We start from the raw sequence: 57671 nt of genomic DNA, 5'->3' as shown, positions 1-57671 counted from the left end.
ATTCATTAAAGAAACTACTTCTGAAATATATGCACGATATAGTTTAGAAAGAGTAGGGCACTTATGTGATTCAGTTAATTTTGAAGAACCTCTGATATCTACAAATATTGAACCAACATCGACGTAAAATCCATTATTATACGTTAAATCAGACTCTTTTGGTATTTCATTGCATTGTTGAAAATCATAGTCAATATTACTTAATATATTATCCATATTTTGTGCGCTTTTTTCCACGTCATATCCATATGTATTATTACTTTCCACATTCTCACCCTATTGTATTCTCAATTAATGGTTTATTAATATATATTTTTTCATATTTATCGTTTATTATACAATTTTTAAGTAATAAACTAATATTAAAAATAACATATCCTATAGAAAAAGAGTGATTCTAAAAAATAATTAAAAAAATAGTATTAAAATAAATTAATTTTTCCTTATAACAATAGCTTTTTCTCCTTCAAATATTTCGTGAGTGACATTAACTTCTCTATCTTCTAAATCTTTTAAAATAAATTCTACGTCCGATTTACTTAAAGTTACTGCGAATGCGTTTCCATTTTTATAAATCTTTTTAATCAAATTATCACCAAATTATTATAACGTAATATACGATGTATCATACAAAATATATAAAGGGTGGTGGTTGGGGTTTGTGTTGGTTGGCGTATTTAATAACATTTTATATTGGCTTGGGACGTGGTTGGGGTTTGTGGCGAGCCAAAAGCCGAGGGGGTTAAATCCCTCGTTTGCTCTTGTTTTTCTTTTTAATGGTCATAATATCGTTATATTGTTATATCTTTATAATTACATCGTATATTGTATATTATATAATACCTCATTATATAATTATAAAATCTTTAAAACCGTTTCAGCGTATAAATCGTTTAATCGGTCTTTAACTCTTTTATCTTTCGGTTTTAAAATTATCTTACCGTTTTTAAATATTTTTATTTTTCCGACTTCTTTATAAGCTTCTGAAATTGCTTCTTTAAGTTCTTCAATGGATTTGTTAAATAATCGCTCATGCTCTATGATATAACCAAATTCTAAGTTTAATAACTCGGTTAGCTTGTCAAGTTCCCAAATCATATAATAGGTATCGTTTTCTATACGTCCACCGCTTAAAAGTATCCCTTTTTTATTCACATCTACAATAAAGTTTTTTATATCGGTGTTGCTCATTTCATTACGTTCTTTTTTTCTTCTTAAGTCCCATATAATATTTGAATAGCTTAAACTTCTCATTAGCTGACTTATTTTAAGTTCCTTAGGATTTGGATACTTTTTAGTAAATATTTTTTCCATTTCTTCATAAGAATTCATATTCATTAAACTTCTTTCGGTTTCTGTATCGACTTTAATTTTATAATTATCCTTTAAAAGTTCAGAATAAATGTGTTCTTTTAATCTTCTTGTTAAATCGTGCTTAACGTGGAACATACATATATTGTAATCTTTTTCAATCTTTTTAAGGTCATTCTCTAAATTTTGTACGTTAACCGTTTTATATTCTGTGACTGCTTCCATATATTCACCAACCAACCTATAATTTAATTTATTTGTTAAATTAATTAATAAATAACTAAAAATCTATTAAAATTAATTAAATATTAAATTAATAAATCGTTAATACAATTGTTTTTTCAAATGTAGATTCAAAAACATTAGGCTCTACCTTGTTATACGTCTTATCTTTTAGATAATCCATCATAGCTTTTGCAAGGTCGTAATTTTCACTTTTTAAGGTCTTTTCTTCTAAATTTCTTATCGTGTCCCATTTATAATTTTTTATTTCCATTCTGCCGGTTTTAGTATCCATTATTGTGCATTTTTCCGTGTCATCGTTATAAACATACTTCTTGTTAATCTGCGGTAATGTTATTCTAACCATCCATTGGTCTTTAACATTACATACAATTTCTAATTTTAAAAATACTACTTCGGTTTTTTGCATCTCACCAACTCCAAACTAAAAGATTGATTAAATAATGATAAAATATTAAAACTTAAATTGATAAATTAATAAATAACTAAATTTAAACTTTAAATCGATTATTAAAACTTATTAACGCTATTAAGCCACTACTAAGCCGGATTTAATATAATGACCTTGGCCGGTTCCATCTATCTCATATCTTACTTGTTCGTATTTTTTCGCTTGTTCTGTTGCTAATCTTAACGCTTTTATTTTTAAGTCTTCATAATCTTCGAAATTTACATATATCCGCAATGGTGCTATATTTTCCCATTCTTCATATTTTCCGGTCTTTTTATCTTTGTTTCTAAATTTAATTTCTACATAACCGATGTATGCCATTTACTCAACCCCACATTATTTTATTATGTTTGATATTAATGTACCGTATAGTGTACTGTACAATATAATATGCGCAGGACTAATATCTAAAACTTTCGGTTTAAATCTCAAAAAAAGCACGCACAACTCAAAAGAAGCATAAAATGAATATCAACAATAAATGATTATTTCATACAAAATAAGTTTAAATTATTCTCTATATCATCAAATAAGGTCTAAAAAAATAAGCACGAATTGACGTTTATTTCAAAAAATAAGGAATTCAACCGTTAAATAAATTATTACTAAAAATAGCTATTTTCCAAGTTTTTACGGTGATTTTAATTGATATCCGTTATCATCTATGGAACTATGGGTCATATTTCCCAGTTTCAATCCTTGTTTTAATGGAATTGCCACTGTGACAAATGAAATTGAAAAAATTAATAATTATATTCATGACTTTCAATCCTTGTTTTAATGGAATATCCCAAACCCTTTTTACTCGTTTTACTCGTAAAAATCCTTTGATGGGAATTTAATAAGAAATAAAAATATCAAATCTTCGATTTGAGTAAATGCCAATCGCCCAGAGGCAGTTGGGCTTTCAATCCTTGTTTTAATGGAATTGCCACTGCGACATAGTTTTCAGTTACTTTGGTAACTAATCTTTCTATATGTTTCAATCCTTGTTTTAATGGAATTGCCACTGCGACTCAGACTTTACAATGCAAGGAAAATTATGGCAAAAATATGGGTTTCAATCCTTGTTTTAATGGAATTGCCACTGCGACTTCTCAGATTTGTAAGTACTATAGTGAACAATACGTTTCAATCCTTGTTTTAATGGAATTGCCACTGCGACACAATAATGTCGGATGACTAATTAGTCAAAAGGGAGTTTCAATCCTTGTTTTAATGGAATTGCCACTGCGACTGTTTCTACTGCAACATCAGTTTCATTAGACCGGTTTCAATCCTTGTTTTAATGGAATTGCCACTGCGACTCTGTAATACAAGGGGTAAATTGGCTTAAAGGACTAGAGTTTCAATCCTTGTTTTAATGGAATTGCCACTGCGACTGATGAGTTATTATCTAATGGTGATACGCATATAATATAGTTTCAATCCTTGTTTTAATGGAATTGCCACTGCGACATGACATGTCCATAAATACCGTATTGTACGTTTGTTTCAATCCTTGTTTTAATGGAATTGCCACTGCGACGTGCAAAACCACCAGCACCGCAACCAGCCCCAGATTTAAGTTTCAATCCTTGTTTTAATGGAATTGCCACTGCGACATAATAAAATTATTGTTGAATTTCCGAAAGAAATCGGTTTCAATCCTTGTTTTAATGGAATTGCCACTGCGACAAATAGCTATCAAAGAGCAAAGCAAAAGCAAGGTTAAGTTTCAATCCTTGTTTTAATGGAATTGCCACTGCGACGAAGACTTAGAATCAACTCCAAATTGCACAAAACCAGCAGGTTTCAATCCTTGTTTTAATGGAATTGCCACTGCGACGATGCAAATAGATGAAGCTTCATGTTCAGTATGGAAGTTTCAATCCTTGTTTTAATGGAATTGCCACTGCGACCAGTAAGTGCCCTACGTTCGTCAGGCGATGTTTCTTGTTTCAATCCTTGTTTTAATGGAATTGCCACTGCGACATTACAAGATATAAGTCAATATACAATAACATATTGGTAGTTTCAATCCTTGTTTTAATGGAATTGCCACTGCGACAAAAGTATATTTCCAGCACTGCAAAAATTACAATTCTGCATGTTTCAATCCTTGTTTTAATGGAATTGCCACTGCGACGTAGATAGTAATAATAATATATTAACATCAGCATCTTGTTTCAATCCTTGTTTTAATGGAATTGCCACTGCGACCTTATTTATTATTATATATATTTTGAACTGTTTTTTGTTTCAATCCTTGTTTTAATGGAATTGCCACTGCGACACCAAACTAAATTATTACTCGGCAATAAGTACAAAATAAGACTTAATGATAAAATAAAGCTCTAGTTAACCGTATCACAAAATTTATTCAATCTGACAATATATAGTTTGTTTTGAACCCTATATAAAAGTTACCATTTGTATTTTAAAAATATAATTCGGGGTTAGTTGAATAAGTAAAAAGTAACTCTTTTAACGTTTAAAAAGTAACTAATAACCAATAATCAAACGATAGAAAATGAACCAACTATATTAGTAGTGATATAGATTAGATAAAGCTCACATAAACCTATAAATTTTTCAACCCTAAAAAAAGGAGCTCAAAATGAGCTTAATAATTTTGGATTTTGAAATGCGTTATTACAAAGATCACGTAAAAATCATACTAAGTATTACTAAATTGATGGATAATGGTGAACTAAATATATATCAAATTTGCTAATTTTAGGGGATTATTTTTATATCTTGTTAAATAAATATTATAACTATTATATGTCAATTTTATTAAGTTATTAGAAAGTTATCTATTTGGAGTGAGCCTATGAATACTGATGGAAAACATAACCTAAAACCTAAAAGTAAACATATTTTTATGTTGCCATTTAAATGGAATTTAACGGATAAAAATGGGAAAAGTTATGGAGATTACGATAAAAAATTAGATATTCATAAATTAACAAAAATATTAAAAAACGATAGTAATTGGGAATTTGATGATTATAAAGTTGATGAACCTTTAAAATATAACGAATTTGTTTATTTTTATAATAATGTTAGAAAAGCAATTTTTGGAAAAGGTGTCGAAGATTTAAGCGAAGAAAATGGAAATAATGATAAAAATGAAGAAAAATTATTGGAAAAATATTTTGAAAAAGAATATCCTGTAATACGATATAAAAATCCCAATTTTAAAAAAGAAAATAAAGTACATTATAAGATAAAAACTTTAAATAACTGCTATAAATTAGATATCGACAAAATTTATTTAAATATATACAATACAGGCGTTGGAATACTGTCGATTCATTTAACAAATAACGAATATAAAGATAAAGAAGACATTATTAATATTAATGACTACGGTAGGAGAATATATCCTCAATTTTTGGGTGAAGATGGTATTAAAACTCCTAAAAATAAATTTTTAGCAGATAGTATAAGTTTAACTAATTGGGTAATTAAACCATCATCTTATGAAAATTTTGAAGAGTGCAAGGATATAATCGAATCAAATAATAAGAATAATAATATTCAAAAAAATCCTATAAAATTAGCCCAACCAATTATGGATATATTGAGTAGTAGTTTTAAGCTTATCGGAAACTGTAATCCTGAAACAATTTGTATTGAACCAATTATCGATGACCGTATGTTTGCCATGTGTTGGTATGGAAATAATGATAAAATAAGATATTTGGGAAATTCCAAAAATGCTAAAAACTCAGAAAATAAAAACTTATTGAATTATAATAATAACTTTAATAATAACTATAATCACGAATATAATACACATACCGATTATAATTATGAAAGTGACGAATATTGGCATAGGTTTATGTTTATAGATTCGGGTGAATCTTGCACTTGTCAAAACGAAAAATTACTTACAGAGCTAAATAAAAAACACACATATAACCGATGGTCTAACTACGGTACGTTATATGGAATTACAAGGTATTCTTTCGCATTGTTAACAACAGAATATTGTAACGATAATAAATTTTTAGTAGACCACTTTAAAACCATGTATTTTGAAATGGTTCAACTTTGTTTAGCCCAAAGAGCTTCGATATTGAAATTTTCAGAGGATATTTCTCAAAATTCAAAAAATAACATAAATGGAAAAGGATTGGAAGGTAAAGGACTCAGCAATTATATGAATAATGTTCGTTCTTTATATGGACAATATATAAACTTTATAAATTGCATGTATTTTAATGAAGTATCTGCACAAGAGCAAGGCATTGAAATGTATGACATTATGCAGGATAGTATGAATATAAAGCAAAATCTTAAGGATTTGGATAATGAATTAAATGAATTACATCAATATGTTACGCTGATAGAGTCCAATAAAACATCTGAAAAGATAAACCTTTTAGCTATATTGGGGGCGTTATTTGTTATACCTTCATTCTTTACGGGTTTCTTTGGAATGAATTTAACAATGTTTACAGGCAGTGCCGTATCGGATACGACTACTTCAGGCGCCTCAAATGCACTATTTAATATGGATTACACAAATATTTTCTTTACGATGCTATATAATACAGAATTCCTAACGTGGATATTTAATTTCATAATTTTGCCATTGGTGATATTAAGTATACTATGGTTTATCCACCACTATTGCCAAATATCACTTAAAAAATTAAAAAAATATACGGTACTTTCAATTGGGATATTAATAATAACAGGAATTACTGGGATATATTTTAACTTTTTAAATTATGTAGAATTATATGTCGGTGATAACCCCATATTATATTTAATTGTGGAAATAATATATATTATATTAATTTTGATAATTTCCCTCGTACTTTTTAATATACCAAGTATAAAATCAATCATAAACTCATTAAAGTCAACTTTCAAAAACGTTAATAAAAAAAGTATCTGTAAAAAAATTCGAAAATTATTTAATGAAAATTAAAAATTAACATACTCATTTACTTTCAATTTCTAATTTTAATGTTCTATTTTTAAATTATCCTTATATTTATCAATTATTTATTTTAAATATTATCAATTTTTTCGGGATTAAATAGGTATTTTTATATATTTTCTAAACTAATTAATAAGTATTAAATAATTAAATGCTAATTGGGTGGTTACGCAATGGGTAAATTTATGACGTCGAACGAGTTAACTATTACATTAAAGCAGCATACACCTATGATTCATTTCCAACACGGGCAAAGTGGGGCAACTCTTAGGGGAACGGAACTAAAACCTAAGTTGGATAAATTCTTAAAAAAACATGCTTTTGACAAGGGGGTTGAAGATTATAAAACATTTTTAATGGGATATGATAAGGAAAAAGGAGAAAGTAATAACGATAACGAAAAAAAAGAGTATTTAGAGAAAATTAAAGATAATGCCTTTGATTATCGGGTTACGATAAAAGTTTCGGGAGAAAATGATAATTTTGATATTAATAGTAACCCATTTAATAAATTATTCTTTGGAAATACCAAGGATAAAAACAAATATAAGTTTAAAATGTATGGGAAAGTCGAATTAAAAATATTTAGCTTCAATACTGAATTATTAACGAAAATTAAAGAAAATATTGAAAGTTTTTTCGCAATAACAAATTTTGGAACAAGACAAAATAAAGGTTTTGGTTCATTCACTGTTGAAAGAATTAATGACAAGGACACTGAAAATAATTTTAAAGAATTATATAAAAAATTACTTGAAAAAGAAAAAAAATTTGAATTAAATGAAAATAATAGGTCTAAAATAGTTGCAGTTTATGAAAATTCAGAAGAAAGTGATTTAAAAAAAGCTTTTGAAATTATCGCTTACGGTTATAAAAACTTAAAATCAGGATTAACAAAACAAGACAATTCTAACTACTACATTAGACAAAGAAATTTAACAAACCAATATCAAAATTCATTAATTATGAAACATTTTAATGATTCTACTAAAAAAACATACTGGGAAAAGCGATTTATAAAGAATTATCTAAAAAAAGAAGGAACTTTAGAAAAACTATTGCAAAATATACCTAAGAGAGAAGACCAGGAACTACTAAAAGAATTTTTCAAAGACTTTGAACTATATTATGATAATGCAAATAACTTATACAACATATTAAAAAAAGAGACTGACACAACTAATCAATCTACTAACCCTAATTTTAAGTACAAAAATGTTAGAGCATTGTTGGGTTATGGAGATACCTATAACTTTATAGTAAATAATACTGAAGAAAATTTTCAGTATATCCTTAAAGCATTACTAAAACCTACAAAAAATAGCGATATAACACGTTATAAATCCCCTCTTACATATAAAATAATAAGGGAAAAAGATAAGTATTCAATATATATAATTGCGAAAGAAAGCTGCGATTATGACATTAAAGAGGATGATATAAACAAAATATCTATCGAAAATTTAGAAACTGAATTAAGTATTCAAATTATAAAAAGAATGGCTAAAAAGCATAATAACAATTACGTAAGAAATCGAAGGGGCAAAATTCAATACTATCCAGAAAATAAATCAAAAAACGTACGAATAGATACTTCGAAAATTCTAAATGTTCCATCAGATTTTGATATTAAAGATTTTTTAGATAAAAATATGCCAAAATTAGGTTATACGCCAATAGGGGTGAATAATGACAGAAACTAACAATTATTTAGGATTTACAATCGGTCCGATTGTACAGACAATAGCTTCTGCTAAAAAGACAGGTCACGCCTGGGGTGGAAGTTATATATTTTCATACATTATGAAACAGATGATACTAAAGCTAAAAGAGAATAACTTTGAAATATTGACTCCCTATGTTGAAAATGAATTCGAAACTGAAAAATACGGTGCAGGATTATTCCCCGATAGATGTATTGTAAAAGTTTCTAATGATTTTGATAAAGAAAAGATATTATCATATTTTGAAAAAATTAAAAAAGAAGTGCTAAATGATTTAGCTACTAAAATTATAGATGAGACCTACATAAAGCCATTAGATGATAAAGAAAGCGAAACATATGATATATCTAAACTAAAAGAGTTTAAAGAAAATTTAATAGATTATTTCCAAATTTACGGGTTTATTGGAGAATTTAGCTCTAAAAAAGAAGCAATGAATACAATATCAAACTATTTAGATAGTTTAGAATTAGAACCAAATTATCAAAGTCACAATCCCTGTAATATCAAAAATCCATTGTTTAAATTTTTTGAAAATAAAACTATAAAAAATAGTTTTTTATCGATAGATTGTTTTGAAACAAGTGCCGATAAAGAAATGATAAAATCACTTCCAGAAATTGCTTTAGGTAATTTTATTGAATCAAATGATATTAAAATTGATAACCTTAATGACTCAGTAAATAATGGAAAATATAATGAAATTTATAAAAAATGTGCAGAAAATAAAGAAAATTTCAAAAAGCACTATAAATATTACGCCATTATACGAGCAGATGGAGATTCTGTCGGTAAAATATTAAAAAATTTCTTAAGAGAAACTGATGATAACGCTGAAAATAACAACTTGGAGAAATATAATATATTTTCAAAACAATTGTTTAATTTTTCAAAAGAAGTAGTTAATATTATTAAAGAATATGGCGGTTTACCAATATATATTGGTGGCGACGATATTTTAGCATTTGTACCTTTAATTCACGAAAATGAAACTGAAAATGAAAAAGATAAGTTCAAAACTGTATTTGGACTTATAGAAAATATTGATGAAAAATTTAATAAAGAAATTGGAAAAACTATAAAAATAGATGGAAAAGAAATAAAGCCTTCATTATCGTATGGACTAACTATTAATTATTACAAATACCCATTATATGAAGCTTTGAACAAATCAAATGATTTACTAAATTATGTTGCTAAAAAAAATAAAGAGCTACTTACTTCAGAAGCTGATAAAAAGGAATATGAAAAAAATGCAATTGCTTTAAGAATTTTGAAACATAGCGGGCAGGAAATTCAAATTACTCTGAATAAAAATAATAAAAGTTTGTATGATTTATTTGCCAAGCTAATGAATGACATAATTCTAAAAAATAATAACGAAATTAATGAAAATGGAAAAATATTACAATCCTTTAAAATAAAAATTGCTGAAGATGAAGTTCTTTTAAATTCTTTATATGATTTACATATAAATAATGGAAATAAAGACTTTGAAGAATTTAACACCTCTATTGACAATTACTTTAAAAATAACTTTAAAAAAGATATTCATAAAGCAAATGAACAACAAATCGATAATATTAAAAATTTATTAAAAGCTTGCTACTACGAGTATCCTTACGATAATTCAAAAGATGATAATACGAATAATAATACTGCAATTCAGACTTTTGAAAGAATCCTAAGATTATTAAGCTTCTTAAATGAGGGGGGTGAATAAATGACCGACTATCTCGTTACATTAAAACCGATTGACAGTTATTTCTTTGGGGGAAAAGAAACTTTTGGAGAGGGTAAAGAAGATTCTTTAAAAAATTACCTTGTAAATTCGGAAAAGTTCCCACAACAAACTACCGTTTTAGGAATGATAAGGAAAGAATTGTTAAAAATCACTGGAAAATATAGGTCTAATTTTAACAAGTATCATGAGGAAAATATAAAAATAGCTGATACAATTGGGAATTTTAAATTAGATTTAAGTGATTTAAAAGAATCCAATAACACAGATATTGGCCATATTAACTCAATATCGCCGGTTTTATTATATAAAAAAGATGAAGAAAATAAAAATAAATTAGAAATTTATACGCAAATACCTTTTAATTATCAAAAAAACTCAAATAAAACTGCATTGCCTTTAAAATTTGAAGAGAGACATTATTTACAGAAAGAAGAAAAAGAAAAAATTGATACATATCACACTATCTATAACCCTAAAGATTATAAAACGGATATATTATTTCAATTTTTGGAATTTAGCGAAAATAATGAAAAATTCACTGTGGAAACAAAAAATATCAATGAATCTAAAAATTTCGTAAAATATAAAGATATATTTATTGAAAATACAAATATCGGAATTAATATTTCTAAAAATAACACTGATAATGAAGATGGATTCTACAAACAAACAAGTTATAAATTAAAACGTAAAGATAAAAATGGATTTAAATTAGACGAAGAATGGGGCTTTTTCTTTGTATTATCGCTTAAAGATAATAAAGATTTGGAAAAACTAGCTGAAAAATATACAAATATTGTAAATATGGGTGCAGAAAACTCATCATTTAAATTAGACATTCAGAAAATTAATTCTGAAATTAAATTATTTGGCAATTTAAAATTTGAAGAGAATACAATAACTTTAATGTCAGATATGTATCTTACAAATAATGACTATAATGAAATTAGAAAAAATTCGTTATTAATACATGCAGAATTAAAGAATTTCGCTACAATTGATTTAGAGAATTTTAATCATAAAGATAAACTTGATAATCAGTATAAATTCTTAACAAAAGGAAGTGTCATTCATTTTAAAGAAAATAAAAAATTAGAAATTGTAAAAATACTAAATGATGAAAAATATGAAATTCTTAAAAAAATTGGATACAATCAATATATGGTAGAGGGGGATAAAAAATGAGTTCAAAAAATGTTTATTTTATAAAAGCAGTTACAAATCTTCACGTAGGTAGTGGCGACGTTACATATGGCGTAGTTGATAATATGGTTCAAAGGGATTGTGTTACTAATTATCCAATAATAAACTCTTCGAGTTTAAAAGGAGCTTTAAGAGCGTTCTTTGAATGTAATGCTAAAGATAATGAAAGCGATAAGAATAATGTACCTAAAATATTTGGTAAAGATAGTAACTCACCTTCTCAAGACAATACTCAAAATGGTAAAGGCAAAATGGCATTTTTTGATGCTAAAATATTATTTAGACCGGTTAGGAGCAATAAACGACCTTATGCGTTAGTTACTTGTCCACAAGCTTTAAGTGATTTTTTTGAGTATTTAGAGATTTCAGGGATTAAAGAAGATGAAAAAGAAGGTTTAAAACAATTAAAAGAAAAAAAGTTAGAAAATAAATGTAATTTTGAACCAAAAGAAAATGAAAAATTTGAAGAAATATCAAAATATGAAGATATTACCAATTTATTTAAAAGTGAAGAGATTACCAATTTATGTAACTACTTAAATTTAAATGATGAAAAAATAATAATATGTAGTAACGAAGAATTTAGTAACTTAAATTTACCTGTAATCGCAAGAAATCAACTTGAAAACGGAGAAAGTAAAAATTTATGGTATGAAGAAGTGGTACCGAGGAAATCAATATTTTACTTTATGACAAACTGTGAAGAAGATGGTTTAAGTAATACATTTAATGAGGCCATTAAAGAAAAATTAGTTCAAATCGGCGGGAATGCCACAATAGGTTATGGATTCTGCGATATTGGCATTATAAAAAGCAAAGAGGGAAATAATGAGTAAAAAACAAGTTGAAAGTTATATTCCTGAAGCTTTAAATATTATCAAAAAATGCAATAAAGTTGGAGACAAAGGGTTATGGGTTGAAATAAAAGGGGATAATGACAATACCCTAAAAGTAATTAGAAAGGAAGTAAACGGATATTTAGCATCTTATGGTCCTGCAATCATACAAAGCGGTTTAATACCTGCAGTCGTGTTTTATCAAGGTAAAGATGAGAAAAAAATAGTAAATGATTTAATTTTAGAGGTCATCGGAAAAAAAGAAGATGAGTATAATAAAGATTTATTAGAATACGCCTGTAATAATGAAAAAGAAGCAAAAGAAGAAATAATGGATGCAATAATTGCTTTAAAATTAGCTTTAAGGACATTTAAAATTGGAGAGAAATAATATGTGGGTGAAGTATGGTTAGAGGAATCAAGGTAAATTCATTCGCAGAATTAAATTCAATTGTTTGTCAAAAGGGCAAAACTGCTAATAATAAAAATAATAATAAAAATAATGTTAAAGATAGAACAAATAATTTTAAAAATTCTCAAAAATCAAATTCAAAAAAGGATGTCGATAAAAAAATAGTAAAAGCTGAAAAAGTTGATAATGTGTCAAATGGAAATTTAGGATATTTATATTATAGGGAATATTATGAAAAATTACTTAATTTTATTAGGGGTAGTGAATACAAAAAAGAACTTGATACTAAAAATAAGTCTATTAAAAAAGTAGTAGCTACATTAAAGAGGTATTCAGACGCCAATCTTAGACAAGAAAACATTAAAAAACTTACTATCACAGATGATATGAATAATAGCTATAAAAATAACAAATCTACTAATAATTTAACCAATGAAAAAGATATTAAAAAATTGAAAAATAGAAAGTTTAAAGAAATTAAATTGGACATATTATATCCTGGTTTACTTATCGGTTCAGGATATATGCACGAAACGAGTATTACTGAAGGAGAGTATAAATTGGGTTTTTTCTTTGATTATACCACAGGTTTACCAATAGTCCCAGGCGCTTCTGTAAAAGGTACATTAAGGAGTGCATTTCCAAGAATCAGTTTGAAGGATTTTAAAGGTAAACCCATATCGAAGAACAGCGAACTTATACCAAAGCAAGATAATAATAAATATAAATATCTTTTGGAATTATTGTATGAAATTCTTGACAATAAATCAAAAGAATTACTGAAAATAAAAAAATTAAATAATAATGAAAAAGTAGAATTTACTATTAAATTAAGGGATTCCATATTTGAAGGCATAAATTCAGATACGGAACATGTGCCAATATATAATCGAGATATATTTTTAGATGCTGAAATATATTCTGAAGATAATAGTAATAATGATAATAACAAATTATTTGAAGAGGATTATATAACGCCACACAAAGAAGTTTTTAAAGAACCGATACCATTAAAATTCTTAAAAATAGGCTCAAATAATAAAATTAAATTTAATTTTTTATTAAACGATTCAGAAATAGAACTAAAAGGAAATGAATCAATAACAATATCTTCCGAAAATAAAAAAGAGTTATTTAACAAGATATTATTGAATAGAGGCATTGGTGCAAAAACAAAAGTGGGTTATGGAAATTTAGAATGAATTTAGAATAGGTGATTAAAATTACACAAGAAACATTTAAAACTATCCAATATGCAATAACTTTTGGAATAAATGAAGGTTATTTTCATGAAAATGAAAACGTAATTAAAAATAATCCTTCAAAAGAAATAGGAACAGTTTTACAAAAGTTATTGCTAAAAACTATGGAAGAGACAGACGTTTATCCATCAGGTGTATTACAATCCACTAAATGTATTTATAATACCGAATGGGGTTGTCCTATAGGTGGTGAGGATACATTTACAATAATAGGTAGTGCAAACCCAAAATTTGTTAATTTAGAAAACTATAAAAAAGCAGTTATTTATTTTGCAGAGCTTATAAAAAAAGAATTTAGACAAAAAACTATTACTATTGAATTTAAAGATGTAGAAATGGTTTATTTGTTTGAATAATATCCAACTAACGATTAAAATATGTAATAATAAATAATAAATAATAATAAAAGTTAAATAATGATTTATTTACTTATTTAACTTTTATAATAGTTCCTAAGCCTCTTGAAACGGATTTACCAAGTCCTAAGTAGTCAGGAATATCAAAGTTAGTTTTAAAAGTTCCTTTAAAACCTTTCATTTTTATATCTTTAAAGTTTAAATCTATAGGCTTTAAATCGGCACTTACTTTAATCTTTTCTTCAACTTTATAATCTATACTTTTGGACATCGAAAGTATATTACCAATTAATACAGATTTAAGCTTTTCTTCTTTATCAATATCATCTAAAGCCAAATAATCAGGATAGTTATTTTGATTTAAAGACATCCATGGCGTTTTAAACTCATATGTGTGTATTTCGTTAGATATTCCGAAATTTACACTTTTGGATGATAATTCAGCCCTTTGAACCGAATAATTTTTATCATCTATTTTTATAGTATCTTCATAAAGTACTACATCTTTTAGTGCGTTTGCACCTTCATTTATTGCTACAATTAATGGATTACCATCAATTACTTTAAACTGAACCGTGGGATACCTAAAATGAAATTTCTTATTTTCATTATTGTTATTATTATCATGGTTGTGGAATACTTCTAAATCTTTATATTTATTGGCGAAATAACCTCTTAGTTTCGTCCCATCCCTCATTTTTAAGTGTAAATCAATATATTTTATCATTAAGTATTGTAAGTCCATAGTATACCCCTTTTAATATTTTACATATTTAGTTATATTCAATTTTAAAAAAATTGTATGTCGGAACTATCTTTTAAATTATCATAATCTAAATAACCATCTTTACAATATATATTAGGTACTATCTCGATTCCTAATTCGGGAAATTCTTCCAAATTACTCCTTATATTATAATAAGTATCTTTTGAAACCGATATTTTATATTTATTCAATTTTCTAAATAGATTTTTTATTTTTATATTATTTTTTTTAGATTTGGATAATTCTGTTTTAATTTCATTAGTTGTTTTGTTAAATTCATCGTCATAATTTAGATAAATATCATAAATTCTATAATTATTATCTATTAAATTAAAACTGTTTCTAAAACTTTCAATATTTAATTCTTTTAGATATTCTTCCATTTTATCCGAATCTAAGTAGCTTATTCGAGTTCCGTGCAATTCGTGTTGGTAAATCTCATTTATATTTTGGAATTCACTTTCTGAAATCGATATATTTTCCTGATTATTTAAAATACCTTCGGTTAACTGAATACTCCAGTTGGGATATATAAATTTGGAATAACACTTATTTTTTTCGTTTGTTACTTTATAAATATAAACGATACCTTTTTCGTTATTTGCTCCATTTCGGTTTGCACGACCGGAAGTCTGCGTTATACTATCGATTGGTGCAAAATCTCTATATATTACATCCATATCAATGTCAACACCCGCTTCTACTAATTGGGTGGATACTACAACGTATTTTTTATTTTTGTCTTTAATGTATCCATTATCATTATATTCATTATCTTTATAACCCCTATCATCGCCCTTACCTTTAATTTTACTTATTATCCCCATTCTTTTTTTAGGTGCAACTTCCGTTGATAAATAAATTACTTCACCCTCGTAATTATTATTTTTATCCGATAACTTCTCTGACATAAAGTCATAAACCTGACGCGCGGACTTTACCGTATTCATAACTATCAAAAATTTATCCTTTGAATCTTTACTATGTATAATGTCATTTAAAACTAATTCTTTAAAATCTTCAACATTTATTTCTTCTTCCGATTTGTTGTATAATATAATCCGATTTAATTTATTAAAATATTTTTTAGAGCCCACTAATTCGGTTGATTCCTCAAATAGGGGCGTCATAGTAGCAGTAGCCAATATTATATAAATACCATATTTTTTACATAATATGTCCAGATATTTATTAATTATTTTATAATAACTTGGATTTATTGCTTGAATTTCATCGAGAATGATTATCGAATTTCTAAGAGTATAATACCGATGATTAATTTTATTTAATCCCATTTTAAAAAATGTATTAAATAATTGTACAAATGTGGTAACGATAATATTTGCCTGCCAATTATCATAAACGAATTTTACATTATAATCCCAATATTTCTTATCTTCGTTTTCGTTATTGGCATATAATTCTTCATTCAACTCTTCGTTCAATTCATTTTCTAAATTATTTGGAATTTCTGCCAAAGAGTGATATTTTATAAGTCCATTATTGGGTATTTTTGTATTGTTTTCATTAAGAAGTAACTTTTCCAATACTTCATAGTTTTGGTCAATTACCGTAGTAAATGGTAATGAATAGATTACTTTTGGAAATATATTTTCTTTATTTAATTCATTTGCAATGTGAAAAGCCGTATAATACGATAATAAAGTTTTTCCAGTTCCTGTAGGTAAATTTAAAGATAATATGTGATTTTCTTTTAAATTTATATTATTTAAGCTATTTTTTAAATCATTAAATATATCATTTCGTATATTGTTTATGTTATTTTCGTTATTTTCGTTATTTTTATCATTACCTTTTGGATTTAGCTCTTGAATATACTTTTCAATTAAGTCTTTTGAATACATCGGGGAGTTTTTTTGTAATTTTATATTCCCTGCATCCATTTTATCGGCGGTAAGTAATATAGAGTACATATATTGTAGTTTTTCCATATCTTCAGAATTTGCAAAATCTATGGTGTTATCAATAGATTTTTTGCATAATTTATAGCTTTTTTTGACAAGGTGATTAATACTTTTAGTACCTGGGACCATTAAATTTTCAAAAAAGTCTAAAATATCAATATTAATATCAAAAATATCATATTTTTGAAATAAAGTATTATAAAGCAAATTTATTTCTTCAATATATTCGTTATATTCGTTATATTCGTTATTTTTGTGAATAATGCTATTCTTTTGTTTGAGTACTAAATCATCATCCACCAATATTCGTTCTTCTTTTCCATTTTTGATGTTTCCATGATGTCTTTTTACAATTAAATAAGAAAAATAAGGGAAATTTCTGAATTTTTCACTATCTAATTGATTTATAGATTCCAAATACTTTAAAACAGTATAATATGCAAAATAAGCTGAAATTAGGCTATGATTTTTATATTTAGAATTTTTTAAGTTAGGGTTTTTATTATCAATGTTTTTTATATAATCTTGAAAATATGGTGTACATTTTCCAAAGTCATGACAAAGTGCTATGATATACGTTATTTTCTTTAAAATAGAATATTCCTCATCTTTTTGAAAATAGACTCCATAATAATTATTCATAAAAAAATCACAAATTTGTAAAACACCTTCCAAATGGTTTTTTAATAATTTAGAAGGGTGAGAGTTAATGTTGTATGTTATGGCATTATTTTCTTCGTTATTTAAAGAAATAGACATATTTCTCACCGATTTTAGATAAATTACTAACATTATTTGAGTTATTAATATTGATATTTACTACATCGCTAGAGATTAAAACTCTCTTATATTCCGTATATTCTCTTTTTTCATTATTTTTGATAGGTATTGTATCAAAATAATATTTTTTACTAGAATCATTCAACTCGTTCAAATCAATAGCATTACTGAATTCATCTATTGGAAATATCGAATCGATATGTTTTATATTTGTATTATTCAAGTCCTTTAATTCTTCAAACTCTCCAACATAACTTATTTTAGCAACATTTTCACTTACGCCCAAATAAGGGGTAAAAAAAACCTTTCCTGACGTTAACTTGTCTTTTAACACATTATAATTTTCTGAATCCCATTTTACATATATATTATAATTGGGATTTCTTAGAAATTCAACATTGGCAGGAAAATGGAACATACCAGATTTTAAAGACAGTAATTTTAAAGATTGTAAATCTTTACTGACGGGGGATACTACTTCGATACCCAGAGTTAAATTTGACGTCTTATATATTAAATCTTCTTTTTTAATCCCTAAAATGGCACCGATAAGTCCTTTAAGCGCTACTGGGTGGATACATAAATAAGTTAGTGCGGATGTGGTAGTATAAGGTTTTCTGAAACGTCCGTAGTTACTTTGAACATTGAAAACTAATACATTTTTATCCATATTATCACTTGAAATAGTTTTAATTAAGTTCATTATTTATTAATTTACAAAAAACTAATTAGAAATAAATTAAAAATTAATAAGGATTACTAAAATTACTAGGATTATTTACAATTAATAGGATTATTTAAGATTACTAATAATTAATTACATAATTTCATACGTTCAATAATCCAAAAATTTAATTCAAGAATTATCCAATATTAAATTATATTAACATTTTCCGTAGGTTCGTTAATTAAATTAACTTTTCCGTGCTTGTAAATGTTTATGGCAGATATACTGTCTTTTTTATTTTCGCAGTATTCTTTTAATTCACTTAAATCTATTTTAATTTGCGAAATATCTCTTAATTCAGTATCTAAACAATCATATTCCGTTTTAACGTAATCTAATTCTCCATCAATAGAATTATCGTTGTAAATTATTTCAATTAAAACTCGTGGCATTTGGTTTTTAGATGTACTTCTATAATTTTTTAGACCATTTATCAAAGCTTTTTTAAATACTTCTAAATCTTCCTCTTTGACCTCTATTCCTTGTATTTTTGCAACATTTTCATTATATACCGCATAGGTTTTGAATAAAGCGTAAGGACTTATGTATTTTGACCATATTGAAGCTTGTTCCTTATCTTTGCCACTTGCATAAGCTGCATTACCTTGCATAAATTTAACTTCTGCTTCATGTAGTGACTTACTCCACATTACCTGTAAAGGACCCATAATATCCCGTTTAGGTTTTGTAATAACTGCACCAAACAATTTAACATCGATATAGTTGTTTAAAACGTGTTCTAATAATGTATCATCGTCTAAATTTTCTTTGGCTTGGATATTTTTTACCATATCTTGACAAGATAAAATTTTACCCTTATCATCTTTTAAAGTTTGTACTAATACGTCTTTTCCTTCCCTAATCCACTCATCTCTTATATATCTTTTAATCCTTACGTCTGAGACTTCCAATTGACCAGTACTTTCGTCAATTCTTGGTTTATTTTCTGATAACATATCTCCATTGGGATTTGCCATTGTACTATCCCATATCAATAAATATTCTCTTGTATTTGCCATAATATCACCATTTTGAATTTTTGAATTATTTTTCAATCTAAGATATGGTAGATTATTAAATTATTAAATTATTAAACTATTAAACTATTAAATTACTAAATAATTGAACTATTAGATAAATTGATTATTGATTATTGATTATTCGTTCTTAATATCTTGCTTTTCCTTTTCTTCGTTCTTTAAATACTCAAAATACTGTTGTAATCCCCAAAAGAATATATATTTCGCTTCATCAGGGGATAAAGTATTATTTTTAGTCCCATTACTCATTAAATCTTTTGCATTTGTTATTTTGTTTTTTAATTCCCTTTTACTATTTATTCCATATTTTAACATTAAATCAGTACATTGATTTAGCATTTTTTGGAAAAATTTTTCATCAAATTTATTACCATAATAAAAATTTGACTCTAAATATGATTTATCCTTATCATGATATTTTTTTGAGTGGTAGACGATTGAATCGTAAATATTTCCCAATAAAAACCATGCCTTTTTATCATCCGTATCAAAATAATCTTTATTTTTATCAAATAATTCGTTAATACTTTCATATTTTACAATGCTTTCATATGCCATGGTATTAGCCTCATTATTTTCTTTATTGAATGGTCTATCTGATATTTCATAAGCAAAGTTCCAACCCTGAAACAAACATCCACAATCTACCATAAAATTATAAATCCTATGAATATCTGCAATATTTGGAGGATATTTAATTTCTTTTTTTAAATATTTTCCATAATCTGCCTTGTATTTTTGCATAACTTTTGCAAAAAATAAATTTCGACTGTATTTTGTACCGTGGAAAACTGCATTTAATATCGATTTTGCTTCATTTGACGAATACTTTTTTTTATCATCTCGTGGGATAAGATAATTTATGACCATCCATAGATTAAGAGGATATCCTGTTTTGTTCGAGTATTTTTGCTCTAATTTGGATACAAGACTAAATCTTGAAGGTAAAACCCCATTTATCGAATATCTGATTTTCCATTCAGAACTTGCTTTTGGATCGTCAAAAAATATAATATCCAAAGGCGTTTTTAAATTACCAAAACTTGTAAATATCTCATTTTCATTATCTTTAATTGAATTAATTAGTTTTTGAGGGTTTTTTCGTTCAATGTCATCCTCTTCATAGGTTACAAATTCTTCAAATGCCTCAATTACATCTTCATTCGCATTTTGAGGTAAGAACATTACTTCATTGCCCATCCAATAGCCCTTTAAGTTTTTATCAATGAATTTTCTTCCTTTCAAAATATCGATTACACAATCCCTGCAGATGTGAAAAGACTCTCCATCTTCAGTATTTGAAAAAATACATTTGTCATTTGTATAACATTTGTATACTGCAGTATTGTATGCAATAGCAGTATTGCCACATATATGACACTTTTTTTTAACTTTAGATTTATTTAATCCTGTTGTTTCAATTTTTAAATTAAATTTATCTTTTAATGAATCTATTTCAAATGGATATTTGCCATCAACCTTAAAACTAACGACATAATTTTTAGATGAATCTTCAATTTGGGATATAATTTCTTTCATCAATTCATCTATTTTTTCATCGTTAAAAGTTAAATCTAAAAAATTAATTGATTGTTCAACTTTGTTTTTGAATTTTTCAATGAGTTTAGCATCATTTTTGAATTTTTCAATTTTTACCAATGCACCAACGTGTAGTCTAGCCTCTTGGTAAAATAACATATTTCGCCAAACATCTTTACTAAATTGTTTAGCAAATACGCTATCCAATTTTCTATCCGTTATATTGACTTCAATAATCCCATCAAAGTCTTTTTCATCTTTTTGCCATAAATCAATTAATTCATTTGATTCCTCGGAATATTTACCAATTTTTGTAATATGTTCTAACATAATATATCCCTTATTTTTTTAGTAATTTAATGAAATTAATCACCATATAATATGAATTTTATAAAATATATAAGTTGCTAAATAATTTGATAAGGTAATTATATATTATTTAAAAAAAATACTATAAATTTAGAATAATACTGTTTCACTTATATCTCATATATCTCAACAATATTCCAGTCTAAGACGTTATAATTGCGGTGATTCTATGAAAATTGCTTTAACTACATATGGTTTCTATCTTTCAAAAAATGGAAATAGGTTTGTTATTAAATCAGAGGGTAAAAAAGAGGAAATATCTGCCGATAAAGTTGAACAAATCATCGTGACGACAAAAGGAGTAATTTCTACGGATGCTTTAAACCTGGCAGTTGAAAATAATATTGATTTTATAATGCTTAACAATTATGGAAAGCCATTAGGTAGATTTTGGCACTCTAAATTCGGTAGCATTAGTACGATACGTAAAAAACAATTGGAATTAGAGAATACGTATTTGGGTTTTGAATTAGTTAAGGATTGGATATCTACAAAAATGAATAATCAAAAAAGACTTTTAAAAAATTTAAAAAATTTAAAAAATTTTTCGAATAATAATAATAATAATAATACTAATAATAATACTAATAATAGTAATAGTAATAATAGTATTGATACCAAAAATATAATTTCTAAAATGGATAATTATATTGAAAAAATAAACAATATGGAATACAATTATAAAAATATAAAAGAAGAAAGGGATATCTTACAAAATTTAGAAGCTAATGTAAGTAAAATGTATTTTAAAACTCTTTCCGAATTATTACCTGAAAAATATCGTTTTGAATCTAGGAGCAGAAATCCTGCAAAAGATTACTTTAATTGTTTTTTAAATTACGGATACGGCATTTTATATGGTCAAATTGAACGTTCCTGCATAATAGCTGGTTTAGATCCATACATTGGAATTTTACATAGGGATAATTACAATAGAACTGCTTTGGTCTATGATATGATAGAACCTTACCGTTATTATGTAGACAAAGCAGTATTTGAACTTTGCACGGATATTAATGATAATGATAATGATAACAATAGCAATGATAATGATAACAATAATATGAATAGTGAATTTTTTGACGAGTTAAAATCGGAAGATAAATCAAAAAATGGTTATTATTTAAATAAAGCTGGTAAACAACTTTTAATTTCAAAATATAATGAAATTATGGATAAAAAAATTAAATACGATGGTAAAAATACCAAAATTGAAGATACAATCCTTAAAGACTGTCATAAAGTATCTAACAAAATACTAAAGTATATTTAAGTATATTTAAATATATTTAAGTAATATATCAACAATACGGGGGTGCTAATGTGATACTATGGGTTATCTACGATATACAAGAGGATAAAGTAAGAACTAGAATAGCCAAAAGTTGCTTAAATTTTGGATTATATCGAGTTCAGAAAAGTGTATTTTTAGGAGAGGTCACGAAAAATAGATTTGAAGAGCTTAAATTAATAACAAAAGATATTATAGATTCTGAAACCGATTCCGTGTATTTTTTACCAACCAGCAAAGAATTCATTGATAAATCATATTTATTGGGTCAAACATTTGATGAGGAGCTGGTTTTGGATGAAGTTAATTCAAAATTCTTCTGAATTTAATGAATATTCATATTTTGTTACACCCTCCGATATGATAGAATTTATATATTGTAGGAGATTTACCTACTTTATGAAAGTTTTGGGCATTTCCCAATATGAAGAAAAGCGTTATAACGTATTGAAGGGTAGAGAAATTCATAAAATAAGGGAATCTCAAAATATAAACTATATTCGTAAAAAAATTCCAATGGTTTCAAAAAAAATAAATGTAAATTTAATTTCCGAAAAATATAAAATTAGGGGGATTATTGACGAAATTTTAACACTAGATAATGATACATTAGCTCCTTTGGATTATAAATTTTCAAATTATAATTCTAAAACTTATAAAACACATAAAATTCAAAGTACCATGTACTCACTAATGATTGAAGATTTATATGAAAAACCTGTGAATTATGGTTATATTATATATTGCAAAGATAAAAATGTGTTAAAAGAAATAAAAATAACTGAAAAACTAAGAAATGAGACTTTAGAAAATATTAATTCATACTTGGAAGTTTTAAAAGGCATATATCCCGAAGCTACCAAATACGAGCTTAGATGCTTAGATTGTTGTTATAAAAACATATGTCCAAGGTAATAATAGTAATACTTAGTATGATTTTTACGTGACCTTTGTAATAACGCATTTCAAAATCCAAAATTATTAAGCTCATTTTGAGCTCCTTTTTTTAGGGTTGAAAAATTTATAGGTTAATGTGAGCTTTATCTAATCTATATAACTACTAATATAGTTGGTTCATTTTCTATCGTTTGATTATTGGTTATTAGTTACTTTTTAAACGTTAAAAGAGTTACTTTTTACTTATTCAACTAACCCCGAATTATATTTTTAAAATACAAATGGTAACTTTTATATAGGGTTCAAAACAAACTATATATTGTCAGATTGAATAAATTTTGTGATACGGTTAACTAGAGCTTTATTTTATCATTAAGTCTTATTTTGTACTTATTGCCGAGTAATAATTTAGTTTGGTGTCGCAGTGGCAATTCCATTAAAACAAGGATTGAAACGTCTATTACATGATTCAAACAATGCTTTTAGTATTGTCGCAGTGGCAATTCCATTAAAACAAGGATTGAAACATATGGGTGTGGGGTATGGATATTCTCCAATGATGACATGTCGCAGTGGCAATTCCATTAAAACAAGGATTGAAACACGGGATGGTGGGGCAATTAGATGTTAATGCTACCCGTCGCAGTGGCAATTCCATTAAAACAAGGATTGAAACATAAGTTAGGCCGGTCAGTATCTAACAATTGGATATAGTCGCAGTGGCAATTCCATTAAAACAAGGATTGAAACATTAGTTTGCAACAAATTTAAGAGTTAATTTAAGTGTCGCAGTGGCAATTCCATTAAAACAAGGATTGAAACACCAATTGGTCGCAAGTTCGAATCTTGCCCTGTCCGCTGTCGCAGTGGCAATTCCATTAAAACAAGGATTGAAACGCTATTAATTCCACGTAAGGGCATAGCTTGTGGTTTGAGTCGCAGTGGCAATTCCATTAAAACAAGGATTGAAACCGTCCTCAGCATAATATAATCTTGATTTGTCCGCTGTTGCTGGATGTCGCAGTGGCAATTCCATTAAAACAAGGATTGAAACTCGCCCCCGCTCCAACAATTGCCCCCGATATCATTTCCTTAGTCGCAGTGGCAATTCCATTAAAACAAGGATTGAAACAAAACCTCCAAATTATGCGAATGTGTCCGCTCCTGCTGTCGCAGTGGCAATTCCATTAAAACAAGGATTGAAACAAAAACTGTAAATTATGGGATCATAGATTAGATGAGAGTCGCAGTGGCAATTCCATTAAAACAAGGATTGAAACTCTCCATTGTGTTATTAGTTCCCTTATTTGCTGATTGGTCGCAGTGGCAATTCCATTAAAACAAGGATTGAAACTCTCACACCTCCTGCATTAATGCCCCTTATAGTCAAGTCGCAGTGGCAATTCCATTAAAACAAGGATTGAAACAAACTACCGAACAAGTTCAATTGCTAACCACTACTATGTCGCAGTGGCAATTCCATTAAAACAAGGATTGAAACCCTCCAAAAAATAAATAATTGATAATTTAATTTTCAAGTCGCAGTGGCAATTCCATTAAAACAAGGATTGAAACTTATTTTCTCTAACTCTATTAATTGTTTGTATTAAAAGTCGCAGTGGCAATTCCATTAAAACAAGGATTGAAACTAGTATATAATTGTATTCATAGCAAATCTAAAGTGATTATAGGGTCGCAGTGGCAATTCCATTAAAACAAGGATTGAAACCAATCTCAGGAATTGGATATTTCATTATCATTGGTCGCAGTGGCAATTCCATTAAAACAAGGATTGAAACTAGTATTCCGTATTGTCAATTAAATCTTTTTCCAAATGTCCAAAGTCGCAGTGGCAATTCCATTAAAACAAGGATTGAAACCAGGAGATATTATGAAATATGAATATCTACCAATGGAGGTGTCGCAGTGGCAATTCCATTAAAACAAGGATTGAAACAGCATCAAAAATTAATAAAAAGCCTAAAAATTGCAGTGTCGCAGTGGCAATTCCATTAAAACAAGGATTGAAACCTCTACAATTAAAAAAGCTATATTACTGCAACAATTAAAGTCGCAGTGGCAATTCCATTAAAACAAGGATTGAAACATATTACTGCAAAAGGTAATTTTATATTATGGGTTGGTCGCAGTGGCAATTCCATTAAAACAAGGATTGAAAGCCCAACTGCCTTAGGGCGGACGGCTCCATGTCAAATCGGAGATTTGATGTTTTTATTTTCTTATTAAATTCCCATCAAAGGATTTTTACGAGTAAAACGAGTAAAAAGGGTTTGGTTGAAAGCCCAACTGCCTTAGGGCGGACGGCTTCATGTCAAATCGGAGATTTGATATTTTTATTTTATTATTAAATTCCCATCAAAGGATTTTTACGAGTAAAACGAGTAAAAAGGGTATGTTTTATGAACGAAGTGAATAAAAAGGGTTTCGAAGAGAGTGAAAAAGTCATAAGGTCATTATATCGGTTAAATGAATTTATGAAATATATATTTCCAGAGTCTTTTGATAGGGATTTTGTAGAACCGACTCATATTTACAATTGGGGCAATATTCTGCAAAATAATAAAAAAACTGCGATGATGGCACCACGTGGTCATTTAAAGAGTTACCATATTTACGCATACGTAATGTGGAGAATTTTCCGAGCAAGGGAGTTTGGAGAAGATTGGAAATATATTTCATACTCTGAAACTATGGCAAAACACCATTTAAAAAATATTAAAAAATTAATTGAAAAAAATAGATATTTTCAAAATATTAAAAATATGACCGATGCGGAAACTATCATCGATTACAGTTGGGACTCGAAAAATAATTTTAGAATGGAACCGTCTGGAATACTGTCTTTTAAAAGAGGGTGGCACGGCACGGGTGTAATTTGTGACGATATTCTTTCAGACCCTGCAAATGAATTAAATACAACGATTATTGACAAAATTACAAAAATTTATTATGAAGATGTGAAGTACTTGCCAAATCCAAACGGTTATTTGCATCTCGTTGGAACTCCCCAGAGCGATGTGGATTTATTCTTTAAACTTAGGGACTTTGACGAAGATTTTAAAGAAAACGTCAATTGGCATAAGTTTCCTGCAATTTTAATGATAAAGATAAAACAGTACTTTGGCCAGAAATGTACACTTATGAACAATTAGACCGTGAGCGAAGAACAAACCCGATATCATTTGCAAAAGAAAGAATGTGTACTCCAGTTCATTCTGCAGACAGTTTTTTCAGTCGTGAAGCACTTCTGAAAATAATTAATAATAATTTAAAAAATAATTTTGAAAATAAAAATAATATCAATAATATCAATAATAAAAATATTAAAAATAATATTGATATTGATAATATTGATAATAATTGTACAATCGTTGCAGGCTTTGATATTGGAAAGAAAAGACACCCCTCCCATTTAGCAGTATTTTCAACGGATAACGGCACAAGTTATAAACAAATCTTATCAAAATGGTTCGATAAAACAGATTATTATAAACAAATAACCTGGATAAATGACTATATTATGGATTTCACCGATGCAATATTTTACGACGCTACACGTGGCGAGCTTGATGGTTTTGCAGAAAAAGGAGAGCTTGAAGGTAATTGGCAACCTGTAATATTAACGCCTAAAAATAGAAAAAGCATAGCCACACAGCTTGAAACTGCTGTAAATTTACCACAAATGGAACTAATTAACGATCAAAGACAAATAAATCAACTTTTGCAAGTCAATAGTGATTTAACAGCAATTGAAACAGCTGAAGGACACGGTGATAGCTTTTGGAGTGTAGGGCTTGCAGTTTATGGAATGAATAAAATTTTAAGGAAACCAAAAATTAAATTTGATTGCTATTTGGCATAATAAATTAATAATAATTTAAAAATTAATAATAAAATATTTCTCAATTACGAAATAAATTATAAATAATTAAATAATTTTCAGGTGTAAAAATATTAAAAATAATATTGGATTATTTTGGAAGTAGTGAAGTTGGTGCCAGCACATCAACGACGATAGATAATAATTTACAAATTTTTAATATGAATGACGATAAGAAAAATTATAGGAAATATTTAGAATGTGATTCCACCGCAAATTTAAGTTTTAATGCTTTAATAAATGACCTTTTGGGAAATTATTCAATTGATGAATGCAAAAGTAAAGAAAAGATTGAGGAATGGATTGAGGAATCAAATTTATTTTACAATAGCAGGGATAAAGGGATAATTCCCAAATTACTCGAAGATGCCTTTCTTTATGGAACGGGATACTATCAAATTTATAAAACTAATAAAACAATTAATCAATTAAATATAAAAAATAAATTTCACAGATTGGACCCATTTTCAACATATACAATTGAGAATCCATTCAATAACGAAGAAATAATTATACACGAATTCCAAAAAGATTATAAAAATAATTTAATAGTTTTTTGCGAAAATTCAAATGATGAAGATGAAAAAAATAAGATTTTAGAGATGAAGGAACTTAAGGAAAAATCAGGTTATGAAATTCATTGGCAAGATATTAAAAATATAATTGTTTTTAAAGCTCAATCATTGATGATGGGAGATTGCTACAATGCAATTGAAAAGAAATTCGATTTATTATTTAACTTGGGAAAATTAATCGATGAAAGGGCAGTTTCTCCACCAGTTTGTGTTAGTGTCGGTGAAGTTATGAACGGTGAACCTGTTGGTTTGCCAACAGAAGATAATAAAGAGGAATATAAAAATATAATTGAGAATTATGCGAAAGGAATCAGCAACATAAAAACTAAGGGTGGTATGGCAGTACCTGGTTATGTTAAAACCACAGCAATCCCGTTTAAAATAGATACGGGTTATTTAAAAACAATACTCGATAAGTGCGATGAAATCATTTGTAGTTCTTTTTACTACAATGAGGCCTTTACAAAATCGGGAAGTGCAGACTATAAAAGAACAGATTTAAGAAAGCAAAGAAAAGAGTTTTTAAGAAAATACAAAATAAGAATTGAAAAATTAATAAATAAATTAATCGATTTGGAGTTTGAAAATAGCAATAATAAGGATAATAACATTAATAATGGCAATAAAAATATTTCTAAATTTCATTTTATAATCGATGATAGTGAAGAAAAAAAGGAACTTTCAGAAACTCACGAAAAAATTATTAATTGCATCAAAGAACTTAAAGAAATTGGGGCAAGTGAAGAAACTATTTCAAATTTTGCAAATATTTACGGTTTGGAATTAGAATTAAAAGAAAAAGAAATTAATAAATCGAATAATGAAAATAAAAATAAAAATACTAAAAGTGAACAGTATGCTAAAAATAATCAATTAAATAAATTAAATAATAAATTAACTAATGAATTAAATGAAGTAGATGAACTATCACCCTGGGGCAATGAACTTTTAAATTCAATTAATACGGAAATAGAAAAAGCTACAATAGAAGTATACGAAAAGACCTTAAAAACGTCAAATAACATTGAAACTATTTCAATAAATGAATATGGAAAATTAAAAGAAATTTTAGAAAAGTCATTCAATAAAATAAACTTTAAAAAATTAGTATTTGAAAACATTGAAAATCACTTAAAAGCAAATGCCTTGCCGATTAAAGAAAATAAAAATGCAATTGAATTTGTTAAAAACTATGCTTTTGACCAGTGTGGTAAATTAAGCGATGACCAAAAGAACCGATTAAAATATATTAATTGATGAGTTCCACGGCAAAGGGAACAAGACCAACACCGCTAAAAAAGTAAAAGAATGTTTGGAAATTTCAAAGAATCAAGCCGATATGACTGTTAGAACTGAATTAAGAAGAGCAGATTTATGGGCAAAGGCAGATTATTATAAACAACTTGAAAATGAAATCGATAAGGTAGCAATTGCAAGAGTTTTGCCACGTTATGATAAAACCACTTGCCAAAAGTGTAAAGATTTAGCAAGCAAAGGCTATGATTATACAATGGACGATATTAAACGAGTACTCCCTGCACACCCTCGATGCAATTGTACTTTTGATGTAATTTGGAAAGAAAAGAAGAATTAAAAACAAAATAGTGATAAAATGTTTAAAATCAATATTTCAAAGATGCCAAATTTTGATAGGATTAATAAGAACATTGAAAAGGAAATCAATCAAGCAATTGTTGAATCTGGAACCGAAGTTGAAAATGGAATAAATGAAAATATAAGAAATTATTATGAAAAAAAGAATTTAAAAGGTCATAAAAAAATATCTGAAAAATATTATAAAAGATTGCATAAATTAGGTAAAGTACCGCATAGAGGTTTAATATCTCCAAATGAGAATAAAACAAAATTGCAAGACTCCATTCACGCATCTTATGATGATATGATATGTGAAATAACTTGCTCTGCAGAATATGCAAAATATTTGGAGTTTGGAAGAACTACCAAAAGCGGAAAAGTAGAACGTCCTTTCTTTTACCCTGCTGTAAAGGAAAAAGAAGAAAAAATCAAAAAAAGATTTTCAAAAATTATTGAAAATTCTATTTAATTATTTTTATTTTATCATAATATTTCTCAATAATTCAATCCCTAAATTTGACCAAGTACTATTTTATAAATCTTTGTAAAACTTTCAAAACGTAGTATTTATAAATACTGAACGCACGTTGCAAACTGTCACTATTTTTTGATAGTGAATATATTTTAAAATTTGAATTAAAGAGGTGAGCTTATGGGACTCTTTTCAAGTAAAGAAGATAATTCTTCACTCGTTCCAACTGCAAGAGATGTGGTTAGAGGAATTGCAAAAGAAGAAGCTGAAGACATCAAAAAAGATATCGAAGATGCAAAGAAAGACATCGAAATGAAAGCAGTTCAAAAAGAATTGGCAGAATTAAAGATGCACAAAATCGCACAGGATGCAGTTGAAAAAGACAATATGTATGAGGAGATTGCCGACTTAAAAAGAAAATCTCCAAAACCTACAATCTAATTACAATAAACTATTTGAAGAACACCTTAAATTAAAAGGACAGTTCGAATTATTGGTTAAATTAGTAAAATAAAATTATCGATTCCTTGAATTTTAAAAAAGTCACATTTCAATATTAAATAATTTAAGACCTCTCAAAATCAAAATGTAATATTTTAATTTTTAATTACATTTTATTTCATTTAACCCTCATGTCTATAAAATAATAAATTAAAAAATAATCAAAATAAGAATAATATTTCATCAATAAAGGAACAAATTTTAGAAATAAATCAAAATATTACGAAAATATATGAAAATTTAGAAAATGGAATGAAAAATTTACTTATAAAATATATTGATTTTGCAAAAGAAATATTGAATATATGGGATATTTTATTAAATGCAATCAAAAACTCTTACAATGAACTTATAAATAAATTACAATATTCCTTGAATGAAATTATAATTAATATAAATTCAGTTATTCAACATTATAACAAGCTCGCAAGTAAGTTCGGTGGTTCAACTCTTTCAACCATGGGGCATATAAACCTTGCAACTGCAAATATTTCGTTTGAAAATCCCAAATTCCCAAATAGTAATCAAATAAATCATAATAATAATCAAAATATCGATAATTCAAATAACTCTAAACAAGTGACAATTACCAATACAATCAATAATCCAAGCGTAAAATCACTTTATGAATCAAGATTGCAATTAGACCTATTAAGTAAAAAATATAATGGTGAATTGTTATGATTATAAAAGTAAAATGTAACGATTCAAAAGATGAATTAATTTTAAAAGAATCTGGGGACATCATATTTTTAGGATTACCGGGAACCTCTGAAACTAAATCAATGGTTAATACCTTACAATCCCCATTCGTTGAAGGTGAAATTTACCTCGATAGCCATTTGAACTCTTTAATATTTACAATTAATGGACTTATAACAAGTAATGTCAAAGAAAACATTGATTTACTTAGAAAGGTATTCAATCCAAAGAAAAAAGGAACTTTAACGTATATTGAAGAAGAAAGCGAAAAATCAATCGAATTTATAGCAAATGCAGTTCCAATGTTTGAATACTCAACTTATGACTATCAAAAGTTTTCAGTTGAAATCTATTGTCCAAATCCAATATTAAAGTCAAAACTAATTAAAAAAGAAGTAACTTCTTCAACGGGTTTGTTTAAATTCCCATTTTCTACAACCAGTGACGGTGTACCAATGGGAACCCGTTTAAGTTCTACAATCGTTAAAAATAACGGTGATATAGACGTTGACTACATACTTGTAATTTCAGGACCGATGACTGCACCGATTGAGATTAAAAACAATACAACGAATGAAATTATAAATATAAAAAAATCGTTAACGATTCACGAAAAACTTATAATCGATACAAAAAATAAAAATATTGAACTGTTAACTGAAACGTCAAAGCTAAGAGCTTTTAACTATTTAAATCCAGATTCAAGACTCTTTAAACTTCGAGTGGGTGGAAATGAAATAGAATATAATACTGCAAACGAATCGGAGGTCGGTAATCTATCTATTTCGTATGAAGAGAATTATATTTGGTAATTTATTTTATTTTTAATTCTTCTTTTTATATATTATTTTTTAATTTTATAGTTTAATTCAGTATTAAACCTGCATTATGCAATGCTACTATTATATGATAAAATGCAAATAAAACTACAGCTACCCCTAAAACCTCATATATTGTTTTTCCCATAATTTCACCCTTTTTTTATCAATATATTATATATAGTTTTATATTAAAATTATTATATATAATTTATTTAATGGTGATAACATGAATTCAATTTATGGGCCGCCAGTGATATTTTTTGGAATTGATATGTTAGTTGGATATTTTGCATATGATTTATATAATTTTGTTGAGGACATAGGTTTTTTGGGAACATTACTTGTTTTATTTTTGGGTTTTCAAATATCTTCATTACCGCCCATGTTAAAAATTATTAACATTTTTACGAATCGTATTGTGGGAAGTTACGTTACCTTAAATGGGATAGGGTTTATTATAGGGCTACGATATGGATATAAATGGTCACCAAATTATGGGGCATAAATTACTATATTTATATTAAACTAAATTGTCATTTTTATAATATTCTTCAGCCAGTATACTAATATCTTTTTTAAATTTTTCAAAATATACTGCATTGACCCCATAAATTTCCACATTCTCATAAGTTAACTCATTTAAAGCCCTTAAGAGTAAATTATTTTCTTTAGTTTCTTGAAATTCCGAATATTCCAAAATATCTTTAACATCTTTATATCCATACCAATATAATATATAAAATAACACTGGCCTATAAGGATATAAAAAACTGTAATTTGGGATTATATTCATTCCATTTCTATCATTCATATTATATTCATTGTACATTTTTAAAATTAATTCAATCCATCCGGGATTATATTCTTCCATATTATAAAGTATATAATAAGCAAGATTAAGGTATAAAACATTATTATGGTAAGGTATATTATTAATATTGCATATAAAATCATATTCATCAAAACGTGTCGTCAAAACATAATCATAATTTACTAAGTGTAATTCTTCATATAATATATTTATTTTATCCATTTCCGATAATGTATTATTATTTATAACAATCTGTGTTAATAAATAATAATATTTTGCATATAGTTTGTGAAGCAACTGTTCTTTTTCTTTAGGTGTACCTTCGCAATTTAAAACTGTTTTAATTTCAGTATAATAAATATAATAACCTAAATTAGGGCGATATTGCGTCCCGTAAAAAAGGTATTTATTAACCTTTAATAGACTATCGCGTAAATCGATTATTTCGTTAATTACTTTTGGATTTTTAGATTTTGGTAAGTCTTTATCGTTTGAAATAAAGTATGAGATTACTGGGTCATCTATTTTTAAATCCAGTACATATTCTCGAAATATCTTTAAAATGTCAGAATAATCTTTATCGGGTGTTCCTTTTTGGATGATATGTTCTAACAAGTCTATTATCATATCGTATACTTGTTTAAATTCGTATTTGGAGGAAATATTGTATAATATCGAAGTATAATCATCCAAATATTTATTATATTTTGATTCATTAAATTTTTTTGTATCTGTACTATATATAATACAAGATTGCAATTTTTTCTTTAAATTCTGTTTTTGATACTCCTTAAGTATTTGGGATGTGGATATATGTATTGAAATAATATTCGTACTAACTTTACAATCGATTAATTTAAAATCTAGTTCTAATAAGTAATTTTCAATTTCTTTAAGTTTCACTTTAAAATTTTTGCTAATTGGTAATATATCTATTACTTCTTCAAACATTTCAGCATTTGATTCATAACTTTTTAAAGGAGTAGATATTATATTATCAAAATGTTCTTTCACTATTTTGTAATCTTTCGAAGTATTTATTATTTTAAAATTATTAGGTGGTAAATAATTAAGTAAATTGTTTAAAGCAATCCAAGAAATACCATTAATATCTAGTATGGGTTTTATAAGGTCAATAAAAAGTAATACGAACAGTATATCACAAATTATTGTTATGAGTAATATAATATAATAATGGTTAGTGCCTTGAAAGTATAATCCTAATGAAACAAAAAATAAAAAGAATATTGTAAAAACAATAGTTCCATTTTGAAAAGAATTAACTGCATAGCTTACTCCAATATTATTTGTATCTATCTTAGGTTTTAATGCAATGGCTATTACAAATACTGTTAAATAGATGGATAATATTGTAAATATATTATTAAATATTAGTGAAAAAATAGTTGCTTGTTTTAAATTATTATTTATCCAAACGTGATTAAAAGAAAATATAATATATGATATAACTATTACAATAAATACTATATTGTACCTTACCCTACGATTTAAATCATTAGGATACCTTAATTTATAATATAATGATTCTTTGATATTTACATATTTTTCTTTTAATTCGATAATAAAATTTTCAAACAAAATAAACACCTTAAACTTATAATATAACAATTTTATTTTTAAAAATATATAACCCTTTTTAAGTAAATTTTTAGGTAATAAATTAAATATTAAAAAATAGTTTAAAAAAATAATAAATAATTATATTATATTTTTTGAGACTTAATGTGGTTGTTAATATTATTGAAATCGCTTACAACTTTAAATAATATATTATCTCCAGAAATGGCTTCAAAGTGTTTTTTAGCACATTCAATCTTAATATTTTCTATTTCTCGTAAATGTGAATCATCAATAGTACCTTTTGATTCAAAGACACAATACGCGTTTTTAATCTCGGAATCTTCATTATCAAAAACCATTATCCAATCTGGACTAAATTTACTATCCACGGGGGTATCTATAGTATATTTTCCTTTTGGTAATTTTGCAAATACTTCCAATTTATTAAAGTTATCCAACTCATTTGCAAGATCTTTCTCAACGTTTGAATCATATTTTAAAATGTCATAAATATATTTTTTAAGGTTTTCAATGTAATTATCTTGAATACGAACATTATCTTCAAAAATCTCTAATGGGAACCTATCATTAGTCTTATGATATTTTATATTTTTAATAATTAACCTACCTTTTTCTTTATTAATTATATTAGATACATTTCTAATAAATTCTTCAGGATTTTGTTTAAATTTATTGAATTGTTCTTCTTTAATATTTGTTAATATTTTTATAATGGTAACTTTTTTTAATTTAGTTTTATTTACAATTTGATTAATTAAATCATATTTCGAGGTAGTTGAAGCTTGACTTTCTACAACTTCATTATCGTGTTTTACATTTTTAGAGTTGATTTCTTCATTAATTTTCTCAATTTTACTCCTTTCAATTTTTATAACTATATTATCCATAGTTAATTCTTCATCAATTTTCTCAATTGAGTTTTTTATAAGTTTATCACTATCGAAATCAACAGTGTAATAACTTTTAATATTTATATAATCCCATAGTTTTTTAAAATTAGGGTTATTTATGTTATTTATGTTTAATCTAGCTCTTTTTCTAGGTTTATTACCATTTTGGATAAATAATGCACTATCTCGTTTGTTAATTATATTTTGTAATAATAATGTTAAAGGTTCTTTGTATTCGTGAAGTGGTTCTATTAATTCTAATTTGTTATTTTTTATAAGTTCCTTACATTCTTCAGTTAATTCAGCATTATCATTTATATAATCATATAATCCAAGATTTTTATGAATTTTTTTAGCAAATTTTTCTTCGATAGATTTTCCATCTATTTTTAAATTATTTTTTAAGAATTCAAATGTTATTTGCAACGGTCTACTTCTTAAGTTTTCACAGAACTCTTTTTGTAATGCTCCCGCAAACGATTCATAAGATTCATTTGCAATAACTGTTAAAACATTTATATCTGAAGAATCAATATTTTCAGTTTCTGAATCTATACGTTCCCCGTTTTGATTTACACAGAGTCTTAACCCTCTACCGACTTCCTGCTTCTTTTTAGTTATTGTAGCATCTGAATCCCTCAATATACAAATTTGAAATACATTAGGATTATCCCAACCTTCCTTAAGTGTCGAGTGTGAAAATATAAATCTAACAGGATTTTTCAAATCTAATAATCTTTTTTTATCTTTCATTATCAAATCAAAAGCGTCAACATCTTTACAAGATTTTTCAGAACCTTTTCCATATAGTTCGGATTTTTTTGGATCTTTAAATTGTTTATTTTTTTTATCGATTGAAAAGTATCCCGAATGTGTTTCTTCTGGCGTTATATTTTTTAAATAATTTAGTAAATCAGGATTATTCTTAACTATTTCCTTTTTAAGATATTCCTCTAATAAATTTGTATATTCTTCAGTAAACATCTGTACATATTCACCATCTAAATTATTGCCTTGTTCATCATATTGTCTATATTTAGCTACTTTATCAATGAAAAATAATGAAATAGTTTTTATACCGTGTTTATAGTTTGTTATTTCTTTTTCAAGGTGCGAACGAATAGTTTCACGGATTTGGGCTCTTCGCTTATGTTGTATATTTGGCTCACCGTATAATTTATACAGTTCTATTTTTTTATTATTTGTAAATTCAACATAACCATTTTTTGCATCAATTTTATCAATTATATATCCTTTATATTGTTCTAATTGGGATTTATTATAAATATTTTCGCCAGTTTTCATTCTAATAACTTTTTTGTTAATCCCTTTAGATGTATTTACTTCTATTTCTATTCTTGCTTCTGGGTCTTTGTTACTTTTTATAATCTCGTCTAAACGTAAATATCCGTGAGTTCCAGTACTTCCTTCAATGGTAACTCCGGTAACCTCTATTTTTTTGACTAAGTTCATATCAAAGGCATCTACCGCATCTAACTTATAAACCATATCGTATGTTTCCCTATGTGTAGCCGAATAACGGAGTGTAAATAATGAGTTAAACTCTTTAAGATTTTCTTTAGTTGCATTGCCTTCAATACTTTGGGGTTCATCTAGTATAACAATCGGTCGAATTTTACCTATACTCTCAATTAATGCTTCACCTTGTTCTGTTCTGTGGTGAATTTTGTTATATCCCTTTGTATTAAAAGCTTGATTATTGATTATCATTACTGTTAAATCGTTATTTTTTGTAAAATTTCGTACTTTACTGGGATTTTTTGAGTTATATATGAAGTAATTAATTTTTTTACCATAAATTGATTTAAAGTGTTCTTCCATATCTTCAAAAGATTTTAAAACACCTTCTCTAATTGCTATACTCGGTACAACGATTATAAATTTTGACCAATCGTATCTCTTGTTTAATTCATAAATCGTATTTATATAAGTATAAGTTTTTCCAGTTCCTGTTTCCATTTCAATAGTTAAATTAATATCATCTTTATCAATAGTTTTAGATAATTCTAAATTGTTATCTTTTTGAATTTTTGTAATATTATTTAATAAATCATCATTTGATAAGGTGATATTACTATTTTTTTCAGACCATTTATCTTGAGGTATCTGCCCCATAAAAACGTCACAAACAGAATTAACGGCATCTTCTTGAAACTTTTGTTTTTTAAAATGCAAGTGCTTCATTAAATCACCCTTACATTTGTATCCAATTCGTTAGTCTTTTTATATATTTTTGTTTTTAGATATTCCATAACATTAATCATATCTGAATCATCAATAAATGAAGATTCCCTAAATACGAATTTTGGTTTGCCTTTTGTTTTGGGTAGTTCGTTGTATATGGCTTCAATTAGTTCTAAATCAACACTGTTATCAAAACAAGCTATTAAATAGCCGTTATCAATATTAAATACTTTTTTACCATTGATTATATTAATTTGTACTTTTGCAGATATTGGAATACCTCTATCCAACATTAATTGATATAATAAATCTTCTTCTGTTCTATCTTCTTTCAATAAATCGGAATAATCCATTAGTTTAGTTTGAGTTACTTCGTTTAATGGGTAATATAAATCTTTCATATTAGATGAATCCAATTTAAAAACTTTAAATCCAAAGTCTAATTCTGAAATATTAATTGTCTTTCCATCTTTCGTTTGAGAATTCTTTTCTTTTAATTCTTCTTTTATTTTGTTTCCCGCTCTTCTTATTCTCTCTTTACCGATTTCGCAAATATTTTTATAACCTGCTTTATAAGCTTCTTTTTTAGGATCTGTTTCTTCCGGTAGTTGAACCATTATAAATTTTCTATTTCCGTTATCTTCTGAATTTAATTGCATTACAGCGTGTGCTGTCGTTGCCGAACCTGAGAAAAAGTCTAAAATTATGTCGTTTTTATTGCATGAATGTATTATATATTTTTTAATAAATGAAGATGGTTTTGGAAAATCAAATATTTTTTTATTATCGAATAGATTTTTTAATTCAGATGTCCCTAGTGTATTAATAAACTCTAAACATAAAGAATCAGGGAATTTTTCTATAAATTCTTTCTTTCGTTCTTTTTGAAAGACCCTATTTTCCTTAAATAATATATTTCCATTATTAAATTCATTAACAAACTTCTCACTACCCCATCTCCAAATACCTGCTTTAGAACCTCTTGTTCTAGGTCTATATATCGCATAGCCTTTAGATACCAATTCTTGATCTGGTTTTTGATATATTTTTTCATCAGTTAGTGAATAATCAAATTTAATAATTAAGTCGTTATTTTCTTGATTATGATATATTGAATACCCCATATTTGGCCTTAAATCTAGACTATCGTCACCACCTTGCATTTCTAAAGCCCTTAATGAATAATATCCTTCGTTATCATACAGCGTATATTTTTTATTATTTTTTTCCAATACCGGATAAAATTCAAAGTCCCCTTTTGAATAGATTATTAATTTATCAACATTTTTAATTAATCGATCTGTTCCAGTATCGTTTTTAGAACCACTACTTTGTTTACGACTAATTTTTCCAACAAAATTCTCTTCTCCAAAAATTTCATCACAAATTTTCTTTAAATTATCAACTTCGTTATCATCAATAGAAATAAAAATAACACCGTCATCTCTTAATAATTTTCTTGCAAGGTCTAAACGTGGATACATCATATTTAACCATTTACTATGATAATAACCGTTTGTTTTTTGATTAGTTACTAATTTGTTTCCTTCTTCATCAATTATGCCTGCAGTAGATTCATATTCTTTATTACTCATTTTAAAATTATCTTTATAAATAAAATCTTTACCCGTATTGTATGGTGGGTCAATATAAATCATTTTAATTGAACTCGCATAAGAATTTAAAAGTACTTTTAAAACGTCTAAATTGTCGCCCTCAATATATAAATTTTCAGAATTTTCAAAATCAACAGAATCATCTATACAAGGTCTTAAAGTTTTAGTGATTTGTTCGTTCACCATATTTTTAGCTTTTTGCTTGCCGGCCCAAATTAATTCATATTGTTCTATATCATTAGATGCACAATCGCCCACTAATTCTTTTAATTTATCTACGTTAATTGTTTTAATTATTTCTCCATCTCTTTCTATTTCTGTTAAAATTTCTGGAAATAAATCACCTAATTTTTTCATATTTATTTTTTTAAAATCGTCAGTTATTAGCTCTAACTTTTTAGGTTTAAATGATTCAGTTATTTTAACCACCTTTTTAATCTTTAGCATCCCATATATTATATTTTATTGTATAAAATACATTAATTTAGCTTTGAATTATAATATTATTGTTGTATATTATATTATAAAATTGTTATCTAATTAAATTTTAAAAGTAGGATAAATATATTAATTAGGAAAGTACACGGGATTAAAAAAATATTATTTTTTAAAAAAAGTTTACACACAACGCAAAGGACTACATATAATCAACTATTTTAATCCCGTAGCCTAAAAAGTGCCTTAACTCTATGGATTATCGATATAATAATTCATTTTTTACAAAAAAGTTTTATAAATTCTTTAATAATGAAAAAAAGTTTCCTGTCAACTTTCCGGACTGCTAATCCCGTTGAGCTCTGCTCAACCCGCGTTCAAATCGCGGTCTCCGCGTATTCTTTTATTGAAGTTTTATTTAAGCTTAGTTTTAAAATCTGTTTTATTTAAGTTATCATTTATAAAAAAGTAGTTATTTTATAGTTTTATAGCTTTATTTAAGTACGTTATACGCTTATTTTTTTAAAATCTATCTACGGGCTTATTGAACTTATTTTTTAATTTAAAGAGTTTTTAAAGAAAATCTCAAAAAGACACTAAGTAAACTGCTCTCTGTTAGGGCTATAAAAGGCATAGCTTAGTAAGGACTTGCAAAGTTTACTCACACTACACGGGATTAAAAACATTTCACCCCATATCGTTAATATATCGAAGTCCCTCGATATATCTTAGTCCCGTAATTTAGTGTACGGGACTTAGGGGCATGGCTTGGCCCCCCACATGAGGATATTTTATCAAATAATACGTTGTACGTACAGGGGGTATATATAGTTTTAATTCTAATTATTATATTATCGTAGGATAAAACTAAAGATGAGGGGGAATATATGCCTAGAATAATATCGTATGACGAAAATAATAATCAATATATGGATTATGGGGATATAATAGGACTTCATATGAATAAAAGTAAAGATACATTGGAAATAGCAATTGGTATCAAAGTATTAAAACTTACCAGCTCGAGTTGCGAATCCCACATATTACTTGATATATTTAATAAATTAAGTACTACGCATGATGGTTATATTGACGTACATAGAAATATTAAAGTTGAACGTAAATAAAATAATAAAAAAAGTAAATAATAAATAATTAAATATGCTTTACAGCATCTAACTCGGAGAACTTACCTTTAATTAATCTAAAAATATTAATAGGTTCATCTCCAAAAGTTACTTCGATGCAGGTCTTATCTATTTCAAAGACCTCTCGAACTTTTACAATTTTTAAGTTAAATAATAAATCTCTTTTATCATAATAAACCGATACTACATCGCCTAAATCCCAATCTGAACCATATTCAAATGGTTGATTTAAAACTTTACCTTTTAAAACTATTTTTTCTCGATATTCTTGAAGCTTTTGAATTCCTCGATTAAGTAACTCTTCTTCTTTTAAGTCTTTAGCATCTAAAAAGACTTCTTTTAATTCTTCACCTATAGTTTCATAGGTCTTTATAATTCTATTAAGACCTTCACCGCTTCCACCGATATATATGAAGTTTTTAGATTCTGCAAGCTCTTCCTGATATTCTACATCAGTAATGTTTGCAAAACGATTTGAAAATTCAACAATTTGGTTAATATCTTGATTATAAGTTCTATCTTTACTTTCTACAATATCATAGTATAGTTTATTATCATTATAATAAACTCGTTGACCTAAACCCGATAATTGAGCAATTTTAACCAAAGTATCATAAAGATTTTCATATCTTGCTTGGTATTCAATTGTTTTACCTCTTGAATTATTAAAAGATACAGATAATTTTTCATAAACTCCAGAACCTCTTAAACAGTTCGTAACATAATGTTTTAAAACTGTTTCAGCACTTGAATTTATAGAATCGTGGGTCTGTCCCGATAATGGAACAATTATCCTATCTTTAAAGATTGCTAAACCTGTTTCTCCTTTAATGTCGCAGAAAGTTTCTTTATCATTTATTGAAGTAATTCTACCAATTTTATCATTCATTAAAATATATTTGCCCATTTTTAAAGACAAAGCTTTATTATTTAATGGTAAACGAAGTTCAAAAGTCCCTGCTTCATAGAAACTCCTATCCCAGATGATAGAAATCGGTTCAAGGATTTCCTCAACTTCAAAATCACCATTTAATACTTTAATTATTGGGATTCTATAATCTTTAGCGGGTATTGTACGGCGAACTACAAAAGGCTTAGAAAAGCCCAAGTTTCCATTAACGTCTTCAATTTGAATATAAGCTTCATAATCTTGATATTTATCCATTTCTAATTCAAATTGGTACGTTTCGTTACTTATGTATTCCAAATCTTTATAATATTTATTATTTACAAAAGCTTTGACTGATTTGATACCAAAATAACTTTTAACAGTACTTGGTAGTCTAATACTGTTTTCAGTTGTATATTTTTCTTTTAATGTACTAACGTTAAACAATTCCACTATATTTACAACTATTTCATTAGAATAACTTATATTATCTTGTAAATCTGTAGCTTTAAGTTTTAATGAATAAATACCTTTATTTTTTAATGTTAATACTGTAGAATATAATTCTGAACCGGAAAGTGAAGTTACTTCTTTATTATTAATAAGTAATTTTACATCTTTAACGCCTGAATATCTATCAATTACTCTTGCAGATATTGGAATATTGTAATCCATACCATTATAGGTTAAATCTAACTTTGAATCCACTATAAAATCTGTAATTATTGGCGGTTCTTTATCACTTACAACTAAAGTTATTGGAACACTCGTTCCAAGGTTATTTGAACTATCTTTGGCTTTAATTAAAACTGAATAAGTTCCAGGTTCTAAACCATTTAAATTGAAATTATAAATATTTCCCAATTTACTTGAATAATTATCATAATAAGTACCATCTAAATATATTTTTGCTTCTAAAACTTGTATGTTATCTGTGATTGTCGCACTTATTGAAATAGGATTTAATGGTTCAACATTTAATATAGTATCGGGATTTACTGTTATTATGGGTTCTTCAGTATCTTTAATGGTTATTTGTTTTAAACTTGATTCAGAGATATTTTCATAAAAATCTTCTGCAAATATCTTACAACTATAATTGTTTATATTCGCAGGTAATGATAAACTAACCTCATACTGAGTAGTTGATGGATTATAACCCATTATGTATTCAGTTATACCATTATTATCTAGATTAGTAACTTTAAGTTTAGCTTCTTTAATTCCTGAAGCATCGGTAATATTTGCACTAATTTTAAACTCTTGGTCTTGATTTATTGATATCAGAGTTGTATCGAAAGTAATTAGGGGTGGTTCTTTATCTGGGCATATGCTATTGTATAAATCAGTTATCTGACTTGAAGTTAAAGCACAATTCCATATGGCGGCTTCATCGATTATTGCATCATAATATTGTATGGAATAATGTGAACCCCATGAAATACCAAAACCCGCCATATTATCTCGTTGTTCTCTCAAATCATAATTTTCTTGATTATATTCTTTATGAATCCCTCTCGTTGTATTTTGTTCAACACCATTTACATAAATTTTTAGTATTTCATTATCCCTAACACAAACAATATGATTCCAACCCTCCGAGATTATATTGTTTGTAATATACCAAACATCCCCATAATCATTATAAATACATTTTGTTCTAATTTTAAATTGTACTTTATTATTATCACGAACCGAAACACAAACTCTATTTCGCCATGTATCTGTAGAAGACGTACTCCACCACGTTTTTTCACCATATATTTGTCTATATTTATTAGGGTCGTTATGATTATACCATAAAGAAATCGTAAAATATCGATTTATATCTTTTGGAGTAGTCTTTACATACCCCCCTGAAGAACTTGTTTTAACTGCACCATTTTTTATACCTCCTACAAACGTTGTATTTATATAAGTACCATTATCTAAACCAGTTTCATCTTTAGCAATGGTACCTGAAGTCTCATCAAATTTATAATAGGATAATAAATTAGTTGTAGGAAATGAATTATCAGATGTTTCATTATTTGAATTTCCAGTATCATATACCATTTTAACACCTTAATTAAAATTTAATTTAAATTATCATAAAAAATAAAAAATAGTTAATTAATTTAAACATATCTTATTTCTATGTCCGCTACACAACCTGCCGTTGTAGCCAATAATTCTAAATAATTTGAACTATTTTTGTTAACATTATTAGTGATTGTTATCCATCCAGTATCCATTTCGCTTGTCCCATCCCCAAAAGGTCCAATTACAGCATTATTATTTATTTTTAAGTTTAAACCATTTGGAAATGCAGGTATTTGAGTAGTTACTCCAGAACCTACTCGTGTCTTATTAGTATATACCATATAACCACCACAACCTTTACTGGCATTTGAACGATAATGACTATGTAGGTGTTCGCCATGATTATGTTCTGTAATAGTGGAACTTGGTTTTCTACCGAATATTCTTATTTCTACTGCACTGGCATAATCAGGTATAAAAAAATATATCTTTTCATCGTAAGTAGTATTTATTACACCAGAAGTTTTTGATATTATTTTAGATGCGTTTGCAACAAAATTATCATAGGTATTAAGTAAATATGCAAGTTTAGAATGTAGGTCAATAAACCAATTTTCAACAGTTTCTTCTTGATTTGAAGAGCGTATAACTCCACAAACGTCTATGTTTGCTCTTTCATCAATTATATCTTCCAGGGTTAAGTAATTCCTACCGCCAGTAACTTTAACCTGTGCAATTGAGAGTTCGTAAACATTTTCATCTCTCGTCAATATAGGTGGTTGAGGATTGTCAGAAGTTGCACCTGTTAAGAGCATTAATTTAATGTTTCTATTCGATTCAGAGTTATCGAGTCTTAAAACTATTCTATCGATTCTATTTTGCCCGGGAGATAAAGCCATGTGTGAAAATTCAATCGGTTCAGTGTTTTTATAATACTTACCGTTAATCATTGCAGTTCCTACACCAACTGAAGTTTTCATATTTTGACCATTGGCAGAAACTTTTAAATTATCGTAAAGACCACTTACTCCATTAGAGACAAACATTTTAAAAAAATCTGCAAAATCTTCCGCACTATAAAGCCTTTCGTCAGCACCTACGCTGTCAAACGGCATTGAAAATTCCATTTTATCACCTAAATGAAATATTTTATAAATTTAATTGTTAAATTGTTAATTAGTCGTTAAATAACGAATTAATGAATAAATGAATTATAATAAAGATTTAATAATTTTAAATAAGTCGAGTGTTTTATCAAAATATTATTTTGTAAAAAAATAAAAGATATTTATTTTAAAACAAAATCTTTCTCACTTTTAATCAACTACCAAATATAGTTCTCCTTATACGAAATAGCTAGATTACCAACTTCTGCTTCATTTGCAGTCGTATATTCTATTTCGTTTCCACCCACTCGAAGTTTAAAAAGTCTTGAATCTGGATTTAAATAGTTAAAAGCTCTTACTTTTGATGTTTCAGTTAAAAGCTCAATATTTTTATTTTTTGTATCTATTATTAGTTTTTCATGAACCGTTAACGATTTTCTTAATTTTATGATTTCATTCGTTGTATTGTTTTTAATCTCAATCGGTGCAGTCATCGGTCCTGAAATTACAAGAATGTAATCAACATCTAAATCTCCGTTATTTTCAATGATTGTGGTACTTAAACGGGTTCCCATTGGTATACCTGCTTTAGTTGTAGAAAATGGGAATTTAAACAAACCCGTTGAGGAAGTTACTTCTTTTTTAATTAGTTTTGACTTTAATATTGGAGCTGGGCAGTAGATTTCAACTAAAAACTTTTGATAATCGTAAGTCGAGTATTCAAACTTTGGAACTGTATTTGCTATAAATTCGATTGATTTTTCTACATTATCTTCAATGTAGGTTAAAGTTCCTTTTTTCTTTGGATTGAATACTTTTCTAAGTAAATTAATGTTTTCTTTGATATTACTTGTGATAATACCTTTCAATTTAAATTTTAAAGGTTTTAATTGGTTATCTACGTAAATTTCTCCATCAATAAATGGAGATTTTAAAGTATGAATCTTTGATTTAATTTCTGAAGTACCCGGTAATCCTAAAAATATTACTTCAAAATCTTTTTCACCCATTAACAACTCATGGTTATCTGTTTTGACTTTTATTTTCATCATAATAAATCACCTGAGTTTAAAGCTGCGGTGTATTCTTCCACCTGTTCAAGCATTTCAGATAATGATTTTATTTGAGGATTATTAATCGTAAGATTTATATTATTTTTTTCTTTATCCTTATCTTTGTCTTCACCTTCGTGTGCAGGCTTGAAAAATTCAGTTTTAAGCTTTTCTATCTCGGCTATTGCATTTTTAAGTTCATCTGCACCCGATAATTCTATTTGATACGCGGAAAAATCAACTTCTTCTAACAATTTTATAGGTTCTACTCCAGGAAGTGCTGCTGCATTGATACATCGTATTAAAGAATTTGCCATATTTACGATATTATTTAAGCTGGATTCAACAAACTCTACAATACCATTCCAAGCATCTTTTATACTTGAAGAAACATTAATCCATAAATTTATGACGAATTTTGCAAAGTTTATCAGATTATCTACCATCGGCTCGATGGATTTCAGCATATTTGCCCATATTGTATCCCAATTATTATAAAGCCATGTTACACCTTTGAATACCCATTCAAATGCTTTAAATGCTTGAGTTACAAACCATGCTAAGGATTTAGCCAAGTTTGTGATAGTAGTTCTAATACCGCCAAAGTCTTCTTCCCACGCTTTGAAAAGCCAATTTATGACTTCTTTAATTTTTTCAAGCCATATTTTACTATTTTCACATAGCCATTGTAGCAGAGGTGGTATTCCAGTCAATACATTTGCTAAAAAGTTTGAAACTTGACTAATTAATGAATCTATCCATGAAAAATCCATGGAATCCACTTTTTCACATATGAAATCGAAAAGTTCAGTAAAATTGTCCGCACCCGTTTGGAGGCAATCAATAACCGTTATAATAGTATCTTGTACTACAGTAGAATTTATTATTTGATCATATAATGAAGTTATATACTCCATAACTCTATTGATAACTCCAGATATTCTTTCTGCTATTCCCCCAAAGCTTTCTTTAAGTTTTTCAACTTTTTCTTGAATTCCGCCATAATTTTCTTCCCATGCTTTTTTAAAAGCACTTATTGCGATAGTTATTGTACCAACTACTGCAGCAATTGCCAATAATGGAGGTAACCAAGCTTGTATTGAGACCCCTGCAATTGTGGTAAAAATCCCTGCTAAAACTGGTTGTAATATGGTGCATAAGTCTATGACTGATGTAATTGCAATAAGTATATTTGAAATATCACCCATATTAGCCCCAATAGCTTCAAATATGCCACCTATTCCTGAAGAGTTAGAAGAATTTGAACCCTGACCTGAGCTTTGATTTGAACCCTGAGATTGTGTACTATTATTGGAACCACCAATTAGATTTTCCGCACTGTTGACACCTTTACCAATAGTCTCCATATGCGAACCTACTTCCGCTGTTTTTTCGCCAAGTTCTTTAATCTTGTCTTTATTGGAAACTATTTTTTGTCCAGCTTTTTCAAAAGAATCGCCTGTTTTCTTTCCAATTTTAACTAAGCTTTCTCCCGTAGATTCGATTGCACCTTTCATTTTTTTACTTGAGAAAAATGACATAATTGCACGTATGATTGACATCATAGTATTCACCCGTAGGTTATATTTATTTCTTAAATCGATAATTTAAGAAAATTATGGGGATTCTCAATAAATTAAACATAATTTAATTTATAATAGAATAATAATTAATCTAAATGGATTAAAAGTAATTTGAAATTTCTTTCTGATATTGAATAAGTTCATCGTTGGAAATCTTTTGAACACTACTACCTTTAGATTTACTTTTTTCAGAATATTCTTCGTTTAAGGAATTAACTAATACTGCATAATTAATTGAATAACACAATGTAGAATTCCTTGAAATACCGAGAATATCAGAAGGAAGAACCCCATAACGTTTTGCTATATAATCTATATTTCTACTGTTATTCCGCACGAAAGTTACTGATACCGTCTGGAACATTCAATTGCTTTAAAACAATCTCATTTGCCAAAAATTCTTTGTCTTCACCGGTTAATTGGTGCCATTTGATACCTGCAGGCTCTACAATGTTATTTTCTACCAATTGGGGGATTTTAGAAAATAAAAGACTACCTTTTTCAGCATTAGTCATTCCGACATCTTTATCTTTATCTTTATCTTTATTTTTTCCACTTTTTGCATTTTCAGATTCATTGAACATTTTTGCAAATATTACGGGGTCTTCAAAAGCTTCAATTACATCAATTGTGCTAATCGTTTTAATTCTAAAAACTACTCCCGAAGGTAATTTTACTTCCTTTGAACTATTTTTTAAATATTCTTCTACTGTAACCATTTTATCCCATAATTTTCAGTTATTTTATGAATATATTTAATATTAAATGATTAAATTTTAAAATATTACTTTTAAAATATTAATTTTCAGTTATTTTAGCTTAATTTACATTACCAATTATGCGATTATTTAAATTATTCCTCTAATAATGGAGGTAATTTTTCAATCAACACAATGTCATGGTTTGCATTTCCAATAATAAACTTAATTTGCTCTTGGAGTGCTTCTTCCTTACCGCTAGCTTTGAAATTAGGCTTTTCAAGTATCATAATGTTGTTAATTTGAACTGATTGCAAATATTCGTAATTATTTGATGTATCAAATAATGCCAATTGTAATGAAAATTTAGGTACTTTAGTCATTTTCCCATATCTAACACTCGGAAGTGTCTTTATTGACGCAGTTACATTTTTCAAAGTAGCAGGGAATGTTATTTCCGTTATTTTTGAGAATAAAGTGATACCCTTAACTATTTCTATGGCTTCATAGTGCAATTCTTCTTCAACGGGGTTTCCAAAGTAGTCTAAACCTTTAATTAATATTTTATCAGGGGTTATTGGTTGAGAACCAATAAGTTCTAACCTTAATATCGAAGGGCTTGTTAACTGTTTTCCAGACAGTTCAGAAATAGTTTCTCCAAATGTAGAGTATGTTTTAGCCACTCCTGTAGCTGAGTATGATACCACATCTTGGTCAGTACTAGTATGTGGCACTACACCGTTAAGTGCCATAAAACACCTGTGAGTACCTTTAATTGTAGTTATACTACCTTCTGCATCTATATTTTCACTTACGGACTTTAAAATACCTTCGTTAGTTTCAGTAGATATTACACTTTGTTTCATAGATAAATCTACTTCTACATAAGCTATTCTTTCAGATTTAACCTTATCATTAATTGTTAAAAATCCTTTACCCATTAATTTGTAATTGTTTAACTGATTAATGTCTAATCCTGGTGGTTGTGCATATCCCATTTTACTCACCTTTTGTAATTATGCCTATTTATCATTATTTGGTATTTTTAATTCTATTTTATAATTTTTATGTAATTATTTGATTTACATGGCTAATTTTGTAATTTATATATTATTAACTTTTTAATTTAATAATTAACATTAATTTAAAGTTAAATAATAAAATTAAAGTATGTAATATCTAATTTATTGAAATTACATACGTTAAGACATTCAGAGGTTATTTACCTATTAGTTATGGATTATTTTAAAATAAATAGTAAATTTTGTAGACTTATTATTTACAAATTTATGATATTATTCAAATTGGTAATTAAGAGTATTAAATCATGTAAACTAACAATATTTTAGCTCATAATTGATTTTAAACTTAAAAAAGTGCTAAACAACTAAAAACTTATTTACATTACATTTTACATTGTTTTAGGTGCTTTTCTTTTAAGTTCTGAAATTTCTTCATAGAAATTATCTTTTTCGACAGTTTCTTTTGCTATTTTGTTCATTCTGAACTCTAAAAGTTCTCTTTCTAAGTATTTAATGTCTTTTTTCACAGATTCTAATTCTATATCTTTTTTAAGAGATTCTACTTCATCTCTTGCAATGAATCTTACTAAATCTCTTTGAGTGTGCATTAATTGTTCGCTATCGTCTTTTTTGCTAAATAGTCCCATTATTTCACCTTTAGTAGTGTAGCTATTTACATCAGCAACTATGTTGCTAAATTAAAAGCACAATGGGACTTTATAAAGTCTAATTTTTGAATTCAATCCCGGACTTTATAAAGTCTAACTGCTCAACACATTATAAAACAAAATATATCAAATTGCGATTCTATATCGCTGGTGGTAAGAATTAAAAATTAAAATTAAAATTAAAATTAAATTAGAAATTAAATTTATACTGTAATCGTAAAAATAAGGATAAAAAAATTGTAAAATTTTAAAAAGGTGTTATTTTGACCATAAATTTAGATAAAAACTTTAAACAGTATCTAATAGCTTTATTCCTATTAGAAATTTCTTTAATAGGTTTTCAACAGTATAAAGCTTGTTTAATAACATTGGGGGTTTATCTGTGTATTTTAGCAGTATTCCATAACTATTATTTTCCAGATTTTGAAAAAATATTCAATTATAACATTAAAAAATGTAAATTGGATAATTACAAACGAGTCAAAACGGTTACGCCTCTTGTTAACAATGATACGAAAGTATCAACAGAATACGAAGAACCAAAAAATAAAGAAAATTCTATTTATGAACCTGTTGGAGATGGGTTTAAAAATAGTATTTAGCTATTTTGGGCTCAATCTTACATTAATTCCATTTATTAAGTTCTTGTTTGATTTTTTAATTGGTTAATAAAATTAAAATATAAATGAATATTAAATCAGGTGTTTTACAATGATATTTCCAGAAGAAAAAGAAGAAAAAGAGAAAGAAAATAAATTAAACGATATGATATTTGATAAATTACTTCCATTTGTAGAATATCCAAATGAAGTTATTTCTAAAAACCGTAAAAAAGAATTAATAGATTCTTTAGATGAGTTAATCGGCGAATCCACAACTAATGAAGAGTTAAACTATAAAAAAGTATTGAATCAATTATATGAAAGTTGCTTTTCTTTAAAAGTAATAAATGAAGTTGAATATACGTATTTAATCCAACTTATGACATTTTATGTATTATGTTTAAGTTCTGAAATTCCATTTAAATTTGAAAAATTTTGTTAATTATTATTTTTGATTTTTAGTTTTTTAAGATGATGGACTTGAAATGTAATAAAAATATCAAATCTCCGATTTGACATGAAGCCGTCCGTCCATCGACAACGTAGTTGGCGAGCTATAAATCTGAAAGATTTATTTAAAGGCAGTTGGGCTTTCAACCAAACCCTTTTTACTCGTTTTACTCGTAAAAATCCTTTGATGGGAATTTAATAAGAAAATAAAAATATCAAATCTCCGATTTGACATGAAGCCGTCCGTCCATCGACAACGTAGTTGGCGAGCTATAAATCTGAAAGATTTATTTAAAGGCAGTTGGGCTTTCAATCCTTGTTTTAATGGAATTGCCACTGCGACATAATTCAATGCTTAAAACGTACGATAGCAACGCAATAAAGTTTCAATCCTTGTTTTAATGGAATTGCCACTGCGACACGAGTCTAAAATTAACTATCGAGGCTATAATATGGCAATATATAAGTTTCAATCCTTGTTTTAATGGATTATACCAAACCCTTTTTACTCGTTTTACTCGTAAAAATCCTTTGATGGGAATTTAATAAGAAAATAAAAATATCAAATCTCCGATTTGACATGAAGCCGTCCGCCCATCGACAACGTAGTTGGCGAGCTATAAATCTGAAAGATTTATTTAAAGGCAGTTGGGCTTTCAATCCTTGTTTTAATGGAATTGCCACTGCGACTCAATTAACATTCTGGAATAAGCCAAATCCTCACTGTTGTTTCAATCCTTGTTTTAATGGAATTGCCACTGCGACAGCCTGTAGGAATTGATGGGCAACAAGTGTAGCAGCTGCGTTTCAATCCTTGTTTTAATGGAATTGCCACTGCGACAATAGCAACAGTATTAGTACAAGGATGGAGCGAGGAGTTTCAATCCTTGTTTTAATGGAATTGCCACTGCGACCAAAACTTAGCAAAAGGATACCACATAACTGCAAATTGTTTCAATCCTTGTTTTAATGGAATTGCCACTGCGACCTACCCCCATTTCAAATATGAGATTTGATTTTAATAGTTTCAATCCTTGTTTTAATGGAATTGCCACTGCGACATTACATCTACAACTACTGTGGGGGATACTCAATATAGTTTCAATCCTTGTTTTAATGGAATTGCCACTGCGACTCCCCAACCAAGACCCTACTGGATAGGACCTACGGGGTTTCAATCCTTGTTTTAATGGAATTGCCACTGCGACACCAAACTAAATTATTACTCGGCAATAAGTACAAAATAAGACTTAATGATAAAATAAAGCTCTAGTTAACCGTATCACAAAATTTATTCAATCTGACAATATATAGTTTGTTTTGAACCCTATATAAAAGTTACCATTTGTATTTTAAAAATATAATTTGGGGTTAGTTGAATAAGTAAAAAGTAACTCTTTTAACGTTTAAAAAGTAACTAATAACCAATAATCAAACGATAGAAAATGAACCAACTATATTAGTAGTTATATGGGTTAGATAAAGCTAACATTAACCTATAAATTTTTCAACCCTAAAAAAAGGAGCTCAAAATGAGCTTAATAATTTTGGATTTTGAAATGCGTTATTACAAAGGTCACGTAAAAATCATACTAAGTATTACCCAGGTAATTTCAACTTTTATTTTGAAAATAAACAATATCCTCATCGCATATATTAAAAAAATTAATAAAGATTATATATTTCAATTAATAAATATATCATTATACAATTATACTTCAATAAGCGACATAGTAATTATGAGGGGGTTATCATGTCTTTAAAATTTATAAAAGGTAAGAAAGGAGATATGAGCGTTTTTGGAATTATGGCGATAATCGTTTTAATAATTTTAGTTGCATTGTTTTTGTTCATATTAAATAATTTCCCTGAATTATTGAACAATACTTTAAATAATACCTTCAACAGTACGTAATTTTAAATTTTTTTTACTATTTTTTTATTCTTTTCCAAAATTATCTTTTTATTTTTTGTCGTATGTTAATAATTAAATATTTATATGACATAGTATTACATAATTTATAAAAGTATTATCGAAGGTGAAAATATTTTTAAGAATAATAAAATAAGTAAAAGATTAGTAATACTATTATCTGTATTTCTAGCTTTAGTAGTCGCAATGTCCGGTTGTGTTACACATGCCGACGGGCAAAATAATGCAACTCCTCCTAATAATGTTGATTCCCAAAATAGTGCAAATAACAAAATAATAGTTGTAGATTCTTCAAATAGGACTGTATCCTTTGACAAACCTGTAACGAGGGTTGTTATTGAGAACATCAACCCTACAGAAGAAATATACGCACTCGGTAAAGCTGACAGTATTGTGGGCGTAACCGAAAGAGTTATTAAATATTCTGAAATTGGCAGATATCCTGCAAGTTTACAAAATAGAACCGTAATAGGTAAGATTAAAGAGCCTAATTACGAAAAAATCGCAGAATTACAACCTGATGTGGTAATTACATTTACAAGCATGCCTCCTTTGCCAGACGAGATGGGAAAAACCGTTGAACCATTTAATATAAAGGTTTTAGGTTTAGACCTCTACAGAATGGAAGTTTGGGAAGACGAAATCAGAACACTCGGCAAAATTTTAGCTGTCGAGGATAGCGTAACAAATGATTACATAAATTTCTTTAAAGATAAATGGACCCTCATAAAAGAGAGAACCGATAAAATAAATAAAGAAGACAGACCCGTTGTATATATGGAAGGAATTCCTACTTATTTATCATACGGTGGCGCAGGATATGGTTGTGGAATGCCTGGAATGATCGAAAGTTCCGGTGGTAACTACTTATTCCCTGACGTAGAAGCTCCTTCGTTTGAAGCTGATCCTGAAGAAGTAGCAAAAAGAAATCCTGACGTAATTATTAAAAATGTCGGTGGTGGACATAACTACACTGACGAAAGTGAATTAAAAAGAGTTTGGGACGAAGTAATGAACAGACCAGAACTTCAGCAAACTAATGCAGTTAAAAACGGCAGAGTTTATGTATTAAGCCAACAAGTATGTGCAGGTTCTAAGAAAAAAATCGGTCCAGTGTACATTTCAAAGATATTATATCCAGAAATGTTCAATGATACAAATCCAAATGGATTCTATTCAGACTATCTCGAAAACTATCTTGATATTGATTACCAAGGATATTACATTTACCCTGCATTAGAATAAGAATAAAAATAAGAATAAAAATAAGAATAAAAATAAGAATAAAAATAAGAATAAAATATATGATATATAAGAATGATAATGCCCTAAATTACTAATTTAAATGTAATAATTATATATAATTAGTATTACTATACTTATTAAATTAATTTTAACAAGTAAGGGAAAATATGAAAATTCCAGAAAATGATAGTATTTTAGAGCACTACAAAGAAAATAACAAAAAAGAGTCTGCAATATTTATTGCAGGCTTACTTTTACTTTTTTTAACCGTATTGTACTCTGCAACCGTAGGTTCGGCGGATATTTCACCAATAACTGTTTTCTATTCGATATTAAGTAAATTTATGCCCTTAGCAAATGTAGATGAATTTGCAAATTCAATGATATGGAATTTAAGACTTCCGAGGATAATTTTAGGCGTGATTGCAGGGGCAGGTTTTGCAATTGCGGGTTCTTCAATGCAGGGAATTACTAGAAACCCCCTTGTAAGCCCTTTTACAATAGGTATATCTGCAGCTGCAGCTTTTGGAGCTTCATTATCCATATATTTCGGAATATCTCATCTTGCAGGGGGCTACATAATAGTTTTATTTGCATTTATTGCCGCTTTAGCTTGTGCAGCCGTCGTTTTTAAGCTTGCAAGTTTAAAGCAAATGACTGTAAGTTCTATAATCCTTTCGGGTATCGCATTAAATTATTTTTTTAGTGCTTTAACCTCTACGCTTCATTTTTCAGCAGATGAACAACAATTGGCGGTAATGGTGCATTGGACGTTTGGTTCTCTTTCAAATATCGCTTGGGGCGACATACAGTTCATAGCAATAGTATTTGCAATATGTACGCCGATTTTATTAAAGAAATCATGGGATATAACATCTATTTCCATACTAGGTGACGATACGGCTAAAACCATGGGTATCAATACAAAAAATACTCGAAAAATAGTATTTTTAATATCTACTTTCTTAACTTCGGCCATAGTGTGTTTTACCGGAATTATTGGATTTGTTTGTCTTGTAGCGCCCCATATCACAAGGTATTTAATCGGTGGAGACTATAGAAAAGTTTTACCGTTTTCATGCGTAATTGGTGCTTTATTGTTACTTTTGGCAGATACATTTGGCAGAACCATATTTTCACCGGTTATCATACCTGTGGGTATTGTATTATCATTCGTGGGTGTACCACTATTTATAATACTAATGATAAAAAATTCGGAAGAATATTGGTAATTAATGGCTAAAAACTAAATTTGATAAATAATTAAATAGCTAAATAAAATAAACTAAAATAAACTAAAATAAAATAAAAGTAAAAAAGTAAAAAAGTAAAAAAGTAATAAAAAATAAAAAATAAAAATAAAGAATTATATATGTTTAATTAAATTTCAAAGGGATATTATGGAGATTTCACTTAATAATGTATCTTATGGATATAACAAATCAAAGCCAATTTTAAAAGATATATCTTTAAAAATAAATTGTACGGGTATCACATCTTTAATTGGCAGTAATGGTGCAGGAAAAAGTACTTTGCTAAAATGTATTTGTAAAATCCATAATTTACCTGAAAAATCTTCAATATTTTTAGATGACCAAAATATACATGATATTCCTTCAAAAGTATTTTCAAAGCGAGTTGCATACGTTTCGCAAAATATGAATTGCTTTTCACCTTCAAAAGTCTTTGATGTGGTACTTTTAGGCAGAAAACCTCATTTAAAATGGTCACCTAAAGAAAATGATTTAAAGGTTGTTTCAGAGGTGTTGGAGCTATTGGGTATTGACAATAAAATGGCAATGTCCAAATTCAATGAACTTTCGGGGGGAGAACGTCAAAAAGTACTCATTGCAAGAGCTTTGGCACAAGAGCCGGAATTATTAATTCTGGATGAGCCAACGAGTAATTTAGATATAAAACACCAGGTGGAAGTTTTATCAACTATTAAAAAAATATCTACTGAAAAAAATATGGGCGTTATCGTAGCAATACATGATTTAAATCTAGCGGTAGAATATTCTGACAATGTGATTATGTTAAAAGATGGTGAAATAAAATATGCCGGTAAACCAAACGAAATAATCTCTAAATCATCCATAAAAGAAATTTACGGAGTAAATGCCGAAATTGTGAATATCTTTGATAATCCCTATATTATAATTACAAAAAATTAAAAAATTAAAAATTAAAAAGTCAATAATTAAAAAAATTAATTATTTAAAGCTTAATAGTAATATTTAAAAAATAATTTACTAAATCTTCTATTTTATCAAATTTTAACCCGTAATCCTGATTTAAATTAGTATTTTCTTTAGAATCTTTAACATCTTTAGAAACTGGTCTTTTTACAACTATTAACGTAGCATCTGCCTCTTTTGTAGCTTCCATTTTTTCATAAAATCCGCCAGATTTTCCGCTATCTTTGGTTATAACTACATCACAGTTATAATCCAAAATTAAATGTTTGTTCAATTCTTTTGAAAATACACCCTGCATAGCAACTATATTTTTAGGTGGTAAAAGTTTTAACGCTTCACCAACTGAAACGGGTAACATTCTAGCTATTATTTTATGTTTATCATATCCTTTATTTTCAGAAAGTTCAACTACGCTTTTTAGATTTTTTATGCCTGCCATAAAGAAGATATTAGACTCTTTTTTATTAATTTCAAAAGCTTTAAGGATTGCATCTTCATAATCTTCTGCAAAAATTATATTATCATCTTCATAATCTTCTAAAGCACTCCCGGGTCTTTCGTACCTTAAATATTCAATATTTAATTCTTTACAAACTTTTAAACTGGTATTACTAGCTTTAACCGCATAAGGATGTGTAGCATCTATAAAATAATTTATTTCTTCCTCTGTTAACTTTTTTTTAAGTTCTTCATAAGGCATAGGTTTGGAAATTACTTTATCGGCGTTTATTTTTGCAATTTCTCCCCCAAAATCGGTTGCAGTAGTCACAATTATTTTTAATATATTATTTTTCTTTAAATTATCTTTTAAATCCTGCACAATCTTTGTAGCATCGCTTGTGCCACCCCGAACCCATATATTAAACTTTAAACCTTTTTTCATAAAATCGCCTGTATTTTATTGCCCAACTGCTTCTGCCCAACTGCCTTTGGGCGGACGGCGTAAAGGCAAATCTATCGATTTGCTTTTTAATATTTAACACGGGTTTGACCCGTTAAAAGCTTCTGCATAAGCCCTTTTTTTTGCATTTTTAAAAGTTCCAATTTTTCTTTTAAAATTTCTATGCCCAACTGCCTTTGGGCGGTCGGCAGAGAGTAAAATATTTTTATTTT

50 protein-coding genes and 3 CRISPR repeat arrays (1 of these 53 running past the window's edge) are annotated in these 57671 nt (G+C 27.5%); of the genes, 28 read left to right on the top strand and 22 right to left on the bottom strand.

Annotation, left to right across the window (positions count from 1 at the left end; all coding sequences use genetic code 11):
* From J2127_RS02640 to J2127_RS02620, 5 genes are all read right to left on the bottom strand, one after another.
* Positions 1 to 267, bottom strand: the start of a protein-coding gene (locus J2127_RS02640; RefSeq protein ID WP_209731907.1) for an adenylate/guanylate cyclase domain-containing protein. It extends 486 nt beyond the left edge of the window; only the first 267 of its 753 coding nucleotides appear in the window; its start codon is at positions 265 to 267; the stop codon falls past the left edge of the window.
* Between the two features lie 165 nt (positions 268 to 432).
* Positions 433 to 588, bottom strand: a complete 156-nt coding sequence (locus J2127_RS02635; RefSeq protein ID WP_209591523.1) for a hypothetical protein — start codon at positions 586 to 588, stop codon at positions 433 to 435.
* 267 nt (positions 589 to 855) lie between these two features.
* Entirely contained in the window at positions 856 to 1536 is a 681-nt protein-coding gene (locus J2127_RS02630; RefSeq protein ID WP_209731906.1) for a hypothetical protein, read from the bottom strand.
* Between the two features lie 88 nt (positions 1537 to 1624).
* On the bottom strand, positions 1625 to 1963 hold the full coding sequence (locus tag J2127_RS02625) for a hypothetical protein (RefSeq protein ID WP_209731905.1): 339 nt from the start codon (positions 1961 to 1963) through the stop codon (positions 1625 to 1627).
* A 120-nt stretch (positions 1964 to 2083) separates the two neighbouring features.
* A complete protein-coding gene (locus tag J2127_RS02620; protein ID WP_209731904.1) occupies positions 2084 to 2326 on the bottom strand; it encodes a hypothetical protein in 243 nt (80 codons plus the stop codon).
* A gap of 583 nt (positions 2327 to 2909) precedes the next feature.
* Positions 2910 to 4280: a CRISPR direct-repeat array (repeat unit 37 nt; unit sequence GTTTCAATCCTTGTTTTAATGGAATTGCCACTGCGAC).
* A gap of 540 nt (positions 4281 to 4820) precedes the next feature.
* Between J2127_RS02620 and J2127_RS02615 the strand changes: the two genes are divergently transcribed.
* The 8 genes from J2127_RS02615 to J2127_RS02580 all read left to right on the top strand — a co-directional run bounded on the left by J2127_RS02615 (position 4821) and on the right by J2127_RS02580 (position 14481).
* Complete coding sequence (locus tag J2127_RS02615; protein ID WP_209731903.1) at positions 4821 to 6932, top strand: CorA family divalent cation transporter; 2112 nt, start codon at positions 4821 to 4823, stop codon at positions 6930 to 6932.
* 185 nt (positions 6933 to 7117) lie between these two features.
* Positions 7118 to 8647 (top strand): hypothetical protein, encoded by a 1530-nt coding sequence (locus tag J2127_RS02610; RefSeq protein ID WP_209731902.1) that lies wholly within the window; start codon positions 7118 to 7120, stop codon positions 8645 to 8647.
* Entirely contained in the window at positions 8634 to 10391 is a 1758-nt protein-coding gene (gene cas10 / locus J2127_RS02605; protein ID WP_209731901.1) for a type III-B CRISPR-associated protein Cas10/Cmr2, read from the top strand. Before J2127_RS02610 ends, cas10 begins: the two co-directional genes overlap by 14 nt.
* Positions 10392 to 11597 carry a type III-B CRISPR module-associated Cmr3 family protein gene (locus J2127_RS02600; protein ID WP_209731900.1) on the top strand — a complete coding sequence of 402 codons (1206 nt, stop codon included), beginning with the start codon at positions 10392 to 10394 and terminating at the stop codon, positions 11595 to 11597.
* Complete coding sequence (gene cmr4, locus J2127_RS02595) at positions 11594 to 12451, top strand: type III-B CRISPR module RAMP protein Cmr4 (protein WP_209731899.1); 858 nt, start codon at positions 11594 to 11596, stop codon at positions 12449 to 12451. The genes J2127_RS02600 and cmr4 overlap by 4 nt, the downstream gene beginning before the upstream one ends.
* The gene (locus J2127_RS02590) at positions 12444 to 12842 is read left to right on the top strand and encodes a type III-B CRISPR module-associated protein Cmr5 (RefSeq protein WP_209731898.1); all 399 of its coding nucleotides are present in this window, start codon (positions 12444 to 12446) and stop codon (positions 12840 to 12842) included. The genes cmr4 and J2127_RS02590 overlap by 8 nt, the downstream gene beginning before the upstream one ends.
* 14 nt (positions 12843 to 12856) lie before the next feature.
* Positions 12857 to 14065 (top strand): type III-B CRISPR module RAMP protein Cmr6, encoded by a 1209-nt coding sequence (cmr6, locus tag J2127_RS02585; protein ID WP_209731897.1) that lies wholly within the window; start codon positions 12857 to 12859, stop codon positions 14063 to 14065.
* An 11-nt stretch (positions 14066 to 14076) separates the two neighbouring features.
* Complete coding sequence (locus J2127_RS02580; protein WP_209731896.1) at positions 14077 to 14481, top strand: hypothetical protein; 405 nt, start codon at positions 14077 to 14079, stop codon at positions 14479 to 14481.
* A 73-nt stretch (positions 14482 to 14554) separates the two neighbouring features.
* On the opposite strand, the gene J2127_RS02575 is transcribed toward J2127_RS02580, so the two are convergent.
* The 5 genes from J2127_RS02575 to J2127_RS02555 all read right to left on the bottom strand — a co-directional run bounded on the left by J2127_RS02575 (position 14555) and on the right by J2127_RS02555 (position 21588).
* Positions 14555 to 15226 (bottom strand): CRISPR-associated endonuclease Cas6, encoded by a 672-nt coding sequence (locus tag J2127_RS02575; protein WP_209731895.1) that lies wholly within the window; start codon positions 15224 to 15226, stop codon positions 14555 to 14557.
* 44 nt (positions 15227 to 15270) lie between these two features.
* On the bottom strand, positions 15271 to 17931 hold the full coding sequence (gene cas3 / locus J2127_RS02570) for a CRISPR-associated helicase Cas3' (protein ID WP_209731894.1): 2661 nt from the start codon (positions 17929 to 17931) through the stop codon (positions 15271 to 15273).
* The gene (cas5b, locus tag J2127_RS02565; protein ID WP_209731893.1) at positions 17912 to 18622 is read right to left on the bottom strand and encodes a type I-B CRISPR-associated protein Cas5b; all 711 of its coding nucleotides are present in this window, start codon (positions 18620 to 18622) and stop codon (positions 17912 to 17914) included. The genes cas3 and cas5b overlap by 20 nt, the downstream gene beginning before the upstream one ends.
* A gap of 203 nt (positions 18623 to 18825) precedes the next feature.
* Positions 18826 to 19698, bottom strand: a complete 873-nt coding sequence (cas7b, locus tag J2127_RS02560) for a type I-B CRISPR-associated protein Cas7/Csh2 (RefSeq protein ID WP_209731892.1) — start codon at positions 19696 to 19698, stop codon at positions 18826 to 18828.
* A gap of 138 nt (positions 19699 to 19836) precedes the next feature.
* Entirely contained in the window at positions 19837 to 21588 is a 1752-nt protein-coding gene (locus J2127_RS02555) for a TIGR02556 family CRISPR-associated protein (protein ID WP_209731891.1), read from the bottom strand.
* Positions 21589 to 21796: 208 nt separating this feature from the next.
* Here J2127_RS02555 and cas1 point away from each other — a divergent pair, with 208 nt between their 5' ends.
* The 13 genes from cas1 to J2127_RS02490 all read left to right on the top strand — a co-directional run bounded on the left by cas1 (position 21797) and on the right by J2127_RS02490 (position 32888).
* On the top strand, positions 21797 to 22900 hold the full coding sequence (gene cas1 / locus J2127_RS02550; RefSeq protein ID WP_209731890.1) for a CRISPR-associated endonuclease Cas1: 1104 nt from the start codon (positions 21797 to 21799) through the stop codon (positions 22898 to 22900).
* 50 nt (positions 22901 to 22950) lie between these two features.
* Positions 22951 to 23241: a CRISPR-associated endonuclease Cas2 gene (gene cas2 / locus J2127_RS02545; protein ID WP_209731889.1), complete on the top strand. Its 291-nt coding sequence runs from the start codon at positions 22951 to 22953 to the stop codon at positions 23239 to 23241.
* Positions 23216 to 23833, top strand: coding sequence for a CRISPR-associated protein Cas4 (gene cas4 / locus J2127_RS02540; RefSeq protein ID WP_209731888.1), 618 nt, complete (start codon positions 23216 to 23218; stop codon positions 23831 to 23833). The genes cas2 and cas4 overlap by 26 nt, the downstream gene beginning before the upstream one ends.
* A 400-nt stretch (positions 23834 to 24233) precedes the next feature.
* Positions 24234 to 25995: direct repeats of the CRISPR family, unit length 37 nt; unit sequence GTCGCAGTGGCAATTCCATTAAAACAAGGATTGAAAC.
* A 27-nt stretch (positions 25996 to 26022) separates the two neighbouring features.
* Entirely contained in the window at positions 26023 to 26184 is a 162-nt protein-coding gene (locus J2127_RS02535; protein WP_209731887.1) for a hypothetical protein, read from the top strand.
* Positions 26185 to 26235: 51 nt separating this feature from the next.
* Positions 26236 to 26988 carry a hypothetical protein gene (locus J2127_RS02530; RefSeq protein WP_209731886.1) on the top strand — a complete coding sequence of 251 codons (753 nt, stop codon included), beginning with the start codon at positions 26236 to 26238 and terminating at the stop codon, positions 26986 to 26988.
* A complete protein-coding gene (locus J2127_RS02525; protein ID WP_209731885.1) occupies positions 26967 to 27698 on the top strand; it encodes a hypothetical protein in 732 nt (243 codons plus the stop codon). Before J2127_RS02530 ends, J2127_RS02525 begins: the two co-directional genes overlap by 22 nt.
* Before the next feature lie 104 nt (positions 27699 to 27802).
* Positions 27803 to 29548, top strand: a complete 1746-nt coding sequence (locus J2127_RS02520; RefSeq protein WP_209731884.1) for a hypothetical protein — start codon at positions 27803 to 27805, stop codon at positions 29546 to 29548.
* 55 nt (positions 29549 to 29603) lie between these two features.
* Positions 29604 to 29885 carry a hypothetical protein gene (locus J2127_RS02515; protein WP_209731883.1) on the top strand — a complete coding sequence of 94 codons (282 nt, stop codon included), beginning with the start codon at positions 29604 to 29606 and terminating at the stop codon, positions 29883 to 29885.
* Positions 29886 to 29903: 18 nt separating this feature from the next.
* Positions 29904 to 30356, top strand: a complete 453-nt coding sequence (locus tag J2127_RS02510) for an HK97 gp10 family phage protein (RefSeq protein WP_209731882.1) — start codon at positions 29904 to 29906, stop codon at positions 30354 to 30356.
* Between the two features lie 183 nt (positions 30357 to 30539).
* Positions 30540 to 30800, top strand: a complete 261-nt coding sequence (locus J2127_RS02505) for a hypothetical protein (RefSeq protein WP_209591658.1) — start codon at positions 30540 to 30542, stop codon at positions 30798 to 30800.
* Positions 30801 to 31112: 312 nt separating this feature from the next.
* Positions 31113 to 31544, top strand: a complete 432-nt coding sequence (locus tag J2127_RS02500) for a hypothetical protein (protein ID WP_209731881.1) — start codon at positions 31113 to 31115, stop codon at positions 31542 to 31544.
* Complete coding sequence (locus J2127_RS02495) at positions 31541 to 32374, top strand: phage tail domain-containing protein (RefSeq protein ID WP_209731880.1); 834 nt, start codon at positions 31541 to 31543, stop codon at positions 32372 to 32374. The genes J2127_RS02500 and J2127_RS02495 overlap by 4 nt, the downstream gene beginning before the upstream one ends.
* A 235-nt stretch (positions 32375 to 32609) precedes the next feature.
* Positions 32610 to 32888 carry a hypothetical protein gene (locus J2127_RS02490; RefSeq protein ID WP_209731879.1) on the top strand — a complete coding sequence of 93 codons (279 nt, stop codon included), beginning with the start codon at positions 32610 to 32612 and terminating at the stop codon, positions 32886 to 32888.
* A 15-nt stretch (positions 32889 to 32903) separates the two neighbouring features.
* Here the strand turns inward: J2127_RS02490 and J2127_RS02485 are convergent, their stop codons facing one another.
* From J2127_RS02485 to J2127_RS02475, 3 genes are all read right to left on the bottom strand, one after another.
* A complete protein-coding gene (locus J2127_RS02485; protein WP_209731878.1) occupies positions 32904 to 34793 on the bottom strand; it encodes a hypothetical protein in 1890 nt (629 codons plus the stop codon).
* Positions 34794 to 34918: 125 nt separating this feature from the next.
* Positions 34919 to 37891: a DEAD/DEAH box helicase family protein gene (locus J2127_RS02480; RefSeq protein ID WP_209731877.1), complete on the bottom strand. Its 2973-nt coding sequence runs from the start codon at positions 37889 to 37891 to the stop codon at positions 34919 to 34921.
* A complete protein-coding gene (locus J2127_RS02475; protein WP_209731876.1) occupies positions 37891 to 39936 on the bottom strand; it encodes a site-specific DNA-methyltransferase in 2046 nt (681 codons plus the stop codon). Before J2127_RS02475 ends, J2127_RS02480 begins: the two co-directional genes overlap by 1 nt.
* 893 nt (positions 39937 to 40829) lie before the next feature.
* Between J2127_RS02475 and J2127_RS02470 the strand changes: the two genes are divergently transcribed.
* A complete protein-coding gene (locus J2127_RS02470) occupies positions 40830 to 41069 on the top strand; it encodes a hypothetical protein (protein ID WP_209731875.1) in 240 nt (79 codons plus the stop codon).
* 28 nt (positions 41070 to 41097) lie between these two features.
* Here J2127_RS02470 and J2127_RS02465 read toward each other — a convergent pair whose 3' ends face one another.
* The 8 genes from J2127_RS02465 to J2127_RS02430 all read right to left on the bottom strand — a co-directional run bounded on the left by J2127_RS02465 (position 41098) and on the right by J2127_RS02430 (position 50109).
* The gene (locus J2127_RS02465) at positions 41098 to 44034 is read right to left on the bottom strand and encodes a Gp37-like protein (protein WP_209731874.1); all 2937 of its coding nucleotides are present in this window, start codon (positions 44032 to 44034) and stop codon (positions 41098 to 41100) included.
* Positions 44035 to 44096: 62 nt separating this feature from the next.
* The gene (locus J2127_RS02460) at positions 44097 to 45128 is read right to left on the bottom strand and encodes a hypothetical protein (RefSeq protein ID WP_209731873.1); all 1032 of its coding nucleotides are present in this window, start codon (positions 45126 to 45128) and stop codon (positions 44097 to 44099) included.
* A 197-nt stretch (positions 45129 to 45325) separates the two neighbouring features.
* Positions 45326 to 46159: a phage distal tail protein gene (locus J2127_RS02455; RefSeq protein WP_209731872.1), complete on the bottom strand. Its 834-nt coding sequence runs from the start codon at positions 46157 to 46159 to the stop codon at positions 45326 to 45328.
* On the bottom strand, positions 46156 to 47724 hold the full coding sequence (locus tag J2127_RS02450) for a phage tail protein (protein ID WP_209731871.1): 1569 nt from the start codon (positions 47722 to 47724) through the stop codon (positions 46156 to 46158). The genes J2127_RS02455 and J2127_RS02450 overlap by 4 nt, the downstream gene beginning before the upstream one ends.
* A gap of 118 nt (positions 47725 to 47842) precedes the next feature.
* Complete coding sequence (locus tag J2127_RS02445) at positions 47843 to 48079, bottom strand: hypothetical protein (protein WP_209591766.1); 237 nt, start codon at positions 48077 to 48079, stop codon at positions 47843 to 47845.
* Positions 48069 to 48461 (bottom strand): hypothetical protein, encoded by a 393-nt coding sequence (locus J2127_RS02440; RefSeq protein WP_209731870.1) that lies wholly within the window; start codon positions 48459 to 48461, stop codon positions 48069 to 48071. Before J2127_RS02440 ends, J2127_RS02445 begins: the two co-directional genes overlap by 11 nt.
* Before the next feature lie 134 nt (positions 48462 to 48595).
* Positions 48596 to 49438: a hypothetical protein gene (locus tag J2127_RS02435; RefSeq protein ID WP_209731869.1), complete on the bottom strand. Its 843-nt coding sequence runs from the start codon at positions 49436 to 49438 to the stop codon at positions 48596 to 48598.
* A 413-nt stretch (positions 49439 to 49851) separates the two neighbouring features.
* Positions 49852 to 50109, bottom strand: coding sequence for a hypothetical protein (locus J2127_RS02430; protein ID WP_209731868.1), 258 nt, complete (start codon positions 50107 to 50109; stop codon positions 49852 to 49854).
* A 284-nt stretch (positions 50110 to 50393) separates the two neighbouring features.
* On the opposite strand from J2127_RS02430, the gene J2127_RS02425 reads away from it, so the two are divergent.
* The 6 genes from J2127_RS02425 (at position 50394) to J2127_RS02400 (ending at position 56534) form a co-directional block, all read left to right on the top strand.
* Positions 50394 to 50732, top strand: coding sequence for a hypothetical protein (locus tag J2127_RS02425; RefSeq protein WP_209731867.1), 339 nt, complete (start codon positions 50394 to 50396; stop codon positions 50730 to 50732).
* A gap of 109 nt (positions 50733 to 50841) precedes the next feature.
* Positions 50842 to 51174: a hypothetical protein gene (locus J2127_RS02420; RefSeq protein ID WP_209731866.1), complete on the top strand. Its 333-nt coding sequence runs from the start codon at positions 50842 to 50844 to the stop codon at positions 51172 to 51174.
* 660 nt (positions 51175 to 51834) lie between these two features.
* Positions 51835 to 52390: a CRISPR direct-repeat array (repeat unit 37 nt; unit sequence GTTTCAATCCTTGTTTTAATGGAATTGCCACTGCGAC).
* 545 nt (positions 52391 to 52935) lie between these two features.
* On the top strand, positions 52936 to 53097 hold the full coding sequence (locus J2127_RS02415) for a hypothetical protein (RefSeq protein ID WP_209731865.1): 162 nt from the start codon (positions 52936 to 52938) through the stop codon (positions 53095 to 53097).
* A 204-nt stretch (positions 53098 to 53301) separates the two neighbouring features.
* Positions 53302 to 54360, top strand: coding sequence for an ABC transporter substrate-binding protein (locus J2127_RS02410; protein ID WP_209731864.1), 1059 nt, complete (start codon positions 53302 to 53304; stop codon positions 54358 to 54360).
* 167 nt (positions 54361 to 54527) lie between these two features.
* Positions 54528 to 55592, top strand: a complete 1065-nt coding sequence (locus J2127_RS02405; protein ID WP_209731863.1) for a FecCD family ABC transporter permease — start codon at positions 54528 to 54530, stop codon at positions 55590 to 55592.
* 168 nt (positions 55593 to 55760) lie between these two features.
* Positions 55761 to 56534, top strand: coding sequence for an ABC transporter ATP-binding protein (locus tag J2127_RS02400; protein WP_209731862.1), 774 nt, complete (start codon positions 55761 to 55763; stop codon positions 56532 to 56534).
* Between the two features lie 43 nt (positions 56535 to 56577).
* Here the strand turns inward: J2127_RS02400 and cobK are convergent, their stop codons facing one another.
* Positions 56578 to 57441, bottom strand: a complete 864-nt coding sequence (cobK, locus tag J2127_RS02395; RefSeq protein WP_209731861.1) for a precorrin-6A reductase — start codon at positions 57439 to 57441, stop codon at positions 56578 to 56580.
* Positions 57442 to 57671 lie beyond the last annotated feature (230 nt).

Origin of the sequence: Methanococcus voltae, from assembly GCF_017875395.1 — an archaeon.
GTDB classification, from domain to species: Archaea; AGJL01; Methanococci; order Methanococcales; family Methanococcaceae; genus Methanococcus; species Methanococcus voltae_C.
This window is presented reverse-complemented; position numbering and strand designations above follow the sequence as displayed.

Excerpts from the sequence above, each read along its gene's own strand:
- J2127_RS02630 (WP_209731906.1), bottom strand. The coding sequence starts at position 1,536 with ATGGAAGCAGTCACAGAATATAAAACGGTTAACGTACAAAATTTAGAG.
- J2127_RS02625 (WP_209731905.1), bottom strand. The coding sequence starts at position 1,963 with ATGCAAAAAACCGAAGTAGTATTTTTAAAATTAGAAATTGTATGTAAT.
- J2127_RS02620 (WP_209731904.1), bottom strand. The coding sequence starts at position 2,326 with ATGGCATACATCGGTTATGTAGAAATTAAATTTAGAAACAAAGATAAA.
- J2127_RS02615 (WP_209731903.1), top strand. The coding sequence starts at position 4,821 with ATGAATACTGATGGAAAACATAACCTAAAACCTAAAAGTAAACATATT.
- J2127_RS02610 (WP_209731902.1), top strand. The coding sequence starts at position 7,118 with ATGGGTAAATTTATGACGTCGAACGAGTTAACTATTACATTAAAGCAG.
- cas10 (WP_209731901.1), top strand. The coding sequence starts at position 8,634 with ATGACAGAAACTAACAATTATTTAGGATTTACAATCGGTCCGATTGTA.
- J2127_RS02600 (WP_209731900.1), top strand. The coding sequence starts at position 10,392 with ATGACCGACTATCTCGTTACATTAAAACCGATTGACAGTTATTTCTTT.
- cmr4 (WP_209731899.1), top strand. The coding sequence starts at position 11,594 with ATGAGTTCAAAAAATGTTTATTTTATAAAAGCAGTTACAAATCTTCAC.
- J2127_RS02590 (WP_209731898.1), top strand. The coding sequence starts at position 12,444 with ATGAGTAAAAAACAAGTTGAAAGTTATATTCCTGAAGCTTTAAATATT.
- cmr6 (WP_209731897.1), top strand. The coding sequence starts at position 12,857 with ATGGTTAGAGGAATCAAGGTAAATTCATTCGCAGAATTAAATTCAATT.
- J2127_RS02575 (WP_209731895.1), bottom strand. The coding sequence starts at position 15,226 with ATGGACTTACAATACTTAATGATAAAATATATTGATTTACACTTAAAA.
- cas3 (WP_209731894.1), bottom strand. The coding sequence starts at position 17,931 with ATGTCTATTTCTTTAAATAACGAAGAAAATAATGCCATAACATACAAC.
- cas5b (WP_209731893.1), bottom strand. The coding sequence starts at position 18,622 with ATGGATAAAAATGTATTAGTTTTCAATGTTCAAAGTAACTACGGACGT.
- cas7b (WP_209731892.1), bottom strand. The coding sequence starts at position 19,698 with ATGGCAAATACAAGAGAATATTTATTGATATGGGATAGTACAATGGCA.
- J2127_RS02555 (WP_209731891.1), bottom strand. The coding sequence starts at position 21,588 with ATGTTAGAACATATTACAAAAATTGGTAAATATTCCGAGGAATCAAAT.
- cas1 (WP_209731890.1), top strand. The coding sequence starts at position 21,797 with ATGAAAATTGCTTTAACTACATATGGTTTCTATCTTTCAAAAAATGGA.
- cas4 (WP_209731888.1), top strand. The coding sequence starts at position 23,216 with ATGAAGTTAATTCAAAATTCTTCTGAATTTAATGAATATTCATATTTT.
- J2127_RS02535 (WP_209731887.1), top strand. The coding sequence starts at position 26,023 with ATGTCAAATCGGAGATTTGATGTTTTTATTTTCTTATTAAATTCCCAT.
- J2127_RS02530 (WP_209731886.1), top strand. The coding sequence starts at position 26,236 with ATGAACGAAGTGAATAAAAAGGGTTTCGAAGAGAGTGAAAAAGTCATA.
- J2127_RS02525 (WP_209731885.1), top strand. The coding sequence starts at position 26,967 with ATGTACACTTATGAACAATTAGACCGTGAGCGAAGAACAAACCCGATA.
- J2127_RS02510 (WP_209731882.1), top strand. The coding sequence starts at position 29,904 with ATGTTTAAAATCAATATTTCAAAGATGCCAAATTTTGATAGGATTAAT.
- J2127_RS02505 (WP_209591658.1), top strand. The coding sequence starts at position 30,540 with ATGGGACTCTTTTCAAGTAAAGAAGATAATTCTTCACTCGTTCCAACT.
- J2127_RS02500 (WP_209731881.1), top strand. The coding sequence starts at position 31,113 with ATGAAAAATTTACTTATAAAATATATTGATTTTGCAAAAGAAATATTG.
- J2127_RS02495 (WP_209731880.1), top strand. The coding sequence starts at position 31,541 with ATGATTATAAAAGTAAAATGTAACGATTCAAAAGATGAATTAATTTTA.
- J2127_RS02490 (WP_209731879.1), top strand. The coding sequence starts at position 32,610 with ATGAATTCAATTTATGGGCCGCCAGTGATATTTTTTGGAATTGATATG.
- J2127_RS02480 (WP_209731877.1), bottom strand. The coding sequence starts at position 37,891 with ATGAAGCACTTGCATTTTAAAAAACAAAAGTTTCAAGAAGATGCCGTT.
- J2127_RS02470 (WP_209731875.1), top strand. The coding sequence starts at position 40,830 with ATGCCTAGAATAATATCGTATGACGAAAATAATAATCAATATATGGAT.
- J2127_RS02465 (WP_209731874.1), bottom strand. The coding sequence starts at position 44,034 with ATGGTATATGATACTGGAAATTCAAATAATGAAACATCTGATAATTCA.
- J2127_RS02460 (WP_209731873.1), bottom strand. The coding sequence starts at position 45,128 with ATGGAATTTTCAATGCCGTTTGACAGCGTAGGTGCTGACGAAAGGCTT.
- J2127_RS02455 (WP_209731872.1), bottom strand. The coding sequence starts at position 46,159 with ATGATGAAAATAAAAGTCAAAACAGATAACCATGAGTTGTTAATGGGT.
- J2127_RS02450 (WP_209731871.1), bottom strand. The coding sequence starts at position 47,724 with ATGATGTCAATCATACGTGCAATTATGTCATTTTTCTCAAGTAAAAAA.
- J2127_RS02440 (WP_209731870.1), bottom strand. The coding sequence starts at position 48,461 with ATGGTTACAGTAGAAGAATATTTAAAAAATAGTTCAAAGGAAGTAAAA.
- J2127_RS02435 (WP_209731869.1), bottom strand. The coding sequence starts at position 49,438 with ATGGGATATGCACAACCACCAGGATTAGACATTAATCAGTTAAACAAT.
- J2127_RS02430 (WP_209731868.1), bottom strand. The coding sequence starts at position 50,109 with ATGGGACTATTTAGCAAAAAAGACGATAGCGAACAATTAATGCACACT.
- J2127_RS02420 (WP_209731866.1), top strand. The coding sequence starts at position 50,842 with ATGATATTTCCAGAAGAAAAAGAAGAAAAAGAGAAAGAAAATAAATTA.
- J2127_RS02415 (WP_209731865.1), top strand. The coding sequence starts at position 52,936 with ATGTCTTTAAAATTTATAAAAGGTAAGAAAGGAGATATGAGCGTTTTT.
- J2127_RS02410 (WP_209731864.1), top strand. The coding sequence starts at position 53,302 with ATGTCCGGTTGTGTTACACATGCCGACGGGCAAAATAATGCAACTCCT.
- J2127_RS02405 (WP_209731863.1), top strand. The coding sequence starts at position 54,528 with ATGAAAATTCCAGAAAATGATAGTATTTTAGAGCACTACAAAGAAAAT.
- J2127_RS02400 (WP_209731862.1), top strand. The coding sequence starts at position 55,761 with ATGGAGATTTCACTTAATAATGTATCTTATGGATATAACAAATCAAAG.
- cobK (WP_209731861.1), bottom strand. The coding sequence starts at position 57,441 with ATGAAAAAAGGTTTAAAGTTTAATATATGGGTTCGGGGTGGCACAAGC.